Source organism: Novosphingobium sp. 550D, from assembly GCF_057401885.1.
Genome location: NZ_CM171613.1, coordinates 284,584 through 341,526 on the forward strand (window position 1 = coordinate 284,584; position 56,943 = coordinate 341,526).

General features: G+C 62.0%; 51 protein-coding genes and 1 tRNA gene (2 of these 52 cut by a window edge). 29 read left to right on the top strand and 23 right to left on the bottom strand.

The window, feature by feature from the left end; translation table 11 throughout:
• The 9 genes from AC2S2E_RS01380 to AC2S2E_RS01420 all read left to right on the top strand — a co-directional run.
• Positions 1-714: the 3' portion of a polysaccharide biosynthesis/export family protein gene (locus AC2S2E_RS01380; protein ID WP_486523467.1), read on the top strand. The gene continues 396 nt to the left of window position 1, outside the view; only the last 714 of its 1,110 coding nucleotides appear in the window; the start codon falls outside the window, past its left edge; its stop codon occupies positions 712-714.
• Between the two features lie 14 nt (positions 715-728).
• Positions 729-2,030: a glycosyltransferase family 4 protein gene (locus tag AC2S2E_RS01385; protein WP_476104369.1), complete on the top strand. Its 1,302-nt coding sequence runs from the start codon at positions 729-731 to the stop codon at positions 2,028-2,030.
• 68 nt (positions 2,031-2,098) lie between these two features.
• Positions 2,099-3,445 carry a glycosyltransferase gene (locus tag AC2S2E_RS01390; protein WP_486523468.1) on the top strand — a complete coding sequence of 449 codons (1,347 nt, stop codon included), beginning with the start codon at positions 2,099-2,101 and terminating at the stop codon, positions 3,443-3,445.
• Positions 3,442-5,610 carry a glycosyltransferase family 4 protein gene (locus AC2S2E_RS01395; protein ID WP_486523469.1) on the top strand — a complete coding sequence of 723 codons (2,169 nt, stop codon included), beginning with the start codon at positions 3,442-3,444 and terminating at the stop codon, positions 5,608-5,610. Before AC2S2E_RS01390 ends, AC2S2E_RS01395 begins: the two co-directional genes overlap by 4 nt.
• Positions 5,611-5,971: 361 nt before the next feature.
• The gene (rfbC, locus tag AC2S2E_RS01400; protein WP_486523470.1) at positions 5,972-6,550 is read left to right on the top strand and encodes a dTDP-4-dehydrorhamnose 3,5-epimerase; all 579 of its coding nucleotides are present in this window, start codon (positions 5,972-5,974) and stop codon (positions 6,548-6,550) included.
• Positions 6,541-7,602: a dTDP-glucose 4,6-dehydratase gene (gene rfbB / locus AC2S2E_RS01405; RefSeq protein ID WP_486523471.1), complete on the top strand. Its 1,062-nt coding sequence runs from the start codon at positions 6,541-6,543 to the stop codon at positions 7,600-7,602. Before rfbC ends, rfbB begins: the two co-directional genes overlap by 10 nt.
• Positions 7,599-8,492: a dTDP-4-dehydrorhamnose reductase gene (gene rfbD / locus AC2S2E_RS01410; RefSeq protein ID WP_486523473.1), complete on the top strand. Its 894-nt coding sequence runs from the start codon at positions 7,599-7,601 to the stop codon at positions 8,490-8,492. Before rfbB ends, rfbD begins: the two co-directional genes overlap by 4 nt.
• Complete coding sequence (gene rfbA, locus AC2S2E_RS01415) at positions 8,489-9,361, top strand: glucose-1-phosphate thymidylyltransferase RfbA (protein ID WP_486523474.1); 873 nt, start codon at positions 8,489-8,491, stop codon at positions 9,359-9,361. Before rfbD ends, rfbA begins: the two co-directional genes overlap by 4 nt.
• 129 nt (positions 9,362-9,490) lie before the next feature.
• Complete coding sequence (locus AC2S2E_RS01420; RefSeq protein ID WP_486523475.1) at positions 9,491-10,153, top strand: LLM class flavin-dependent oxidoreductase; 663 nt, start codon at positions 9,491-9,493, stop codon at positions 10,151-10,153.
• A 37-nt stretch (positions 10,154-10,190) separates the two neighbouring features.
• Here the strand turns inward: AC2S2E_RS01420 and AC2S2E_RS01425 are convergent, their stop codons facing one another.
• On the bottom strand, positions 10,191-11,273 hold the full coding sequence (locus AC2S2E_RS01425; RefSeq protein ID WP_486523476.1) for an IS5 family transposase: 1,083 nt from the start codon (positions 11,271-11,273) through the stop codon (positions 10,191-10,193).
• 115 nt (positions 11,274-11,388) lie between these two features.
• Between AC2S2E_RS01425 and AC2S2E_RS01430 the strand changes: the two genes are divergently transcribed.
• Positions 11,389-12,120 (top strand): LLM class flavin-dependent oxidoreductase, encoded by a 732-nt coding sequence (locus tag AC2S2E_RS01430; protein WP_486523477.1) that lies wholly within the window; start codon positions 11,389-11,391, stop codon positions 12,118-12,120.
• Between the two features lie 39 nt (positions 12,121-12,159).
• Here the strand turns inward: AC2S2E_RS01430 and AC2S2E_RS01435 are convergent, their stop codons facing one another.
• The 8 genes from AC2S2E_RS01435 to AC2S2E_RS01470 form a co-directional block, all read right to left on the bottom strand.
• Entirely contained in the window at positions 12,160-13,128 is a 969-nt protein-coding gene (locus AC2S2E_RS01435) for an ABC transporter substrate-binding protein (RefSeq protein WP_486523478.1), read from the bottom strand.
• Positions 13,103-15,673, bottom strand: coding sequence for a TonB-dependent receptor plug domain-containing protein (locus AC2S2E_RS01440; RefSeq protein WP_486523479.1), 2,571 nt, complete (start codon positions 15,671-15,673; stop codon positions 13,103-13,105). The genes AC2S2E_RS01435 and AC2S2E_RS01440 overlap by 26 nt, the downstream gene beginning before the upstream one ends.
• A 136-nt stretch (positions 15,674-15,809) precedes the next feature.
• Positions 15,810-17,144: an LLM class flavin-dependent oxidoreductase gene (locus AC2S2E_RS01445; RefSeq protein ID WP_476104387.1), complete on the bottom strand. Its 1,335-nt coding sequence runs from the start codon at positions 17,142-17,144 to the stop codon at positions 15,810-15,812.
• An 11-nt stretch (positions 17,145-17,155) separates the two neighbouring features.
• Positions 17,156-17,965 (bottom strand): class II aldolase/adducin family protein, encoded by an 810-nt coding sequence (locus AC2S2E_RS01450; RefSeq protein ID WP_486523480.1) that lies wholly within the window; start codon positions 17,963-17,965, stop codon positions 17,156-17,158.
• A 31-nt stretch (positions 17,966-17,996) separates the two neighbouring features.
• Positions 17,997-19,229, bottom strand: a complete 1,233-nt coding sequence (locus AC2S2E_RS01455) for a rhodanese-like domain-containing protein (protein WP_486523481.1) — start codon at positions 19,227-19,229, stop codon at positions 17,997-17,999.
• Positions 19,226-19,807 carry a cysteine dioxygenase family protein gene (locus tag AC2S2E_RS01460; RefSeq protein ID WP_486523483.1) on the bottom strand — a complete coding sequence of 194 codons (582 nt, stop codon included), beginning with the start codon at positions 19,805-19,807 and terminating at the stop codon, positions 19,226-19,228. The genes AC2S2E_RS01455 and AC2S2E_RS01460 overlap by 4 nt, the downstream gene beginning before the upstream one ends.
• Positions 19,804-20,634 (bottom strand): ABC transporter ATP-binding protein, encoded by an 831-nt coding sequence (locus AC2S2E_RS01465; protein WP_476104393.1) that lies wholly within the window; start codon positions 20,632-20,634, stop codon positions 19,804-19,806. The genes AC2S2E_RS01460 and AC2S2E_RS01465 overlap by 4 nt, the downstream gene beginning before the upstream one ends.
• Before the next feature lie 14 nt (positions 20,635-20,648).
• Positions 20,649-21,446, bottom strand: a complete 798-nt coding sequence (locus tag AC2S2E_RS01470) for an ABC transporter permease (protein WP_486523484.1) — start codon at positions 21,444-21,446, stop codon at positions 20,649-20,651.
• A gap of 227 nt (positions 21,447-21,673) precedes the next feature.
• Between AC2S2E_RS01470 and AC2S2E_RS01475 the strand changes: the two genes are divergently transcribed.
• A complete protein-coding gene (locus AC2S2E_RS01475) occupies positions 21,674-22,522 on the top strand; it encodes a LysR substrate-binding domain-containing protein (RefSeq protein ID WP_476104396.1) in 849 nt (282 codons plus the stop codon).
• 93 nt (positions 22,523-22,615) lie between these two features.
• Positions 22,616-23,281: a peroxiredoxin-like family protein gene (locus tag AC2S2E_RS01480; RefSeq protein WP_486523485.1), complete on the top strand. Its 666-nt coding sequence runs from the start codon at positions 22,616-22,618 to the stop codon at positions 23,279-23,281.
• A 32-nt stretch (positions 23,282-23,313) separates the two neighbouring features.
• Here AC2S2E_RS01480 and AC2S2E_RS01485 read toward each other — a convergent pair whose 3' ends face one another.
• From AC2S2E_RS01485 to AC2S2E_RS01495, 3 genes are read right to left on the bottom strand one after another with little or no spacing between them, the layout of a single operon-like run.
• Complete coding sequence (locus AC2S2E_RS01485) at positions 23,314-24,267, bottom strand: NAD(P)-dependent oxidoreductase (protein ID WP_486523486.1); 954 nt, start codon at positions 24,265-24,267, stop codon at positions 23,314-23,316.
• Positions 24,264-25,439: an acyl-CoA dehydrogenase family protein gene (locus AC2S2E_RS01490; RefSeq protein WP_486523487.1), complete on the bottom strand. Its 1,176-nt coding sequence runs from the start codon at positions 25,437-25,439 to the stop codon at positions 24,264-24,266. Before AC2S2E_RS01490 ends, AC2S2E_RS01485 begins: the two co-directional genes overlap by 4 nt.
• 3 nt (positions 25,440-25,442) lie before the next feature.
• On the bottom strand, positions 25,443-26,447 hold the full coding sequence (locus AC2S2E_RS01495) for an ABC transporter substrate-binding protein (RefSeq protein WP_476104402.1): 1,005 nt from the start codon (positions 26,445-26,447) through the stop codon (positions 25,443-25,445).
• Between the two features lie 79 nt (positions 26,448-26,526).
• Here AC2S2E_RS01495 and AC2S2E_RS01500 point away from each other — a divergent pair, with 79 nt between their 5' ends.
• Positions 26,527-26,835 carry a hypothetical protein gene (locus AC2S2E_RS01500; protein ID WP_486523488.1) on the top strand — a complete coding sequence of 103 codons (309 nt, stop codon included), beginning with the start codon at positions 26,527-26,529 and terminating at the stop codon, positions 26,833-26,835.
• Here the strand turns inward: AC2S2E_RS01500 and AC2S2E_RS01505 are convergent.
• The 8 genes from AC2S2E_RS01505 to pepN form a co-directional block, all read right to left on the bottom strand.
• A tRNA-Gly gene (locus AC2S2E_RS01505) sits at positions 26,804-26,877 on the bottom strand. The genes AC2S2E_RS01500 and AC2S2E_RS01505 overlap by 32 nt on opposite strands.
• An 82-nt stretch (positions 26,878-26,959) precedes the next feature.
• Positions 26,960-27,496, bottom strand: a complete 537-nt coding sequence (locus AC2S2E_RS01510; protein WP_476104403.1) for an adenine phosphoribosyltransferase — start codon at positions 27,494-27,496, stop codon at positions 26,960-26,962.
• A 124-nt stretch (positions 27,497-27,620) separates the two neighbouring features.
• A complete protein-coding gene (locus AC2S2E_RS01515) occupies positions 27,621-28,436 on the bottom strand; it encodes a cytochrome c1 (protein ID WP_476104405.1) in 816 nt (271 codons plus the stop codon).
• Between the two features lie 23 nt (positions 28,437-28,459).
• The gene (locus AC2S2E_RS01520; RefSeq protein WP_476104406.1) at positions 28,460-29,740 is read right to left on the bottom strand and encodes a cytochrome b; all 1,281 of its coding nucleotides are present in this window, start codon (positions 29,738-29,740) and stop codon (positions 28,460-28,462) included.
• Positions 29,741-29,750: 10 nt separating this feature from the next.
• Positions 29,751-30,314, bottom strand: coding sequence for a ubiquinol-cytochrome c reductase iron-sulfur subunit (gene petA, locus AC2S2E_RS01525; RefSeq protein ID WP_476104408.1), 564 nt, complete (start codon positions 30,312-30,314; stop codon positions 29,751-29,753).
• Entirely contained in the window at positions 30,292-30,489 is a 198-nt protein-coding gene (locus tag AC2S2E_RS01530) for a hypothetical protein (RefSeq protein WP_476104409.1), read from the bottom strand. The genes petA and AC2S2E_RS01530 overlap by 23 nt, the downstream gene beginning before the upstream one ends.
• A 43-nt stretch (positions 30,490-30,532) precedes the next feature.
• Complete coding sequence (pgeF, locus tag AC2S2E_RS01535; protein ID WP_486523489.1) at positions 30,533-31,294, bottom strand: peptidoglycan editing factor PgeF; 762 nt, start codon at positions 31,292-31,294, stop codon at positions 30,533-30,535.
• Positions 31,287-33,899: an aminopeptidase N gene (pepN, locus tag AC2S2E_RS01540; protein ID WP_486523490.1), complete on the bottom strand. Its 2,613-nt coding sequence runs from the start codon at positions 33,897-33,899 to the stop codon at positions 31,287-31,289. Before pepN ends, pgeF begins: the two co-directional genes overlap by 8 nt.
• An 86-nt stretch (positions 33,900-33,985) precedes the next feature.
• Here pepN and AC2S2E_RS01545 point away from each other — a divergent pair, with 86 nt between their 5' ends.
• The 3 genes from AC2S2E_RS01545 to AC2S2E_RS01555 all read left to right on the top strand — a co-directional run bounded on the left by AC2S2E_RS01545 (position 33,986) and on the right by AC2S2E_RS01555 (position 36,656).
• A complete protein-coding gene (locus AC2S2E_RS01545) occupies positions 33,986-34,780 on the top strand; it encodes a Rossmann-fold NAD(P)-binding domain-containing protein (RefSeq protein WP_486523491.1) in 795 nt (264 codons plus the stop codon).
• A 309-nt stretch (positions 34,781-35,089) separates the two neighbouring features.
• Complete coding sequence (locus AC2S2E_RS01550; RefSeq protein ID WP_486524551.1) at positions 35,090-36,169, top strand: IS630 family transposase; 1,080 nt, start codon at positions 35,090-35,092, stop codon at positions 36,167-36,169.
• Between the two features lie 157 nt (positions 36,170-36,326).
• Positions 36,327-36,656: a hypothetical protein gene (locus AC2S2E_RS01555; protein WP_486523492.1), complete on the top strand. Its 330-nt coding sequence runs from the start codon at positions 36,327-36,329 to the stop codon at positions 36,654-36,656.
• 191 nt (positions 36,657-36,847) lie between these two features.
• Here the strand turns inward: AC2S2E_RS01555 and AC2S2E_RS01560 are convergent, their stop codons facing one another.
• Positions 36,848-37,846 (bottom strand): GDP-mannose 4,6-dehydratase, encoded by a 999-nt coding sequence (locus tag AC2S2E_RS01560; protein WP_486523493.1) that lies wholly within the window; start codon positions 37,844-37,846, stop codon positions 36,848-36,850.
• A gap of 117 nt (positions 37,847-37,963) precedes the next feature.
• Here AC2S2E_RS01560 and AC2S2E_RS01565 point away from each other — a divergent pair, with 117 nt between their 5' ends.
• Both AC2S2E_RS01565 and AC2S2E_RS01570 read left to right on the top strand, forming a co-directional pair.
• Positions 37,964-38,965 (top strand): threonine aldolase family protein, encoded by a 1,002-nt coding sequence (locus tag AC2S2E_RS01565; RefSeq protein ID WP_486523494.1) that lies wholly within the window; start codon positions 37,964-37,966, stop codon positions 38,963-38,965.
• Positions 38,962-39,852, top strand: coding sequence for a DMT family transporter (locus AC2S2E_RS01570; protein WP_486523495.1), 891 nt, complete (start codon positions 38,962-38,964; stop codon positions 39,850-39,852). Before AC2S2E_RS01565 ends, AC2S2E_RS01570 begins: the two co-directional genes overlap by 4 nt.
• A gap of 557 nt (positions 39,853-40,409) precedes the next feature.
• Here AC2S2E_RS01570 and AC2S2E_RS01575 read toward each other — a convergent pair.
• Complete coding sequence (locus AC2S2E_RS01575; protein ID WP_476104421.1) at positions 40,410-40,571, bottom strand: hypothetical protein; 162 nt, start codon at positions 40,569-40,571, stop codon at positions 40,410-40,412.
• 567 nt (positions 40,572-41,138) lie between these two features.
• On the bottom strand, positions 41,139-41,738 hold the full coding sequence (locus tag AC2S2E_RS01580; protein ID WP_476104423.1) for a c-type cytochrome: 600 nt from the start codon (positions 41,736-41,738) through the stop codon (positions 41,139-41,141).
• A gap of 208 nt (positions 41,739-41,946) precedes the next feature.
• Here AC2S2E_RS01580 and AC2S2E_RS01585 point away from each other — a divergent pair, with 208 nt between their 5' ends.
• The 11 genes from AC2S2E_RS01585 to AC2S2E_RS01635 all read left to right on the top strand — a co-directional run.
• Positions 41,947-42,843 (top strand): prephenate dehydratase, encoded by an 897-nt coding sequence (locus tag AC2S2E_RS01585; RefSeq protein WP_486523497.1) that lies wholly within the window; start codon positions 41,947-41,949, stop codon positions 42,841-42,843.
• A 173-nt stretch (positions 42,844-43,016) separates the two neighbouring features.
• The gene (locus AC2S2E_RS01590) at positions 43,017-43,661 is read left to right on the top strand and encodes a DUF4129 domain-containing protein (RefSeq protein ID WP_486523498.1); all 645 of its coding nucleotides are present in this window, start codon (positions 43,017-43,019) and stop codon (positions 43,659-43,661) included.
• 4 nt (positions 43,662-43,665) lie between these two features.
• A complete protein-coding gene (locus AC2S2E_RS01595; RefSeq protein WP_486523499.1) occupies positions 43,666-44,895 on the top strand; it encodes a DUF4350 domain-containing protein in 1,230 nt (409 codons plus the stop codon).
• 32 nt (positions 44,896-44,927) lie between these two features.
• The gene (locus tag AC2S2E_RS01600; RefSeq protein WP_486523500.1) at positions 44,928-45,854 is read left to right on the top strand and encodes an AAA family ATPase; all 927 of its coding nucleotides are present in this window, start codon (positions 44,928-44,930) and stop codon (positions 45,852-45,854) included.
• Position 45,855: 1 nt separating this feature from the next.
• Positions 45,856-47,202, top strand: a complete 1,347-nt coding sequence (locus tag AC2S2E_RS01605; protein ID WP_486523501.1) for a DUF58 domain-containing protein — start codon at positions 45,856-45,858, stop codon at positions 47,200-47,202.
• Positions 47,199-48,248 carry a stage II sporulation protein M gene (locus AC2S2E_RS01610; RefSeq protein WP_486523502.1) on the top strand — a complete coding sequence of 350 codons (1,050 nt, stop codon included), beginning with the start codon at positions 47,199-47,201 and terminating at the stop codon, positions 48,246-48,248. Before AC2S2E_RS01605 ends, AC2S2E_RS01610 begins: the two co-directional genes overlap by 4 nt.
• The gene (locus AC2S2E_RS01615; protein WP_486523503.1) at positions 48,245-49,132 is read left to right on the top strand and encodes an RDD family protein; all 888 of its coding nucleotides are present in this window, start codon (positions 48,245-48,247) and stop codon (positions 49,130-49,132) included. Before AC2S2E_RS01610 ends, AC2S2E_RS01615 begins: the two co-directional genes overlap by 4 nt.
• Positions 49,129-49,584: a GNAT family N-acetyltransferase gene (locus AC2S2E_RS01620; RefSeq protein WP_486523504.1), complete on the top strand. Its 456-nt coding sequence runs from the start codon at positions 49,129-49,131 to the stop codon at positions 49,582-49,584. The genes AC2S2E_RS01615 and AC2S2E_RS01620 overlap by 4 nt, the downstream gene beginning before the upstream one ends.
• 65 nt (positions 49,585-49,649) lie before the next feature.
• Entirely contained in the window at positions 49,650-50,774 is a 1,125-nt protein-coding gene (gene ispG, locus AC2S2E_RS01625) for a flavodoxin-dependent (E)-4-hydroxy-3-methylbut-2-enyl-diphosphate synthase (protein WP_486523506.1), read from the top strand.
• Between the two features lie 791 nt (positions 50,775-51,565).
• Complete coding sequence (locus tag AC2S2E_RS01630; protein ID WP_486523508.1) at positions 51,566-54,004, top strand: TonB-dependent receptor plug domain-containing protein; 2,439 nt, start codon at positions 51,566-51,568, stop codon at positions 54,002-54,004.
• Between the two features lie 96 nt (positions 54,005-54,100).
• A protein-coding gene (locus AC2S2E_RS01635; RefSeq protein ID WP_486523509.1) for an amidohydrolase family protein crosses the window boundary here: on the top strand, positions 54,101-56,943 show its 5' portion. It continues 130 nt past the right edge of the window; 2,843 of the gene's 2,973 nt are visible here — the first part of the coding sequence; it begins with the start codon at positions 54,101-54,103; its stop codon lies beyond the right edge, outside the window.

Below are 56,943 nucleotides of genomic sequence, written 5' to 3' on the forward strand. Positions count from 1 at the left end.
ACGATCCATGTATCGGGCGACTATCCCGAGCGCGTGGCCGCGATAATTCGCGGTCGGCTTAAAAGCATGTCAGAACACCCGGAAGTCACGGTCAGCATCACCGAGACTTTGCGCAATGCGGTTTATTTGGAAGGCGCGGTACAAAAATCCGGCCGATACCGCCTGACCGCAGCGCACGAAAGGTTGCTTGATGCGATAGCCCTGGCGGGCGGGGGCAGCGTCGATCCCAATGAACTGGAGGTACGCGTACAGCGCGGCGATACAGTCGTATCCGCGCCGATGCATCTGATTAACGCCGGTTCGCCCGCCAATATCAATTTGATGCCCGGCGACCGGATCGAACTGGTGCGCACCCGGCGCAGCTTCACCGTTTTTGGCGCCAGCGACAAGATCAATCAGGTCTATTTCGAAACCAAGGACGTTACATTGGCCGAAGCCATTGCACGAGCTTCCGGCCCTTCTGATTATCGCGCCAACCCTCGCGGTGTATTTCTGTGTCGATATGAACTCAACCCTGACGGCAATCCAGTTCCGGTTGTTTACCAGCTTAACATGATGAAAATGGATTCCTATTTCCTCTCTCAACGGGTGGTGATGCGCGACAAGGATGTGATCCTTTTTGCCAATTCGTCCGGAAATATGACACAGAAATTCGTTAACCTGATTAGCAACCTGTTCAGCCCGGCCATGGCCGTCCGCTATGCAGCGCAATAAGTGGATTAGATAAAGTGCGTATCGGACTTGACGGCTTTAATCTTGCGATCCCCGATGGCACGGGTGTTGCCACTTATGGCGCCTCTTTGGCCAAAGTGCTGATGAAAAGCGGACATTGCGTGGAAGGGATCTTTGGCATCGATCCTGGCAAGGCCAGCGATACCTATGAGTCCCTATTTTTTGAACGCTTTGGCCAAGGGGACAAACGCGCCCTTTCGCGCAAGCGGATCGCGCGGGCCTTTATCGGTTCCCCGTGGTCCGGCCCCAATTTAACCCAGGTGCCGTTGACGGATCACGTTGATCGGCGCAGTTTCGGTACGCGCTGGCCCGATTTTTCGGCATTGTGGACCAGTCCGTTGCTATTCGAACTGGCGGCCGCCCGTTTTCTGACTTTCGGTCGGATCACGCAGATCAGCGTGCCCAATCCCCCCCCGGTCATGCATTGGACATACCCTGTTCCGGTCCGAATGGTCGGCAGCCGAAATATCTATACGCTGCACGATCTGGTGCCGCTGAAGCTGCCGCACACGACGCGCGACAACAAGGTTTACTATCGCAAACTGATCAAGGCGATTCTGAAGCAGGCCGATCATATTGCGACTGTATCCGAAGCCAGTCGCAATGACATTTTGTCAATGTTCGAAATCAGCCCTGAATCGGTTACCAATACTTATCAGTCGAGCCCTATTCCTGATACTGTCGCTAATTCCAGCGAGGCAGAGGATCACGCCATGATCCAAAGCCTATTTGGTTTACCACCTCGCGATTTCTATTTGTTTTTTGGCGCGGCCGACCCCAAAAAGAACCTTGGCCGGATTGTTGATGCCTATCTTGCATCGCAAACCCAAAAACCACTTGTCATCGTTTCATCGCGCGACTGGGGCATGTCCGAGGCGAGCGGCGCGTTGGGGCCCGATGGCACCGTTTATGGCCGTAGGCCCAATCAGCAAATCATGCAGTTGAAATATCTGCCCCGTGATTTGCTGTTCCGTCTGATCCGTTCTGCAAGGGCCGTGCTTTTCACCTCGCTTTACGAAGGGTTTGGCTTGCCAGCGTTGGAAGCAATTCAGTTGGGTACGCCTGTTGTGGGATCAACCACCAGCTCCGTTCCCGAAGTTGTGGGCGAAGGCGGGCTCCTGGTTGATCCATATAGCACTCGGGATATCGCATCAGCCATTCGGGCTATCGATGAAGATGACGAAATGGTTGCCAGGCTGGCTGCAGCAGGCCTAGCGCAGTCTCGCAAATTTTCCGATGACGCCTTCATTGCCAGGTTGCACGGTATTTATGACAAGTTGGGTTGCTCTGCTCTTTAAGTCAGATCCATGAAAAGCGATGAGAGATATCATTTTGTATCATTTGCGAATTTTTGGCTGACCAAGGCATGACACGCATTATCGCATATGACCTGTGTCGACTGTTCATTGGCCCGAATTTTTTGACGCCACGCGGAATTGACCGCGTGGATCTGGCTTTGGCCAGCCACATTTTCAGCGATCCGCAGACCCCGCACATGGGCGTTTTACCAACTCCCATGGGTGTGCGCGCATATCCCGCATCAGTGACGCGTCAACTCTTGGAGCATTTGCAAAATGTCTGGAATGAAAATCCAGATACAGATGGCGACCCAAAGCTGCAATGGCTTATCAAAGACATGACCGCATCATCTCCGCACGAAGAGCAATCTGCCCATTCAGGGGCAGCAGGCTTAACGCGTCTGCACGGGGCGTGGCGTCATATCAAAATGCTTCGTCAGATCGGGATCAAGATTGGCGAAAATGCGGCCCGATCCATTCCAAAAGACGCGATCTACATGAATATCGGTCAGATCGGCTTGGCTGTGCCATCCTTTTTTGAATGGTTAAATCAACGACCGGATATCACATGCGCGATGATGGTTCATGACACGATCCCACTCGACCACCCGGAACTTGTCAAGCCTTCGTCTGTCGAAAACCATGCACGCATGTTGCAGACGGCGGCACGACACGCTGATTGCTTCCTTTTTGGCACCGCCTTTGCCAAAGCTTGCGTCGACGAGGTGGTCAAACAAAAGCATCGTCGGATCGTTCCGGGAATGGTCCGACCACTGCCAATACCTTCAGCTTTTACGCAGGTTCGAGAGGCCTTGCCCGAATTGGCCGAAAAGCACTATTTCGTGGCGATATCATCGATCGAACCTCGCAAGAACTTTGGCCTGCTTTTGCGGGTCTGGTCGCGCTTGCTGGAGAAAATGGGCGAAAACACGCCTCATCTGGTGATTGTGGGGGCACCAAGTTTAAATGCGACCCACATTCTGGCTCCGTTGGTCGAGGTGCAGGGCCTGCGGCGGCGGGTCCATGCTGTTTCCGGCCTGTCCAGTCCATCGCTTGCACGTCTTGTCGCAGGCTGTGCGGCTTTGCTCAGCCCATCCCTGGCGGAAGGCTTCGGCCTACCACTTTTGGAAGGCATCGCCATGGGCGTCCCGACGATCGCGTCGGATATTACCGCGCATCGCGAAATCGCCCATGCTACTACGACGCTGCTGCCGCCAGATAATGTCGAAGCATGGGAAGCGGCAATACTGTCTGTCGCGCGGCGCTATACGATCGACATCCCGCCCGTGCCACAGCACATGACCGAAGCCGCATTCTGCCATGATATTCTGAAGTTTGTCGAAGCAGTTCCGCCCAAAGGCAAAGGTCTGTCCAAACTTGACGGCGCACCTATCAAATTGGAGATTTCAGCATGATCACGAGGGGCAGCTTTCCTAAAAGGATCAACTTGCTTGGGAAAAGGGCTCTAACGAGAGAGGCGGATCAACAACGCAACCAGCGCAACTGGAATCGTGCAGCAGAGCTTTATCAGGAATTTCTGGATTCCGTTGGCTACAATTTTCTCACGTTTGGCTATGTCGTCCAACTGGGCAACTGCCTGAAAGAGGCCGGGCGCCTTGAAGAAGCGCTTGCCGCCTATGATCAGGCCATAAGAATCAACAGCGACAATTCCGATCTGCACCTGCAACGAGGGCACTTATTCAAGCTTTTGGGCGATATGCCCGAAGCCGCCTGGTGCTATCAACAGGCCTATAATCTTGACCCCAAAAATGAGCACGCGCGGCACGAGATCGAGGCGAGCGGTGCGCTTGCTGTGGCTGGCATTGAACTGCCGGCGGGCGGTGCCGGGCTTCACACCATCTGGTTCGATGTCACGGATTTCATTGATTACGCCCGCCACAATGTCAGCTTGAGCGGCATCCAGCGCGTTTGCGGCAATCTCATGCTCAGCGTGCAAGAGGCGCGGATCAAGGGCTATCGCATCGTTCCGGTTTTGCCGGAATATGATACGGGCCGGATTTTTTCAGTAAGCTACAACACATTTATCGAACTGGTCGAATTGTTTCATGCCACGCATGTCAATCGCGACGAAATTCTTCGCAACGTCGGCAATGTTGAACGGTCAAAATCGCTAGCCAGCCCATCTGCGGGGGATATTTTTGTCATTGCCGGCGCGTTCTGGATCATAAATCGCTATGATCGAGTGGCCGAACTTCGCCGGAACGGCATGAAATTTGGCCTATTTATTCATGACCTTATCCAGATCCGCAACAAAGACTATGTGATGCCGGATGCGGTCGACCGCTTCAACATTCAGCTTTCCGATGCTTTGGAACTTTGCGATTTCGTCCTGACCAATTCGGCCTATGTGCGCGATGACGTCAAGCTCTATCTTGAACAGACGAAACATCTTAACATTCCGGTCAAGGAAGTGCTTCTTCCAACCGAACTGAATATCGTTGAGCTTCAAAATTCCGCAGCAGAATTGAGCGACCCCAAGCTGAATTTCGTTATCGAAAACGACTATGTATTGGTCGTTTCCACCATAGAAATTCGTAAAAATCACAAGCTCTTGATCCAGGTTTGGGAAGAGCTTCGCAAAGAAATGGGTGACAAGGTCCCCTATTTGGTTTTTGTCGGCAAATGGGGTTGGCAGATCGACACCCTGCACGCCTACATCGATAATCAAGGCTATGAGGACGATTGGCTGTTCATCTTCAACGGCATTTCCGACGTGAAGATGGAAACGCTCTACAAACGGGCGATGTTCACGGTCTATCCCAGCTTTGCTGAAGGTTTTGGCCTGCCGATTGGCGAAAGCCTGGCCTATGGCAAACCTTGCCTTGCCTCGAACACGACGGCCATGCCCGAGGTTGGTCGCGAATTTGTACGGTATTTTGACCCATTCGACTGGCAAACCGCGCTCGACGCCATCAGGCGTCCCATTGTTGACCGCGCCGACCTGCAAGCATGGCAAGACAGTATCGCCAATTCGTTCAAGCCCAAAAGCTGGCGCGACTTTTGCGACGAATTTTACCAATCGGCGATTGAATGTGCCGTGGCCTCTTCGGATGATCCCGACCATGCTCTCCCGCTTCTCCCCGCTCGCCAGGTCATCACCGGCGGCGATCACGATATCCTCGTCTCGGCAGCCGAAGATCGCCCCATCATCACATTCCGCGCGGCCCGTGCACGCAACTGGCACGGTTGTGAACACTGGGGAGTGTGGACTTCTGACCGTCGCGCCGAAATTGCGTTCCGAACCGATCTGCCGGAAGGTTCGCAGGCCGAGATCTTCCTGCGCCTGCACCGCCCCAGCACGAGTGATCCAGACCCATGCGCGATTGTCGATGGCGGCGCAGGATTGACCACGGTGACGCTGACACAGCATCCGACCTACTATCGTTTTCTGGGCGCCGTCGGCCCCAACGGGACCATTCACATCAGCCTTCTGGCACGGGGCAAGTTCACCCCGCATGACCCGCGCAAGATCTATATCGGCTGGAGCGGCCTTGCCTACTGCGCCAGCGGCAACACTGCAGATCTGCAAGAAACGATCCTTCGTCTCATTCCTCGTTGACCCTGTCTCCCGGTTGACACCTTGGTTCCATATTTTTCGGAAGGGGCATAACTCGCCCCTTCCGCCAAGGGTCCGAGCCGCACGGTTGGGATGCACCAGGCGATAGCGTGCTCCCCACAGCGGCATAACTTGTTCCCCAAAGCCTCCGGCAAAACCCGTGCCGTCCACAGCGCAGGCTTGATGAAGTCGCGTCATTACCGTTTCGCCACAATGTATCAATTTTCGATCAAATCAGCCGCCAACACCTCTGGATCAGCGCCAGATCGATCAAGATAACATCGATTTTGCATTCAGTTCGCCAAGACAGGCCATTGGGAAACTGGCATCGCCATCGTCGGCACTTGCAGAGCGACGACGGACGATGGAATTCAGAAAATTCGACATTGCCGGCCCGGTTGAAATCATCCCCAAAAAGCTGGGCGATGAACGTGGTTACTTTACCGAGGTTTTCCGCGAAGACTTGTTTTCGCAGGCCGCTGGCACGGTAAGTTTTGTTCAGGAAAACCAGTCGCTGTCGGCCCGCGTGGGCACGATCCGGGGCCTGCATTTCCAATCCAACCCCATGGCGCAGGGCAAATTGGTGCGATGCGCGGCCGGCGCCATTCTGGATGTGGCGGTCGATATCCGCCATGGTTCGCCCACATTCGGCCAATGGATCGCGGTCGAACTGACGCCCGAAAAATGCAACCAATTGTGGGTGCCGACCGGCTTTGCCCATGGGTTCTGCACGCTCAAACCCGACACCATCGTCGCCTATAAGGTGACGCAATATTACAGCCCCGACCATGACAAGGGCGTGATGTGGAACGACCCCGCCATTGGCGTTGCATGGCCCGACCTGGCCGATCCGGCCACTCTTTCGGGCAAGGACAAGGTGCAGCCGCTGCTGGCCGACCTGCCCCCCTATTTCAGCGATAAGGGACTGGTCGGATGCGCGTAATCGTCACGGGCGGGGCGGGCTTCATTGGGTCGGCGCTGGTGCGTCATCTGGTGCTGGAACGCGGGTTTGATGTGCTGACCATCGATGCGCTGACCTATGCGGGCAATCTGGGCTCGCTGCGCGCGGTGGAGGGGCGCGGCAACCACCGCTTCCTGCACGCCGATATTCGCGATGGCGGCGCCATGGCCCGCGCCATCGCCGATTTCCGGCCCGACCGCATCATGCACCTGGCCGCGGAAAGCCATGTGGACCGTTCGATCACGGGCGCGGCGGATTTCATCATGACCAATGTGGTGGGCACCTTCACCCTGCTGGAGGCGGCCCGCACCTATTGGAACGGGCTGACAGACGCGGCCAAGGCGGCGTTTCGCTTCCTCCACGTTTCCACCGACGAGGTTTATGGCAGCCTCGACCATGATCCGGGCGCGCTGTTTCAGGAAACCACGCCCTATGATCCCTCCTCGCCCTATTCGGCGTCCAAGGCGGCCAGCGATCATCTGGCCAAGGCATGGCACCGCACCTATGGCTTGCCGGTGGTGGTGTCCAATTGCTCGAACAATTACGGACCTTATCATTTCCCGGAAAAGCTGATCCCGCTCACCATTCTCAACGCGCTGGCGGGGCGGGAATTGCCGGTTTACGGCGCGGGCGAAAATATCCGCGACTGGCTCTATGTCGAAGATCACGCGCGGGCGCTCGACCTCATCATCGAACGGGGCAGGCCGGGGGAAACCTATAATGTCGGCGGGCGCAATGAACGCCGCAACATCGACGTTGTGCGCCGCATTTGTCAGGTTCTTGACCGACTGGTGCCGGGTGACGCCCCGCGTGAAGGGCTGATCCGTTTCGTCACCGACCGGCCCGGCCATGATGCGCGCTATGCCATTGACGCGACAAAGCTGGAAAATGAATTGGGATGGCGCGCGCAGGAAAATTTCGACAGCGGCATTGAAAAGACCGTCCAATGGTATCTGGACAATGCATGGTGGTGGCAACCGCTGCGCAAGGATTATGACGGCGAAAGGCTGGGCCTGCTGGAGAAAACCGCGTGAGGATCGCGGTGACAGGCAAGACCGGGCAGGTCGTGACATCCCTGATCGAGCGCGCGGGCAAAGGCGTGACGATCATCCCGCTGGGCCGGCCGGAGATGGATCTGGCCAATCAGGCGACAATTGCGCCGGCCATCGCGGCGGCGCGGGCCGATGTGGTGGTCTCTGCTGCCGCCTATACCGCCGTGGACAAGGCCGAGAGTGAAGAAGAGATTGCCTTTGCCGTCAATGGCACCGCCCCCGGCCTTGTGGCGGCGGCGGCCAATGGGCTGGGCTTGCCGGTGATCCATATCTCGACCGACTATGTTTTTGATGGCTCAAAAACCGCGCCCTATACGGAAAATGATCCTGTGGCCCCGCTGGGCGTCTATGGCGCTTCCAAACTGGCCGGAGAGCAGGCCGTGCTGGCCGCCGCGCCCGATGCGGTCATCCTGCGCACGGCATGGGTTTACAGCCCATTTGGCAATAATTTCGTGAAAACCATGCTGCGCCTTGCCGAAACACGCGACGAACTGGGCGTGGTGGGCGACCAGATCGGCAATCCGACCAGCGCGCTCGACATTGCCGATACGGTGTTGGCCATTGCATCACGCCTTCATACCGCCCCGGAAACGGCGCCGCGCGGCATTTTCCATATGACCGGCGAGGGTGAAGCCAGCTGGGCGGATCTGGCCAAAGCCGTCTTTACCGCCAGCGCCGATGCAGGCGGGCCGACGGCCCATGTCCGCGCCATCACCACGGCCGATTATCCCACGCCCGCGGCAAGGCCGGCCAATTCCCGACTGGACGGTTCGCGCCTTGCGCAGGCCTATGGTTTGCATCTTCCCAACTGGCGCCAATCGGTTGCCGCCATCGTTGCCCGCCTTGTCAAACAAAAGGACGAAATTGCATGAAGGGTATCATTCTGGCCGGGGGCAGTGGTACCCGTCTGTATCCCATGACCTTGGCACTGTCGAAACAACTGATGCCGGTTTATGACAAGCCGATGATCTATTATCCGCTGACCACCCTGATGCTGGCCGGGATTCGGGACATTTTGATCATCACCACGCCGCATGACGCGCCGGCCTTTCAACACCTGTTGGGCGACGGCAGCCAGTGGGGCATCAGCCTGACCTATGCCGTCCAGCCCGAACCAAAGGGGTTGGCGCAGGCCTTTACAATTGGCGCGGATTTTGTGGCGGGCGGGCCGTCGTGTCTGGTTTTGGGCGACAACATATTTTTCGGCCACGGCTTGCCGGAAAAAATGCATGAGGCCCGTCAAACGCTCGATGGCGCGGCGGTCTTTGCCTATCACGTGGCCGACCCGGAACGCTATGGCGTGGTTGAATTCGATGAACACCGCCGCGCCATTTCCATCGAGGAAAAGCCCCTTGTGCCCAAATCGAACTGGGCGGTGACGGGGCTGTATTTCTATGATGCCGATGTCGTCGATATTGCGGCCAATCTTCAACCTTCCGCGCGCGGTGAACTGGAGATCACCGATATCAACCGGGCCTATCTGGAACGGGGAAAGCTCAACGTGATGGAAATCGGGCGCGGTTATGCCTGGCTTGACACCGGCACTCCCGACAGCCTTCTCGAAGCGGCCGAATTCGTGGCGACACTGGAACGGCGCCAAGGCATGAAGATCGCCTGTCCGGAAGAAATCGCATGGCACATGGGCTTTATCGACGACACCGGCCTTGAACGCGCCGCAACCCGGCTGGGCAAAGGCAATTACGCCACGTATCTGCACCAATTGCTCAAGGCTAAACGGTAACAGGTGACGGCGGAGTCCCGTGGAATGCCTGGGCCTCCGCCCTTTCTCATAAGCCTATCAGCAGCATTCGTTTTTTCGCGTTCTTGGGCGCGCCTATCTTTGGATCACCAACAAGCCTGGAGATCCATCATGCCCCAAACCCGCCAACTTCACTTCGGCGCCATTCTTGAAGGCGTGGGCACCGATCAGAATGGCTGGCGCGATCCGGCGCTGCCTTCGGACGCCAGCATCAACATCGACTGGTATATCGAGAATGCGAAGAAGGCCGAAGCCTCGCTCTTCGACCTCGTGTTCATTGTCGACAGCCCCTATATCACCCCCGACACCGCGCCCCATTTCCTCAACCGGCTTGAACCGCTCACCCTGCTTTCGGCGCTGGCCACGCATACCAGCCGGATCGGTCTGGTGGGCACGCTGACGACGTCCTATTGGGAGCCGTATAATGTGGCGCGCCAGTTCGGCAGTCTCGACCATATCAGCCGTGGCCGCGCGGGGTGGAATGTCGTCACCACCGGGCTTGAGGGCGCGGCGCGTAATTACAGCCGTGATGAACATTTCGACCATGCCGAACGCTATGACCGCGCGCTGGAATTCGTCCGCGTGGTGCAGGGATTGTGGGATTCCTATGAGGATGACGCCTTTCCGCGCGACAAGGCGGGCGGCGTGTTCCTCGACAAGGTCAAGCAGCACAAGCTGGACACCTCGAAGAACCATGAGATTTGGCCTGCTTGCGGGATTGAGGATCACGCGGGGGCGTTGATGCCTGATTTTCGGCCATTCTTGCCTGCGTGATGTTTGCTCGTGCCCTTTTCTTTGGGGGTATTGCCCTTCAAGCGGGCACAATACGCCCCTCAAGCCAGGCGAGGCGCTGGAAATTATAGACGAGGTTGGCCATGCCGATCTTGATGGTGGCGCGGGCGATACCGATGGTGCGCACGACCAGCCCCATGCGATGTTTTTGGCCAGCGAACACATGCTCGACGTGAGCGCGGATTTTGGATCGCCGGGTGTTGGCCTTGGCGGTCCGCTCGGGAAGTGAGCGTCGCGGTTTTCGCCGCTGATGGATATGGCTTTTGAACATGCGGGCGGCGAGGAACGCTTCGTTCTTCTTTGACCGGTAGGCGGTATCCGCCCAGACGCCCGAGCCGGTGTTGCCCTTGCTGATCAGGTCTGGCAGCCGCGCCCCATCATGGGCGTTGGCGGCGCTGGCACCCCAAGTGCGGATCAGGCCGTGGGCCTTGTCGATGCCGATATGATTCTTGTAGCCGAACATCGGGATGGCGAGATCAACAGGCTTCGCGGCCTTCGGGTCGGCACCCTCGCGGACTTTGGCTTTGCTGTACTTGATCGACCAGCGCGCATCGCGATCCTTTTGCCGCGCCTTGGCCGGCTTCCAGTCCTCGGGCACTCGGCCTTCCTTGATTGCTGCCTTCTCCGCCTCGGTATTACGCTGCTTGGGCGCCGGAACCACGGTGGCATCGACGATCTGCCCACCCATGGCGAGATAGCCCCGGTCCTTCAGCGCACCGTCAAAGCGTGCAAAGAGTTTGTCGATCGCCTTGGCCTGCACCAGGCGTTCGCGGAAAAGCCAAACGGTGGTCGCATCCGGCACGGTGCCCTCAAGGCCGAGCCCCAGAAACCGCTGGAATGAAAGGCGGTCCTTGATCTGGAACTCGGTGGCTTCGTCGGACAGCGAGTACAGCGCCTGAAGAACCAAAATCTTGAACATCAGCACCGGATCGAAGGGCGGGCGCCCGCCCTTGCCGCGAACACTGCGCCGGAGCGCTGCAATCAGCGGCCCACGGAAAACCTCGAAATCTACAACGCCCGACAAACGCTCCAGCGGATCTCCCGCCGCGCTCAGCGCATCGTACCGGTCCGAAAGATCAAAGAAACCAGGCTGTCCTACCATCGCCGCCTCCGCCCATCGCGAAAGCCATTGAATCAGTTCAGGCCGCTACGCACCAGAGGTTTTTCGAGGCGTCCAGCTGGGTCACAAGGGCAAATTTTTCCGCGTCGATGGCCCCTTGGCGCTGGAACGCAGCGCACAGGGCCAGCCGGTGATCTTTCAGGCGGGCGACAGCGATGCAGGCCGCAACCTGGGCGCCCAGATTGCCGAGGGCACCTTTGCCGCCGCGCAGGACATCGAAAGCGCTCAGCACTATTACGCCGACCTCAAATCCCGCGCCGCCGCGCTGGGGCGCAATCCCGATCATATCGTTGTGCTGCCCGGCCTGTTTCCCACCATCGCCGACACCGACGAGGAAGCCCAGCGCCTGCATGCCGCGCAGGAGGAAGCGCTCAGCATCGACAAGCTGCTGGTGGGCCTGGGCCGCGCCTTCAACTATCACGATTTCCGTCAGTATGATCTTGACGCCCCCTTCCCCGACCTGTCGGGCGTGACGCTCAACAGTTACAAGGGCCATGCCGAAAGGATCATCCGCATCGCACGCGAAAAGGGTTATACGCTGCGACAGGCCGCATGGGAGCTGGGGCGCTGGCGATCGCCCTTTATCGGTTCGCCCGAAACCATTGCCGACGAGATCGAGCGCTGGTTTGTCGGCCGCGCCGCCGATGGGTTCAACCTGCGCGTCACCAATCCGCGCGATTTCCAGATCTTCCGCGAGCGCGTGATTCCGATCCTGCAACAGCGCGGCCTGTTCCGCACCCGCTATGAGGCCGACACTCTGCGCGGCCATCTGGGCATTCCCGTGCCGGAAAATCGCAACGCCGCCCCCATGGCCACGGCGGCGGAGTAAGAAGATGCGGCGGCAGGCGACATCCCCCGCCGCCGCCGGCTATTCCATCAATCCGGGCGCCACCAATGCGCCCACATCCACCCGGCGCGGCAAAACGCCATAATCGCTGTAAAACCGATCCGCCGCGCGCTGCACACTGGCCACAAAAGCCGCATCGGGCGCGCGCAGCCCCGGTGTCTGCCGGCGCACCAACCGGCCCACCAGCGCCGCATCCACACCGGTCTGGCGAGCATAAAGCGCGGCATAATCATCCATATGCTGCGCACACCAGCCATCGGCCCGCGCCATCCGACGCAGCACATCACGCAGGGCTTCGCGCTTGGCCGGATTGTCCAGCGCCGCCTCGCTTACCGCGATCACCGAATAGCCCGGCCCGATACCCCGCCCATCGCGAAGGATGCGCGCGCCCGCTGCCTCGGCGCGCAATTGATAGACGCCGAAAGTGGCCCATGCGGCAATCTGGCCATTGGCAAAGGCGCTGGCCGCCTCCACCGGGGGCATGAAGCTGATCTTCACCTGATCGGGCCTCAGCCCCGCCTCGCGCAAGGCTTCCAGCAAGAGATAATGCGAGATCGAGCCGCGCGCGGTGGAGACCACCACCTGCCGCCCCCCCAGATCGGCCACGCGCGCGATGGACGAGCCGCCCGGCACGATCACCGCCATGGCTTCGGGCGCAAATTGGCCGATCGCGGCGATTTTCAACCGGCACCCGGCGGCGGCGGCCAGCACAATCGGCAGATCGCCCGCAGGCGCCGTATCCACCGCCCCCGCGTTCAGCGCCTCCAGCAAGGGGGCCGCGCCCTGAAAGCTGGCCCATGTGATGGGATAGGTCACGCCATCCAGCGCCTTGGCCGCCTCCAGCCGCCCCTGCACCAGATGCACCTGATCGCCCAGCACCAGCCCCTTGGCCCCGCGATGGCAGGCCGCCAGCCCCGGCAAAACGCCGAGGCTGGCCACCATGCCACCCAGAAAGCCGCGCCGATCAGAAAGCAAGCGCGAGCCGTCCATAATAATAACCTCCATTGGTGTTATAGGGCGCCGGGCCGTAATAGCCTTGGCCGGTCTGCGGGCTGCCGGGGCCGTTCAATTCGGTGCGCACATTGAAAAGATTGGTCGCGCCCACCTGCAGCGTGGCAAAGCGGGTCACCTTGGCCGAAACGCTGGCGTCGGTGATCCAACGCGGGCCGAAATGGCGATCATCGCCGCTGGCCTGACGATACCAATAGGCGCCATAGAGCGTGGTCCCCGCATTGACCGCGAAAATGCCCTTTTGCCATGCGCCATTGAAGGTCAGCTTTACATTGGGGTTGAGCGAGGTCAGTTCGCCCCGCCGGTCGCCCCCGAAAAAGACCGAGCCGGACGACAGCGCCACATTGGCAAGCGCAGCCGGCAGCGGCGCCACCCAATCCAGCTTGGTCTTATTATAGTCAAAGGCCGCCGTCAGGTTCAGCTTGCCCAAGCGGGCCAGATCGAGCCGATAGTCGGCCACCAGATCCACGCCATAGGTGGTGGTGTTGGCGGCGTTGAAGAAATATTCGGCCTGAATGCCGCTGCCCGAAACGCCATTGGCATTCAGGATCGCATCAATCCCGCCGCCATAAAGCCGCCCGGAGCGTTCGATGCGGTTGTGGATACGGATCCAATAACCATCAAGCGTCAGGCTGAGATTGCGCTGCGGGGCAAAGACCAGCCCCAGCCCGGCGTTGAGCGTGCGCTCAGCCTTGAGCGGCTGCGCCCCCAGCGCCCGGCCCAGCGCCGAATTGGCATTGACCAGCTTGGCCACGCTGGGCTGCGACACGGAAACGCCATTGACCGAGACGACCGAGGTGCGCCCATCGGTCTGGGTATAGCCGGTCTGGGTCAGCGATGGCGCGCGAAAGCCTGTGCCCACCGTGCCGCGAAGGGCCAGCGTGGGGGTGAAATCATAGCGCGAGTTGAGCTTGACCGAGAGCGGATTGCCCGAAGAATCGCTGTATTGTTCGGCCCGCACCGCCGCATCCACCAGCCATTTCTCGGTCGGCTTGATCGTGACATCGACATATTGCGCCGAAACATGGCGGCTGGTCCTTTGCGCATCGCTGTCCGAAAGCACGATGGCGCCCTGCACCACCGGCGAGGCCAGCGCGCCCACATTCCAGTCATAGGTCTGGTCGCCTGCCTTGTAGAAATAGCTGGCGTCCTGCCATGCCAATTTGTCGCCCGCCCAGGTCTGAAAGGCATCCTCGCGATATTCCGCGCCCAGAGCCAGCGTGATCGGCGCCGACAGGCCGACATCGAAATCGCGCGTCACATCCAGATTGTTGACCCATTGGCGCGTTTCAAACGTGGCCAGATTGGGCCAGAAGGTTGGGCTGGTCGGCCCCAGCGCCGGGCGCAGATTGACGCCGGACCATTCATGGTTGCGGTTTTTGCCATAATCGCTGGACAAATCGACATGCCACGCGCCCAGATTGCCGCGCAGGCCCAGTGTGGCTTCAAAATCATGTTCGTTGAAATTGATGACCGGGTAATAGCCATCGGGATAAATGGCCGAAAAATTGGCCGTCCCATTTGCGCGCCGATAATTGTTGCCCACCGCCGATGTGCGGTGCGAATAGGTGGCAAAGCCATAGGCCTCCACCCCGCCCAGCGGCAAGGCAGCGGTCAGCGCAATGTCATGAGCGGCAATCTTGGGGTCGCCATTGTGTGCGCCATCGCGGCTCCATGCGGCATTTTGCGCCGCGCCCGCCGCGATATTGCTGTTCACCTGTGCCAGCGAAAGCCCGCTGGCCGCCGCCACGCCCGCCGCCGTTTTGCCCGCGGGTATGCCATAGGCGTTGGTGTCCGTGGCCAGCAGCGTCCACCAGTTCATGCCGCGAAAGCGCAGATCCGCCGCGATATGCACATAGCCGCCATCGCCCAGTTCATGGCCATAGGCGGCCTGTGCCTTCCAGCTGGAACGGTCGCCCCGGCCATTATAGCTTTCGCCATAGGTGAAATCGGCCTTGAAGCCCAAGCTGTGGTCCAGATTGAGGTTGAACACGCCCGCGATAGCGTCCGACCCATATTGCGCGGCGGCGGAATCTTTCAGCAATTCCACCTTGCCCACCGCAATGCCGGGGATCAGATCAAGGTCGGGCGAATTGGCGCCGCTGGTATCCTTGGGCGCGGCATTGGCCATCAGGCTGGAATTGTGACGCCTTTTGCCATTGACCAGCACCAGCGTATAGGCCGAGGCCAGCCCGCGATTGTTGATATTGCGCACCACCGAAAAGAAGCCCGCGTCATTGGCGCCGAAATTGAGCGAGGGCAGCAGCTTGGTCAGCCCTTCGGTCAGGCCCACGCTGCCGGTCTGGGCGAATTTGGCGCCGTCCACCACCTCGATGGGCGCGGGGCTGTCGGTGACGGTGCGCGGAATGCCGCGCAGGCCGGTGACGACAATATCCTTGGCATCGGCGGGCGCATCAGAGGGCACGGGGGCGGCATTTTCCGCACAGGCCAGTTGCGGCACCGCGGCGATGGCAAGACCGGCCCCACCCAACAGGATGGCGCGCAGCCCATCGGCGATCTTCATACTCTATCCTTTTTGTTGAGATTTTGCCGGACGTCTAACGTTCCCGCCGTGATGCGGCCAATGAAGCATGGCCGCGCCATCTTGAGTTTTGTGAATAGACGGCGCGCGGGCATCTGTGGCCCGCGCGCCGCAATGTTTATGCCGCGTTTCGCGCGTTGCGGGCCGCGGTGTAACGGTTGACCGGCTTGTCCAGCCCCAGCGTCTCGCGGAAGGTGGCGCCATAGCCGGTCTTGTAAATGCCGCGCGCCTGCAACAGCGGCACGACCTGTTCGACGAACACTTCCAATTGACCGGGCAGCGATTCAAACAGGTTGAACCCGTCCGAAGCCCGGCTTTCCAGCCAGAGCTGGAACTTGTCGGCGATCTGTTCGGGCGTGCCGCTGAAATGGTTGCGCGGGGTGGCCACTTTCAAGGCGATTTCACGCAGGGTCAGCCCCTGATTGGCCCAGCCCAGCACCCGCAGCGAGGCCGACTGGTTCGATTTCAGCCCCTCATCGGCCACTTGCGTTGGAAAAGGACCATCGGGGTCATAGACGCTGAAATTATGATCGTTGAACGAGCGGCCCAGCGCCCGCAACGCATTTTCCAGCGTGACGAGGCTGGAGAGTTCCTCCTGCAGGCGTGCCACTTCCTCCTCGCTGCTGCCGATAATGGGCCGCGCGCCGGGCACGATGAACAGCTTTTCCGGGTCGCGCCCAAAACCGCGCGCCCGCGATTTCACATCGGCGTAAAAGAGCTTGGCCTCCTCAATATCTTCCTGATGGGTGAAGATCGCTTCGGCGCTTTTGGCCGCGAAATTACGGCCATCTTCGCTCGATCCGGCCTGAAAGATCACCGGCTGCCCCTGCGGACTGCGCGAGATGTTGAGTGGGCCTTTGACCGAGAGGAACTCGCCCTTGTGGTTGAGTTCATGCAAGCGGTCGGGGTCAAGAAACTGGCCGCTGGCCTTGTCGCGCACCAGCGCGTCATCTTCCCAGCTGTCCCACAGGCCCTGCACGACATCGAGATATTCCGCCGCCAGACGATAGCGCGTGTCATGGCCCAGGTGTTCGGCCTTGCCATAATTGGCCGCGCTGCCCTCCAGCCAAGAGGTGACGACATTCCACCCCGCGCGGCCCCCGCTGATATGGTCGAGCGAGGCAAACTGGCGGGCCAGATTATAGGGTTCGTTGTAAGTCACCGTCGAGGTGCCCACCAGACCGATGTGATCCGTCACCGCCGCCAGCGCGGAAAGCATGGTGAGCGGCTCGATGCGGTTGAGATAATGCGGGCTGGAGCGGGCATTGATCGAAACGCTGTCGGCGATGAACAGATAATCGAACAGGCCCTTTTCCGCCGCCTGCGCCTGTCGCTTGTAAAAGGGCAGGCTGGTGGAGGCATCGACCTGCGCGTCGGGATGGCGCCAGTCGTCCCAGCCGGGGCCGACGCCATGCAGAATGAAACCCAGACGAAGTTGGCGTTTGTTGGTCATTTGTGCGTTCCTTAAATGTCAAAACCGGGCAGGGTCCGCTGCACCTTGCGCAACACGGCCTCCCAAACGAGTTCGCCATGGCTCTTGGCCCCTTGCGCGGCGCGCGCGGCAGAAGGAGGCGCGGCGATCTGGCGCTTGGCCTCCTCGATCGCGAAATCGGGCGCCAGCAGCGCATGGTCGCGCCCGCCCGCCAGAGCGGCCACCTGCGCGCTGCAGGCTTCTTCCAGCTGATAGATCGCCGCCCATGCCTCGCCCGCCGTGCGGCCCAGCGCCAGCGTGCCATGGTTGCGCAGCAGCAGAAATTGCTTGTCCGCGCCAAGGTCGGCCTGCAACCGCTCGCGCTCGTCCCGATTGAGCGCCACGCCTTCGTAATCGTGATAGCCAAGCCGCGGGATGATATAGAGCGCGCGCTGCGAGAGCGGCAGCAGCCCTTCGGCATGGGCCGAGGCCCCCATCCCGTCGCGGGTGTGGAAATGGGCGATCCACTGCGCATCCTCGCGCACAGCATGGATGGCCGAATGGATCACATAGCCGGCATAGTTGATGCCATAATCGCTCTGGCCGATGATATTGCCGTCCAGATCGACCTTCACAAGGCTGGAGGCGGTGATTTCGTCAAAGGTGAGGCCGAAAGGGTTGATCAGGAAATGATGATCCGGCCCCGGCACACGCGCGGTGATATGGGTGTAGAGGAAATCATCATAATCATAGATGGCCGCGATACGGTAGAAAGCCGCCAGATCGACGCGGGTCTGCCATTCGGCATCGGATATGCCGCCGGGGCGTGTATCGGCCACGCGACGTTCTAGAACAGTTGCCATAGGGGGTGCTCCTTGGGGAACGGGGGATCGGTCAGATGACGAAGAAGCCGTGGGTGCCGTCGCGCTCCAATTGGGCGACAAGGCCATATTCCCAATCGAGATAGGCCTGCATGGCCGCCTGGGCATTGTCGGTGCCTTCATAGGGGCGCTTGTAGCGGCCCTCGGCCCCGCGCGGGGGCGGGGCGGCATCGGGGCCGATTTCCAGATCACCGGACAGCCCGCCATCGAGGACATAGACCTCCCAGCCAAGCTGGACGAGCCAGGAGGCGGTCATATCGGCGCGGGGGCCAAGATCATCGCAGAGCACAAGGCGAGCGCCGCGCACGGGCACGAAATGGTCGGTTTCCTGCACCAGTTGCCCGCCCTGCGCATTGCGGAAACCGGGCAGATGGCCTGCGGCATAATCCTCGGGCAGGCGGACATCATATTGGTAAAGCGTGCGGGCGGTATCGGCGCGCAAAAGGGCCAGTTCCGCCGCATCGATCCGCTTGACACCCGCGCGATAGGCCACCTCGCGGGCCTTTTGGCGGGCCTCGTCGATGAACGCGCCCTCGGGCAAGTCGGCGCGGCGCTGTTGTCCGGTTTCCAGTTCCTGCCCCGCCAAAGTCCAGCCGATCGTGCCATTGCGCAGCGCATAGATCCGGTTGGGCAGGCCAGCGTTGACCAGCGATTGCGCGCCGATGATGCTGCGCGTGCGGCCCGCACAATTGACGATGATCGTGGTGTCGGGATCGGGCGCCGCCGCCCGGGCGCGCAGCACCAGTTCGGCGCCGGGGCTGGAGAGGCTGCCCGGAATGTTCATCGTGGCATATTCATCGAACCGGCGCGCGTCGAGGATGGCAATGTCGGCCTTTTCCTCGATCAGTGCATGGACATCCTGCGCGGGCAGCGATGGCGTATGGCGGCGGTGTTCGACCAGCTCGCCAAAGGCTTTGGAATAGCTGTTCACATCCTCAAACAGCTCATAACCCGCCGCGCGCCAGCCCGAAAGGCCACCTGCCAGCGCATCGACCTGTGTAAAGCCCAGTGCCCGCAAATGGGCCAGCCCGGCTTCGGTCAGATCCTCGCCATTATCATAGACGACAATCGGTACATCCTTGCGCGGCAGCCGCCATTCGGCCTCGGCCGCGATGCGCCGCAGCGGGATTTGCGCGGCAAACAGCGGATGGCCCAGCGCGAATTCGGCTTCCTCTCGCAGGTCAATCAGCGCGATTTCCTCGCGCGCGATCAACGCCTTGCGAACATCATGGGGCGTAACAGTCATTTGGAGAGATCCCACAGATTAGGCAGGCTGGCATTGGCATAACCCGAGATGAAGGGCCGCGCCGCGCCATCCGGCGTGAAGGTTGAGCGACGCACCGCGCCGATATTGCCGCCATAGACATGGATCGAAATCGAGGGCTGATCCGTCAGCGCATTCGACACCTGATGGATGTCGCCGCGCGCCGGGCTCAGGGCCTCCACCTCGCCGGGCAAGAGCGGAAGCGGAGGCCCTTCCGGGGCCAGTGAGCCATCGCTCTGGCGGCGGAAATTGCGGGCGTTTTCCTGCCCTCGAAGCATACCGACCAAGCCCCAGACCGTGTGATCATGGATCGGCGTGCCCTGCCCCGGCCCCCAGACGAAGGAGACGACGCAAAAGCGTTCGCGGCTGTCGCAATGGAGCAGATATTGCTGATAGCGTTCGGGCGAAGGCGCGGCATAGGCTTGCGGAAGCCAGTCGTCATGGGCGACCAGCTGCGCCAACAGCGCTCCGCCCTCGGCAAGGATCACCTCCTCATCCTGTGTCCGGTCCAGCAGGGCCGCCAGCGAGGTGATAAAATCGCGCAGGCGGGTGATGCTCATGCCTCGCCCCCTTGCGGAAAAGGCACAAGGTTGGCGCCCACATCGACGGCGGAAAGCTCCTCGCCTTCGGGCACTTCGCAGCCCAGATGGCCCAGCAGGCGCTGGCGCAGATGGCGGCCCACCTCGCCGCGCTGGCCGCGCTCGGCGGTGATGCGCTCCTCGGCCACGATCCGGCCGGCATCCAGCACGATGATACGGTCGGCCAAGGCCACCGCCTCGTCCACATCATGCGTCACCATCAGCACGGCGGGGCGGTGTTGACGCCACAGTTCCAGCACCAGCCCATGCATCTTGATACGGGTCAGCGCATCGAGCGCGGCAAAGGGTTCGTCCAGCAGCAGCAGTTCCGGCTCGCGCACCAAAGCGCGGGCCAAAGCCACGCGCTGCGCCTCGCCGCCAGAAAGCGTGAGCGGCCATGCGTCAAGCCGGTGGCCCAGCCCCACCTCGCGCAGCGCGGCCTGCGCTCGCTCGCGCACATTGGCGCCCTTCAGGCCCAGCGCCACATTGCGCCATACCTTCTTCCACGGCAGCAGGCGGGCATCCTGAAACACCACGGCGCGGCTTTGCGGCACCACGACATCCTGATCCCCCGGATCATCAAGCCCCGCCAGCGTGCGCAGCAAGGTCGTCTTGCCCCCGCCAGACCGGCCCAGCAGCGCGACAAATTCGCCCGGCGCAATATCCAGATCGAGCCGGTCGATCACGGTATTCCGGCCAAATTGGCGGGTGAACTGGCGCAGGCGCACAAGGCCGCGAGGGGCGCGTCGCGCCGCCGGAGCAGAAGCCGTCTCGGCACGGAAATCCAGATAGGTCAATTGCGCTTCCATGGGGGATTATCCTTTCAGGCTTCGACCAGCGAGGGGCGCCATGCCAGCGCGCGGCGCTCGATCAGGCGCACCAGCCCATCCGCGCCAAGGCCCAGCGCGGCATAGACCAGCAGGCAGACCACGATGATGTCGGTGCGCATGAAGTCGCGCGCATTGTTGACCAGATAGCCCAGCCCCGCCGAGGCGTTGATCTGTTCGGCCACCACCAGCACAAGGATCGAAACCGACAGCGAATAGCGCAGCCCGGTCAACAGCGCAGGCAGCGCGCCCGGCAGTACGACATGCCAGATCACCTCGGCCTTCGAGAGGCCGAAACTGCGCGCACCCTCGATCAGCCGCACGTCCACCCCGCGAATGCCGGCATAGAGGTTCAAATAGACCGGAAAAATCGTGGCAAAGGCGATCAGCGCCACCTTGGGCGTTTCGCCAATGCCAAACCACACGATGAACAAAGGCGTAAGGGCCAGCGTGGGGATCGTGCGCTTGATCTGCATGATCGGGTCGACCGCCGCCTCGCCTTTTTTGGACAGGCCCGCCACCAACGCCAGCACAATGCCAAGCGACACGCCAATGGACAGGCCCACCGCCACGCGCAGGAAAGAGACAAACAGATTGTCCGGCAATTCGCCCGAAACGATCATGCCAAACAGCGTGGCCACCACTTCTGATGGTGCGGCCAGCGTGCGCTCCGGGATCAGGCCAACACGCGATCCGGCCTCCCACAAGGCCAGAAAGGCGAGCGGGGAAACCCAATGCGAAAGGGCCAGGCGTTTATGGATAGTGGCAAAAGTGGGAGAGGTGAAAATGGACATGGGCAGACTCGATGTGATGACGGCCCCAGCACAGCCCCACAAACTCTACTCATTCAATTGAGTTTTCCTCATAACCCATCAGCCTTGCTCATAAACCGCGCATGATCCGCGAAAATCGGCGCTTTTCGACGTGGCGATAGAATTGCTTGCCCCCCTCTTATCTCCACTACTTTGATTGAGTTTATGCCCTGTGCCAAAAAACGCCGCTCTATACGCAAGGATTCCCGATGCCCGTCAATCTGCCCACCAATCTGCTGCGCAGCTTCGTTGCCATTGTTGACACTGGCTCGATGCTCAACGCTTCGGAAAAGGTGTTTGTCACGCAAAGCGCGCTGTCTTTACAGATCAAACGGCTGGAGGAATTGCTGCAACAAAGCCTGTTCCACCGCGATGGCCGCCGCCTGATCCTGACCCAGGCGGGCGAACTGATGCTGGACTATGCGCGCAAAGTGCTGATCCTGCATGATGAAGCGGTGAGGATGGTGACAGCGGGCCATTTTGCAGGCCCCGCGCGCATCGGCATGGTACAGGATTTTGCTGAAACGCTGCTCTCCGGCCTGCTGGCACAATTTGCCGAACTGCATCCAGAGGCCCAGATCTATTCGCGCATCGCGGGCACCGCCGAACTGCTCTCCATGCTGGAGCGGCGCCAGCTCGACATTGTGCTGGGCTTTGCCGCGGGCAATGATCCCCATGCCATCGCCCATGCCGATATGGCGTGGTATGGCAAGCATGACCTGCTTTCCCTGCCCACCCTGCCGCTGGCCGTGCTGGAGCCGCCCTGCCGCTTTCGCGAGGCGGCGATACGGGCGTTGGAGGACGCAGGCATCCCCTATCGGATAACGGTCGAAACGCCCAACCTCACCACCCTGCGCGCGGCGGTGGATGCAGGGCTGGGCATCACTTGCCGCACCCATCTGTTTCTGAAAGACACGCCGCTGGAGATCAACGGGCTTGCGGCCCTTCCGCGTGTGTCCTGCGTGTTGCAATCCGCGCCCGGTCTGGAGGGCGCCACCGCCCGTCTGGCCACGCTGTTGCGCGAGGTGGTGGCGGGGACGCAGGCCGAAGCCTTATAAATTATCCTCAAGCGGGGCGATGCGCTTCTCGCTGTCGAGCCGCCGGGATATGGACCTATGTCTGGGCCTTCAACCGCAAGAGGCCCATGCCCCATGACCATCAAAACCCTTGCCCAACGCTTTGCCCAGCTTCAGGCCGAACGCGAGCGTACATGGCCGCCCGAACAATTGACCAAAAATGCCCAGCAACGCGCCGCTCTGGTCGCCGCCTTTGATCCCGCCGCCGTGGCGCAATCGGGCCATCGGCTGCCCGATGTCAGGCTGATCGATCGGGATGGGGCTTCATTCGCGCTGTCCCTGTTGGTGGCGCATGGTCCGGCGGTGCTGATCTTTTTCCGCTTTGGCGGTTGCCCGGCGTGCAACATCGCTCTGCCCTACTATGACGAAACCCTGGCCGCGCCGCTCACGGCATCTGGCATTCCGCTGATCGCGGTCAGCGCGCAAAACCCGGTGGACCCCGGCATGGCGGATCGCCATGGCCTGAGCTTTCCGGTGGCGGCCGACCCCGATTATGCGCTTGCCCGCGCGCTGGGGATTACCTTTCTGCCGCTCGATCAACCGGCCGTAAACCCGGGCGAGAGCTGGATCGGGGCCACGCTGGGCACCTATTCCTATGAAATTGACCAACCCGCCATTTTGATCGTCAACCCGGATCTGACGGTGCGCCGCCTCTGGGTCAGCCCTGATTGGCTGGCGCGAACCGAGGCAGAGGATGTCCTGGCCGCCCTGCCGGAAATCTCCGCGCCCGCTGCGGCCTGATAAACCGGGGGCGGGCCGCCAGCCCGCCTCCTTCAATAGCCCCGCACCGGGTCCACCACATCCGAAGGCGTGGCCCCTTGCGCGAACAGGATGAGATCCTGCGTCAGCTTTTCCAGCAGGCGAGAGCGCGCCACCAGATAATTGGCCGAAATATGCGGTGTCAGCAGCACGCGCGGATGCGTGTAGAGCCTGTGCCCGTCGGGCAGGGGTTCGGGTTCGGTCACGTCCAGCGTAGCAAAATCCAGCCGCCCGCCATCAAGCGCGGCAAGCAGCGCTTCCTGATCGACCACACTGCCGCGCGCGACATTGATGAGATGCGCGCCGGGCTTGGTTCTGGCCAAGAGTTGGGCATTGAACATGCGGTGGGTCTGCGCCGTGGCGGGAACTGCAATCACGATATGGTCGGCCCGCGCCACCACCTCTTCGACATTGGCCAACAAGGTAACACCCTCGGGCGTCACCGCCCCGGCCGATCCTCGCCGCACCGCCACCACATGGGCGCCCAGCGCCACAGCCCGCCGCGCCACTTCCTGACCGATCGCGCCAAGGCCAATGATGCCCACCGTGCTGCCGATCACACGCCCCAAGGGCTGATGCCGCCACTCCGCCGCGCTGCGCACCCGCGCCGCCTCCAGATCCTTGGCCCGGCGATAAATGGCGGCGATCACATAATCGGCAATTTCGTCGGATGCCGTCCCACGCCCGCATGTCACCAACGGCGCATCGAGCAGCCATGGAGGATAGAAATCAATCCCTGCCGAGGCAGAAAACACCCAGCGCAGGCGCCCCGGCCAAAGCGCATCGGGTTTGGGCAAATGGCGCGCCGCGCGCCAATCCGCACTGGGGCGAACAATCAGCACGTCGGCCCGATCGGCCACCGTCCAAGGCGCGCCGTCGGGCGCGGGAATGATCCGCGCGCCCAGTGGCAGCGCCGCTATGGCCGCGTTGAATTCACTCTCAAGCTGGCTGGCGATGATCAGGCTCACAGGCCCAACCCCGCGCGCCCTGCGCCCACCAGCACCGTATCGGCCTGGGGCGAATGGATCCGGCTGCACAGCACATCGCGAAAATGGCGCTCAAGCGGGTTCCTGCGGCTGATTCCGGGGTTGCCGGTCAACTCCAGCGCGATTTCCACCGCGCGGATGGCATTGGCATTGGCGATATACTTGACCAGATTGGCATCGCTGGGCGTACCCCATTGCCCACGATCCGCGGCGGCGGCGGCCTCAAAAATCAGCTTGTGGTTGGTGTAGAGCAGCGCTTCGATCTCGCCAAATTTCTCCTGTACGCGCGGCAGGCTGGCCAATGGCGCGCCCAGATTGGCGGGCACGCGATCATGCAGATAGGCCGCCAGCCAATCGCGCGCGGCGCGGGCCACACCATCATAGATCGTGGCAATGGCCAGCGCATTCCACAAAAGCGCGCTGGACGCGCCCGGCAGCGGCGCCCATTCCTCGGGCCTGCGCAGATCGACGGCCCGATCATCCTTCACCAACACCTTGTCAAACACCACCTTGTGGCTGACCGTGGCGCGCATGCCCAGATGATCCCATTCGGGCAGGATGGTGATGCCGGGGCTGGCCGGGTCGACCAACAGGATGCCAAGGCGCGGGCTCTCCTCGTCGGTGCGGGCAAAGACGGCGAACCAATCGAGGCCGGTGCTGCCGGTGGAATAGATCTTCTCGCCGCTCAGTTCCCATCCGCCATCCACTTTGCGCGCCGTGGTCTTGGGCAGACCGCCGCGTACCGGCGTGCCCAGCTCCGGTTCGACGCGGAACGTGCCGATCAGCCCGCGCCCGGCCACCGCCTCCTGCGCCAATTGCGAATAAAGCGCCTTGGGCCAGCGGTCACTTTTGTCGGGCGAAGCATGGAACGCATAGGTCATGAACAGGATCAGCGCGGTCGATGGCTCGCCCTTGGCCACCGCGCCCAACACGCGCAAGGCATCGACATAGCCCGCGCCCACGCCGCCGAATTCGCGCTCAACCGTCAGGCCGATCAGGCCCTCGGCGGCCAAAAGGTCGAAATTGGCGCGGGGGAATTGGCCGCTGCGGTCATAATCCTGGGCGCTTTGCGCCAACGCCGCGGTAATCCGCGCCAGATTGGCATCCGAAAGGTCGGGCGTGGCAACAGGCGTGGCGGCATAAAGCGTGGCCATGGTTCAGGCTCCCTTGGCGATAGTAGCGTTGAAACGATCGTCCCACAGCGGCTTCACATCCACAGCGCGGGGGATCAGCTTGGCCTGCGCAAAGACATCGGCCACCGATTGCTGGCTGGCGATGGCTTGGTCCGTCACGGGTCGGATTTCGAAATGGGCGCTGCGATGGGCAAATTGATCCTGCACATAGGCCAAAGGCACGCCAATATCCCTGGCCACAACCTCTGCCCATTGGGCATCATGCGCGCGGGCCCAGTCATAGGCCTTTTGCACATCCTGAAGATGGGCACCAATCTGCGCGGCGCGCTGGGGGTCGGCCAAGGCTTCTTTGGCGGCGGCAAGGATGTAATTGCCCGAAAGGAAGCCCAAAGCTGTTTTCAAAACACGCGCGCCCTGTGTGGCCACAGCGCGCTGGATCGGAAAACCATAGATCGCCCATGCGTCAAGCGAGCCGCGTCCAAACGCCTCCGCGCCATCGGAAACGGTCATCGCCACAGGGTCGATATCATCCCATGACAGGCCCGCCGATTTCAGCATTTGAATAAGGTAATATTGCGTGGTGGTCGCCCGGACATAGCCCACGCGCTTGCCCTTGAGATCGCCCAGCGACCGGATCGCCGAGCCTTTGGGCACCAGCACGACCTGATTGTTCACATCGCCGTGATAGACGGCAATCTGCTTGAAACTCTGCACCGTAGAGGCAGCGGCAAAGACGGGGGGAATCTCGCTCATGCCGCCCACGTCCAGCGCGCCGGAATTCATCGCCTCGACCACCAGATGGCCCGATTGAAAGCGGGTGAAGACAATGGGGCCGCTGGGCGTGATTCCGGCATGTTTGAAGAGCAGTTCAAGGTCATTTTCGCCCTTGCCGGTAATAGCCACGCGCAGCGGCCCGGCGGCCTTGGCATGGCATCCGGCCAAGGCCGCGCCGGCCAAAGCCAGCCCTCCGCCAAGAACCTGTCGGCGGGCCATGCCGGTGCGGCGGGTGGTGGTGGATCGAAGGGCCATGGGTTTTCCTGTGCGTTAACTCTACCAATTGAATAGAGCTTTGCCGATAAGGCCGACAAACAAGAAATCCTTTCCGACTATGAGTTTCTCCAAACAGTCCCTTGCGCCCTGCTCAAGGGCGGCACAGCCGCGCAAGGCCGGATATTGCCCTTTCATGGCGAAGCATCTTTGCGAGACGGCAAATCAACATCGCCCACGGTTCACTATGGCCGCGAACTGGGCCATGCTGGCATTGCGTTTGGCGCCATTCTTTGAAGGATGTGAGGGCTTTATCCACGAATCAAATGGCGGAAAGTGCGAAATATCGGTGGACCAAACGCCCCGACTTTTGCTTAAACCATTGATTTTCAGAGGATTGGAGCGGGTAGCGGGAATCGAACCCGCCTGACTAGCTTGGAAGGCTAGGACATTACCACTATGCTATACCCGCTCGGGCACGCCTTGGCGTTGTGGTGGCGACGCGCTTGCCATGGGCGCGCGGCCTCGTCAAGCGCCGCGCGCAGGGCAATGCATCAATGTCCGGGGAAATCCATGATCGAAAGGACGTTAACACCCGCCGCCTTCAATTTTTCCGCCCCGCCCAGATCGGGCAGGTCGATCACGAAAAGCGCGTTTTCCACCACCGCGCCCGCCTGACGCAACAAAGTCAACGCCGCACAGGCCGTCCCGCCCGTGGCGATCAGATCGTCGACGATCACCACCTTTTGCCCATCGGCAATCGCGCCGGGATCAACCTCCAACGTGTCCGTGCCATATTCCAGCGCATAATCGATGGCCAGCACCGGCACGGGCAGCTTGCCCGGTTTGCGCACCGGGACAAAGGGCACGCCAAGGCGGGCCGCCACCGCCGCGCCAAAGATGAAGCCGCGCGCCTCCAACCCGGCAATCGCCTGCGCGCCAGCCTGCGCCGCGCGATCGGCGATCAGAGCGACGCTGGCGGCAAAGCCTTCGCCGTGACCGATCAGCGTAGTGATGTCGCGGAACAGGATGCCCGGTTTGGGGAAATCGGGGATGGTGCGCACCAGCGCTTTCATGCCTTCGGGAGTCATGGGGGCGCCTATAGGCGGGATTGGCGACATTAAAAAGTCCTTTGAAGGTAAGCGCCCCAAAGCAAACGCCCCCCGCATCCGATGATGCGAGGGGCGCTTTGGTGCAAGGATGGACCAGAAAGGCTTAGTGGCCCTTCTTGCCCGCCCAGACGGTGCGATAAGCCATATAGGCCAGCACGGTGGCAAAGATCAGGAAACCGATCACCGGCCATCCGGTCTGGTTACGCTTTTCCAGCTTGGGTTCGGCGGTCCAGACGAGGAAAGCCGAAACGTCGGTGGCCATCTGGTCCACGGTGGCCTTGGTGCCGTCCTTATAGGCAACCTGACCCTCGGCAACCAGCGGCTGCGGCATGGCGATGTTCAGGTTGGCGAAGTAAGGGTTCCAGAAGAGCCCGTCCGGCGTCTTGGCGTCGGGGAACTTCTTGAGCACTTCGGCCGGCTGTTCGCCATATCCGGTCAGCAGCGAATAGATATAGGCCGCCCCGCCATGACGCGCCTTGGCGATCAGCGACAGGTCGGGCGGGCTGCCCGCGCCGCCATAGACGACCGGCGGGAAGTGGTCCTTGGGCATGCCCGGATGCATTTTCACTTCGCCGGTGTTCTTGTTATATTCGGGGATCTGCGCCTTGGCGGCAATCGCCTTCACCTCGGCTTCGTTATAGCCGATTTCGGCCAGATCGCGGTACGAGACATGCTTCAAGGCATGGCAGGTCGCGCAAACTTCCGAATAGACCTGAAAACCGCGCTGAAGCTGTTGCCGGTCGAACTTGCCAAACGGCCCGTCGGACGACAGCGCCAGATGCTTGGGGTGTTCATGGAACGTCGCTTCGACCGTCTTGGCGGGCGGTTCGCTGATATAGGCCACGGTGCCCTTGCCCGCCGACCACAACAGCGCCAGCGAGAAGAAGGCCCCAACGAGTATGGAGAAGATACGGATCATGATGGTTCTCTATCCTCGCTCTCTTATTCGGCCGGGTTGAGGGCGGCGGCTTCATCCTTGCCCAGCACGGCTTCGGTGATCGAGAAAGGCAGCGGCAGCGGCTTTTCCGTCATCGAAACGAGCGGGAGAATGATGAAGAAGTGGGCGAAGTAATAGAGCGCCGCGATCTGGCTGATGATGACATAGGGTTCTTCGGCGGGCGAACCGCCGCAATAACCCAGCACCGCCACGTCAACCACCAGCACCCAGAAGAACTTCTTGAACGTCGGGCGGAAATGGCCCGAACGTACCGGCGACTTGTCCAGCCAGGGCAGCAGGAACCACACCAGGATCGCGCTGAACATGGCGAGCACGCCCATCAGCTTGGCCGGGATGAACAGGAAGTCCTGGGTAAAGGCGCGCAGGATCGCATAGAAGGGCCAGAAGTACCATTCAGGCACGATGTGCGCGGGCGTCTGCATCGGGTTGGCGGGGATATAATTGTCCGGATGGCCCAGCGAATTGGGCGCAAAGAACACCACCGCGCAGTAGAAGATCAGGAACACGCCCAGACCGAAACCGTCCTTGGCCGTGTAATAGGGGTGGAAGGGAACCGTGTCCGATTCCTGCTTCACTTCAACGCCGGTCGGGTTGGTCGAACCGGGAATATGCAGCGCCCAGATATGCAGGATCACCACGCCCAGAATGACGAACGGCAGCAGGAAGTGCAGCGAGAAGAAGCGGTTGAGCGCCGCCTGATCGGGCGCAAACCCGCCCAGCAGCCAGGTGTGGATCGGATCGCCCACCAGCGGAATCGCGCTGAACAGACCCGTGATCACCTGCGCGCCCCAATAGGACATCTGACCCCAGGGCAGCACATAGCCCATGAAAGCCGTCGCCATCATCAACAGGAAGATAACCACGCCCAGCAGCCAGATCATCTCGCGCGGGGCTTTATACGACCCATAGAAGAAGCCGCGGAAAATATGGAAATAGACCACGACAAAAAACGCCGACGCGCCATTGGCGTGGGCATAACGCAGCATCCAGCCCCAGTTCACATCACGCATGATATGTTCGGTCGAATCAAACGCCACGCCCGTATTGGCCGCATAATGCATGGCCAGAACCACGCCCGTCACAATCTGGATCACCAGACAGAAACCGGCCAGAACGCCAAAATTATACATGTAATTCAGGTTGCGCGGCACCGGATAACCGGCCCCGATCGCATTATAGACGAAGCGCGGCAAAGGCAGCTTTTCGTCCAGCCACACCATCGCCGGGTGGCTCGGCTTATATTCATTGGCCCATGGAAAGCTCATGGCGTTTTCCTCACCCGATCTTCACGACAGTGTCGGAGCTGAACTCATAAGGCGGCACCTCGAGATTCTTCGGGGCCGGACCCTTGCGGATGCGCGCGGCAGTGTCATAGACCGAGCCATGGCAGGGGCAGAAATAGCCCCCGAACTCGCCCTTTACCTCACCCTCGCCCGCGCCCAGCGGCACACAGCCCAGATGGGTGCAGACGCCCATGGTGATGAGCCATTCTTCCTTGCCCTTCTTGGTGCGGTCCTCAAGGCTTTGCGGATCGCGAAGCGATGCCACGTCCACCTTTTTCGCCTCGGCGATTTCGACCGGCGTCAACCGGCGCACGAACACCGGCTGTTTGCGGAACACGGCCTTGATGGCCTGTCCCGGCTGGATCGCGCTGATGTCGATCTCGGTCGAGCTTTCGGCCAGAACGTCGGCCGAGGGGTTCATCTGGCTGACCAGAGGCACCAGAACGCTGGCTGCGCCAACGCCTGCTGCACCGGTCGCCGCCACATAGATGAAGTCCCGCCGACGCACCCCCTGCGCCGTATCATTGGGACTGTCAGCAACAGAAGTTTCTGTCATGTTTGACCCTTGCCTTGCACCAATGGTCCATGCGGGCCGCAGGACCGAAAAAACGAATGAACATCATCGCGATCACGGCAAAACCGTGACTTACGGTATCGTCAGGAATCTTCTCCCCCGCGATCCGTCTGAATTGCCCCATACGGTCACCGGCTTTTTTGGTTTTGATAAACATCAAAACCAGCCCTGCCAATGGCCTTTTTCTTTGGCCTTTTATCTCAAGCCAGCCCGATCAGCGCGATTTGGCGGCCATAATCGGCCTCGCGTGCATGGGTGGCGCGTCGAAAGGAATAGAATCGGCCCGGCGCGCCGTAGGTGTCCAGACCCAGCGGCGCGATGGGGCCAATCGCGTATTTGGCCAGCCGATCAGCCACATAGGCTTCCAGATCGAACTGATAATGCCCTGCGCGCCCGGCGGCAAAGAAGCGCTCATGGGCCGCATTCTGGTCAAGGAAACGGGTGCGGAACCCCTCGTCCACCTCATAGGATATTTGCGCAATACAGGGGCCAATTGCCGCGGCAATTTTTTCGCGCCGCGCGCCAAGGCCCACCATCGCATCAACCGTAGCCTCGCAAATACCCGTAAATGCGCCCTTCCATCCGGCATGGGCGGCGCCCACAACGCCCGCTTCTGCGTCGGCAAACAGCACCGGCGCGCAATCCGCCGTCAACACGCCCAGCACGATTCCCGCCCGGTTGCTGACCAGCGCGTCGGCATGGGGGCGGGCATCATCGGCCCATTCCTGCGCCTCGACACAAAGGGCGGAATGGATCTGATAACATGTGGCCAGCCGCGCTCCGGGCAGGACGGCATGGGCCGCGCGGCGACGATTTTCGGCCACGGCCGCCGGATCATCCGCGCTGCCAAGGCCGACATTCAGCCCCGCCACCGCGCCCACCGACACGCCCCCGCGCCGCCCCAGAAACCCGTGCGGCACAGCGCCCAGCACATCGGCGCGGATAACCTCGACCTCAGCCAAGGCTCTTGCTCACCTGTTCGAACACATCCTTGGACAATCCGGGCGTGGCCAGAATACGGTCAAGCTGTTCCCGCATCATTGCGCCCCGGCCCGGCTCCACCCGGCGCCAACGGCCCAGTGAAGGCACGAAACGCGCCGCCGTCTGGGCATTGATCGGGTCCAGCGTCAGGATCAGATCACCGATCAACCGATAACCTTCGCCCCCCGCATCATGGAACCCCGCCGGATTGACCGCCAGCGCCATATAAAGCGCCCGCGCGCGGTTGGGGTTGCTGATCGTGAAATCGGGGTGCTGGGCCAAAGCCTTCACATGGGCCAGCACGTCGCGGTGCAGCGATCCGGCCTGAAGCGAGAACCACTTGTCGATGACCAGCGCATTGCCCTCGTGCCGCTTGTGGAAATCCGCCAGCTTTTCCTCGCGCAGCGGGCTGTCCAACCCGCACAGCACCATCAAGGCGCCCTGACGGTCGGTCATATTGTCGGCGGCGTCATATTGCGCGGCGGCACGCTCTGCCGCCCCTGCCCCCTGGGCTGCTGCCAGATAGACCAGCGCCTGCGTCTTGACCTTGCGCGCGCCCTTGGCCGCCGCGTCGAGGCCGAATGGCACCTTGCTGGCCCGGTCATGCAGCGCGGCAAAGGCCTCGCCCAGTTCCGTGCCCAGCCATGCCTTCAACCCTTCCCGCTCGCCATGCAACAGGCCGGGGTCCACCACCGGCAATTGTTCGGCCAGATAGGCATAGGGAGGCAGGATCAGCAATTCGCTCCGCATCAGATCGTCAATCGCCGGATCATTCAGGATCGCCAGCATCGCCCCGCCAATCGCCTTGCGTTCGGCGGCGCGGCGCGCATCGTCCAATTCGCCCGATGCGGCGGCCACCAGATGGCGCACCATCAGGCTCTGCATCGCCTCATAGCGGGCAAAGGGATCGTCATCATGCGCGGCAAGGAACACCAGATCATCAAGGCTGGTGTCCGCCTCAATCGTGACGGGCGCAGAAAAGCCGCGATTGATCGACAGCACGGGACGCGTGGGCCAGCCGGAAAAGCGATGCTCCTCCTTTGCGGCGGTCATCACAATCAGTTCCTCGCCGCGATGCGCGCCCGTGGCGGGATCGAACAGGGCAAGGCGCAGCGGGATCGGCACCGGCAGCTTTTCAGGCTGTCCCGGCGTGGGCGGCACCTGCTGGGTCAGGGACAGCACAGCCGTATCGCCCTCATGGGTCAGACGGACGGTGACGCGCGGCGTCCCGGCCTGCGCATACCACAGGCGGAATTGCGTCAGATCGAGGCCTGCGCCTTCCTCGATCGCGCGGATGAAATCCTCACACGTCGCCGCCTCGCCATCGTGGCGGGTGAAATAGAGGTCGGTGCCTGCACGGAACCGTTCGGGTCCTGCCATAACCCGCATCATGCGGATCACCTCGGCGCCCTTGTTATAGACGGTGGCGGTGTAAAAATTGCTGATTTCCTGATAGGAATCGGGACGGATCGGATGCGCCAGCGGGCCGCTGTCCTCCGGATACTGGGCGCTGCGCAGGATGCGCACGTCCTCGATCCGCTTGACCGGCTCGGACCCCATATCCGCGCTGAACATCTGATCGCGCAGGACGGTGAAACCTTCCTTGAGCGAAAGCTGGAACCAGTCGCGACAGGTGATGCGATTGCCCGACCAGTTGTGGAAATATTCATGGCCAATGACGCCCTCAACCGCATCATAATCGCCATCGGTCGCCGTTTCCTGATCGGCCAGAACATAGCGGGTGTTGAAGACATTCAGCCCCTTGTTCTCCATCGCGCCCATGTTGAAATCGGATACGGCGACAATGTTGAACAGATCAAGGTCATAGGCGCGGCCAAAGGCCTCCTCGTCCCATTTCATCGAATTAATCAGGCTGCGCATCGCGTGACCGGTGCGGGTTTCGTCCCCGGCGCGCGTATAGATGTTGAGCGTGACGCGCCGCCCCTCCATCGTGGTAAAATGATCGGTCGTCGCCACCAGATCGCCCGCCACCAAGGCAAACAGATAGGACGGCTTGGGCCACGGATCGTGCCATTCGGCCCAATGCGTGCCATCGCCATTGTCGCCCGACGCCACCGGATTGCCATTGCACAACAGGATCGGGAAAGCCTCGCGGCTCCCCTCCATCCGCACGCGATATTCGCTCAACACATCGGGGCGGTCGGGGTGAAAGGCGATGCGGCGGAACCCTTCGGCCTCGCATTGGGTGCATAGCATGCCGCCCGATGCGTAAAGGCCCATCAACTGGCTGTTGGCCGCCGGATGGATCGCGGTTTCCACCACAATCTCATGGGCATCATCGGCCAATTCGATCAACAGATCGCCGCCCTCCATGGTCCAGTCATTGCGGACCACATCGTCCACCTGAACCAGCAAAGGCGTCAGCCCGTCCCCTTTCAGACGGATCACCTGATCGCCGCCTGGCGCCGGATTGCGCCGCACGCTCAATTGCGCGCGCACCCGCGTTTCCTCGAGTCCCAAGCGGAAATCCATCTCAACCTGCGGCACCAGCCATTCGGGCGGACGATAATCTTCGCGGCGGATCACAATCGGGGCGGCGGCAACAGGGGCGGCTGTTGTGTTCATGGCATCCATCATCCCTCCTTAATAGGCCAAGCCTTTCCGAAAGCCAGTATTTCCGAATGCGGGACTTTACGCTTATGCTCTGTTTTATGAAACGGATGCTGATCTTCGGCCTAGGCTATACCGCCGGCGCCATCGCCCAAAATTTGACCGCGCAAGGGTGGCATGTCGACGCGACGGGCCGCGCGGGCAATCTGGACTTTGCGGACGAGGATGCGGTGCGCGCCGCCATCGCCCACGCCGACGCCATCCTGTCCAGCGTGCCGCCAGCCGATGAGATGGACCCCGTCCTGACGCGCTACGGCGATGCATTGGGCGGGGCGGCTTGGCTGGGGTATTTGTCCTCCACCGGGGTCTATGGCAATTGCGGCGGGGCGTGGGTGGATGAAACCGCGCCCGTGGCGGGCATAGGCGGAACAGGGCGGCGCACCGCGCGCGCTCTGGCCGATGCGGCATGGCTGGATCTGGGCGCGCGGGCGCTGCGCCTGCCGGGGATCTATGGGCCGGGCAGATCGGCCTTTGACCGCCTGCGTTCGGGCCGCGCCCACCGCGTCGACATGCCCAACCAGATTTTCAGCCGCATCCATGTCGCTGATATCGCCAGCGCCGCGCTTGCCGCGCTGGCCGCCCCGCCCGGCGCGTATAATATCGCCGACGACATCCCCGCCCCCCAAAACGCCGTCATCGAGGAAGCCTGCCGGATCAGCGGCCTCCCCCTGCCCCCGATGCTGGACCAAAGCGATGTGCCCCCCGCATCCCGCGCCTTCTATGCCGAAAACCGCAGGGTGGCCAATGGCAAGGCCCGCCGCGTGCTGGGGTGGAGACCGATGTTTTCAGATTACCGCGCTGGGTTGCGGGCGATTTGGGATCATGGGCAGAGGTGATTTCCTTGGCCTCCGGCGGGAGTTTTAGAGTGCCTCCGGCGGGAGTTTCAGGGTGCCTCCGGCGGGCAAAGGGTGGGGGCCCTTTGCAATCCCGATATTGTCGGGGTGGCGCCATGGGGGCGGCGTTGTGGTTGGGGGAAGGCATGGCTGTTAAGTCGCTTCGCGGGACGAAAAGAGACGTTCCGGATACGGTGCTGTTGCGGACGTTTATGGGTTCATGGAATAGCCGACGAACACTAGTGGATTGATCGTAACGAATGAGTCCCTTTGAAGGATTCCCATGCGACGTCCTGCATGCCAGAATACGGCATGCGAACGGGTATCCAGATTGAGGTCACGGCAGGGGACAGGAAGCGGCTTGAGGCGATTGTCGCGGCGCGGGGCTCACCGCAGAAGCACGTGTGGCGGGCGCGGATCATTCTGCTGACCGAGCAGGGCGAAGGCACTCAGGCGATCATGACGGCAACCGGCAAGTCCAAGACCTGCGTATGGCGCTGGCAGGAGCGGTTCATGGCTGAGGGCGTGGATGGTTTGCTGCGCGACAAGACCCGGCCTCCCGGCATCGCGCCTCTGGATACCGCGCTGGTTGACAAAGTCGTAGCGCTGACGCTGGAGCCGCCCGCTCAAGAGGCGACGCATTGGACGGTGCGCGCGATGGCCAAGGCTGTCGGCATTGCCGCCTCAACGGTGGTGAAGATCTGGCACGATCACGGCCTGGCGCCGCACCGGTGGCGCAGCTTCAAGCTGTCCAACGACAAGGCTTTTGCCGAAAAGCTGCGCGATGTGGTCGGACTCTATGTCTCGCCGCCCGCCCACGCCATCGTGCTGTCGGTCGACGAAAAAAGCCAGATCCAGGCGCTTGACCGCACGCAGCCGGGGCTGCCGCTCAAACGCGGACGCGGTGCGACCATGACCCATGATTACAAGCGCAATGGGACAACCACGCTATTCGCCGCACTCAATGTGCTGGACGGATCGGTGATCGGCCGCAACATGCAGCGACACCGGCATCAGGAGTTCATCCGCTTCCTCAATACCATCGAGGCCCAGATGCCCGCCGACAAGGCCGTCCACGTCATTCTCGACAATTACGCAACTCATAAGCAGCCCAAGGTTCGCGCCTGGCTGGCCAGGCATCCGCGCTGGACGTTCCACTTCGTGCCAACGTCATGCTCCTGGCTCAATGCTGTCGAGGGGTTCTTTGCCAAGCTGACCAGACGGCGCCTGAAAAACGGCGTCTTTCATTCCGTCGTCGATCTCCAGGCGGCCATCAACCGCTTCATCAAAGAGCATAATCAGGAGCCGCGCCCCTTCGTGTGGAAAGCCGATCCTGACGAGATCATCGCCGCTGTGCGCCGGGGGCACCAAACGTTGGAATCAATCCACTAGGAGAAGCGGCATCATGATCGGCCATAGAGTACGATTCGGGGTAACTTTCATTGTGCTGCTTGCTTGTTTGAATGGATGCTCAGGAGGGAAACACCCCTTTCGTCAAATTCAGTTTTGCCTTGCTGGGCCGCAAGAAATTCCAGAATTCACGAGTTTCATGAATAACATTGCCCAAACCTATAAGATGGAATTTGGGGATCGCAGCGGACAAACGCAGTCCGAGCTAGAGATGCTGCATTCTGGCAACGGAAATGTGCCTGTGAATGATCGGATCGTGAATATAGCAGCAAATCACGGCAGCGATTTTAGCTTCGGGGCAGGCAACATGGGCATGCCCACAAATCAAATCGTGATCGGCTTCAATGGCAATGATTTAAAGCAAGCGGTGCCGTTCGCAGACGCCACGGTGCGCGAACTATCGACCAGATGGCGCATACACGAAGTGCCAGATGGAGAAGGTGCCTTTCCACTGTCGCGATGTGACTGAAGCGATCCGAGATGTCCGCTCCCCCTGACTTTTCGGACATTCCCCTGCCGCGTAGCGGCTTTTAATAGCCGCCACCTTGCTCCCTAGCACCACGCCGCCGTCATCGCGCCGCCAACAATATCGGGATTGCAAAGGGCTTTCGCCCTTTGCCCGCCGGAGGCATCCCTAAAATCTAATAAAATCCCAAAAAATCAAACCCCATGATACGACTTATACCACTCGATAAACTTGGGCACGCCCACATCGATGCTGGTGGTCGGCGCGTACCCGTGGTCGCGGGCGATGGCGTCGATGTCGGCAAAGGACTGGCGCACGTCGCCCGGCTGCATGGGCTGGAAGTCGATGATGGCTTTTTTGCCGAGTTGTTCTTCGAGGATTTCGACCACGCGCATCAGGTGTTCGGATTTGTGATTGCCGATGTTGTAGAGGCGGTGAGGCTTGGTGGAGCCGCCCGCCTTGACCTCGCCATCGTCGGGGGCGGGGTTGTCGAGCGATGCGATGACGCCCGCGATGATGTCGTCGATATAGGTAAAGTCGCGGTACATATCGCCGTTGTTGAAGACGGGGATGGGCTGGCCCGCGGCGATGGCCTTGGTAAAGATCCACATCATCATGTCGGGGCGGCCCCACGGACCGTAAACGGTAAAGAAGCGCAGGCCGGTCAGCGGCAGGCGGTAGAGGTGGGCGTAGGTTTCGCTCATCAGCTCATCGGCTTTTTTGGTGGCGGCGTAGAGGCTGATGGGTTGATCGACGCGGTCTTCGACGGCGAAGGGCAGTTTGGTGTTGCCGCCATAGACCGAGGAGGAGGAGGCATAGACCATATTCTCCACGCCGCGATGCCGCCCGATTTCCAGCATGTTCAAATGCCCGGCAAGGTTCGAATGCAGATAGGCGTGGGGGTTGGTGATCGAGTAGCGCACGCCCGCCTGCGCGCCCAGATGGACGATGCGGTCGAATTCAAGGCCTTTGAGCGATTCGACCAGCGGTTCATATTGCGAAAAATCCTGCCGTACGAAGGTAAAGCGGTTTCCGCCCATCTCGCGCAGGCGGGCAAGGCGAGCCTCTTTCAGGGTTACGTCATAATAGTCATTGACCATGTCGATGCCGATCACGGAATCGCCGCGCGCCAGCAGTTTGACCGCAAGGCTGTAGCCGATAAAACCCGCCGCGCCCGTCACCAGAACCTTCATTGCCCAAAAACCCTTTGTTGCCGTTTGGCCTCCTCATATCGTGGCAAAGCTAACAAAGGGTTGGGGCGGGCAAGTCCAGCGTATTGACGGGCCATGGCGCCTGCGCAAAGACGCGCCATGCCTTTTATGTCCGACAATGCCGCCCCTGTTCATCCCGCCGTTTGGACTGCGATGCAGGCCGCCGATGCGCCCCAGCCGCCTTATGACGGCGACGATTTAAGCGCGGCGATGGATGATGCCTTTTCCGCGCTGTTTGGTCGGCCATGCAGCGCGATCTGGGTGGCCAGCGGGACGGCGGCGAACTGCCTTGCCCTGGCCGCGATGGTGCCGCCGCATGGCGCCGCGCTGTGTCATGAGGCGGCGCATATCGAGGTGGATGAATGCGGGGCGCCGGGGTTCTTTACCCATGGGGCCAAACTGGTGCTGGCGGGCGGGGATCATGCCAAACTCTCGCCCGATGCGATCCGGGGGCGGCTGGCCAGCGTGGGCGAAGGGGTTCATCACACGCCCGTCACCGCGATTTCGATAACGCAGGCCAGCGAGGCGGGATGCGTCTATACGCCCGCAGAAGTGGCCGCGATTGGAGATCTGGCGCGGAAAAAGGGGCTGCATTTTCATATGGATGGCGCGCGCTTTGCCAATGCGGTGGCGCATCTGGGCTGTTCGCCCGCGGCGGCCAGTGTGGAGGGCGGGGTCGATGCGCTCTCGTTCGGCTTTGTCAAAAACGGCGGGATGAGCGCGGAGGCATTGGTCTTTTTCGCCCCCGACATGATCGAGGCGACACGTTTCCGCCGCAAACGCGCCGGGCATCTGCAATCCAAGGGCCGCTATCTGGCCGCGCAAATTCTGGCCATGTTGAAGGGCGACCTGTGGTTGAACAATGCCCGCCATGCCAATGCGGCGGCGGGTGAAATCGCGGCCGCCGTCGCCGATCGCCTGATCCATCCGGTGGAGGCCAATGAGGTTTTCATTGCCCTGAACGGCGCGGAACGCGCGGCCCTGCGCGCCGCCGGTTTTGCCTTTTACGATTGGGACGACACCGCCGCCCGCTTTGTCACCGCATGGAACAGCCCGCAGGACGAAGTGCTGGCTCTGGCCAAAGCCCTGCGCGGGTTATGAGCGGCGCGATCAAGGGCGGCGCTTTGGCCAGTTTCGCCATCGTCAGCCTGATCTGGGGCAGCACATGGCTGGTCATTAAGGACCAGATCGCCTTCAGCCCGCCGGGGTGGACGGTGACGTGGCGCTTTATCATCGCCGCCATCGGCATGGCGGGGCTGGCGGCCTATCGCGGCGAATCTCTGGCCCTGTCGCGGAGGGCGGTGGGGCTGGCGGCGCTGGTCGGGTTTTTCCAGTTCTGCGCCAATTTCCAATTGGTCTATCGCGCCGAGGATCACGTGCCATCGGGCCTTGTCGCGGTGCTCTATGCGCTGATGATCGTGCCCAATGCCCTGCTGGGGCGCATCGCCCTCAAATCCCCGATCAGCGGACGCTTTCTGGCCGGGTCGGGGGTGGCGATCGTCGGCATCGCCATGCTGATCACCCAGGAATATCGCGAGCATGGATCGGGCGGCAACACGCTGCTGGGCGTGGGGCTGTCGCTGGGGGGCATCCTTTGCGCCTCGGTCGCCAATATCCTGCAAAACACCGCGCTGGGCCGGGCGCAGCCGGTCGTGCCGCTGGTGGCATGGGCGATGGCGGCGGGCGCGCTGGCCGATGGCGTGACGGCCTATGCCCTGCACGGAGCGCCCGTCCTGCCCCATGATCCGCGCTTCTGGGGCGGAGTGGCCTATCTCGCGCTGGTCGGATCGGTCGCGGCCTTTCCCATCTACTTCGCACTTATCCGCCGCATCGGCGCAGGGCGCGCCGCCTATACCAATGTCATCGTCCCCGTTATCGCCATGACCCTCTCCACCCTGTTCGAGAATTACCGCTGGAGCCTGCTGGCCGCGGCGGGGTCTTTGGTCGCCATGGCGGGGCTGGCCATTGCGATGAGTGGGAGGAGGTAGGGTTTGGTGGGAGGTTTTTTTGGGGGTGAGAGTGCCTCCGGCGGGCAAAGGGCGGGGGCCCTTTGCAATCCCGTTAATGTTATCGTCGTGCCAAAGGTTCAGCGCGGCGCTTGGGTGCAAAGTGGCGGGTTTTAAGGGCCGCTGCGCGGCGGGTGAATGTCTTGAAAGTTAGGGGGAGCGGACATCTTCATCGAGATGGAAATGGGCAAACTGGGATGCCAATAACAAGAAACGCCAAAACGCTCCCAATAACAAAGAATATTCCCGCGATGAATTACCTCAGCATGGCACATGTTTGACACCAGACTCGAACGTCCGCAATAGCACCGTCTCCGGAACGTCTCTTTTCTTCCCGCGAAGCGGCTTAACAGCCCTTACCTCCCCCCACCCACAACGCCGATCCCGAAACGAGCCGCCGCCAGTAACGGGATTGCAAAGGGCCCCCGCCCTTTGCCCGCCGGAGGCATCTGCCCTCTTAAAACCCCATCCAAACACCAGAAAGGCCGCGCAAGGCATGACGCCCCACGCGGCCCTGATGGGAAAACGCCTGCGGTAAATCAGGCCAGCGCGAGTTCCTGCGTATCGGCCAAAATGCCGCGATAATGGCGGGCGCGTTCAAGGTGGCGGTCGCGCTTGTCGGGGCGCTTGGCGCAGGCGGCCAGCAGGTAGCAGCGGTCGATACGGCGGATCAGAAAATCGGCGCTCCATGTACGAGCCATTTTACCATCTCCTGTTCTTATATCTCTACTGTTGCGATAGACATAGTCTGCCGCGAATCGGCGCCATGTTTCAACCCCCATGCGCCGGATTGAGGTCAGCTTGCGTTGACCTGAACCAATTCGCAACAATAAAAATCTGTCCTACAGAAAACCAATTCGGTTATTTAACCCCGTATCCGCAACGGTCCTTATGCGCATGGGCCAATGCGGTAATTCGGGCCGGCGCCGTTGGGCCGGGTTCTTGGCGAAAGTGTTAATCAAGCCGTGGACCACGCCACATTGCGCCAACCGGAGGGACGGGCCAAGCTCCGTCATGACAGGCCATGCGAGCCCGCCTGTCATGGCCGCCCGATCCGCCGTCAGGGCCGAATCGGGCTGTGAAGCAAGGCGGCTACCCGATCATTCGCACGCGCACGCGGCCCTTTCGCGCCCGGACACAGGGCGCCCACGGTGTCGGCCCGATCTCTGCACGCCCACCGCCGGTCCTTGGGCCAGCGGGCACTTGTCATGCCCGCACCCCGAACAAACAACGCGGGCATTTGCCGTGCCCGCTGAAATGCCCGGATCTTACTTAGCGCTTTCGGCTGCCGAAGCGGCGTCGGATGCCGGTGCATCACCGGCTGGCGCTGCTGCGGCAGGCGCAGCGGGCAGGGGCAGGTTCGAACCTTGTTGGTTCAAATAGACCATGACCGCGGCGCGATCCTCCGCCGATTCCAGACCGGCAAAGGTCATCTTGGTGCCATCGGCAAAGGCGCGCGGATTCTTCAGCCATTCGTTCATATTGCTGAAGTCCCACTTACCCCCCTTGCCCGCAAGGCCAGCCGAGAAAGCGAAACCGCCGCGCCCCTTGCCAATTTCATCGCCAAAGATGGCGTGAATATTCGGCCCGATGCCATTGGCCCCGCCCGGCGTGATCGTGTGGCACGATGCGCATTTGGCGAAAACCTGCGCGCCCTTGGCCGGATCGGCCTTGGCCAGCAGTTCCTCGATCGGAACCTCGGCCGGGCCTTCCTTGGCCCCGGACACGCCTTCGATAGGAAAGCCCATGTTTTCGGGGCGGTTTTCCTTGTCGGCACGGAAATAATGGCCCGAAAGGCTTGATAGTCCCAGCGCAACCACGGCGGAACCCAGTACCCAACCGGCGATGGTATTGAAACGACCGCTCATCAACAATGCCCCGTCCCATATGCTTCCAAAGGAAAAATCCCCGGAAGGCGTTTTGCCCTCTGGTGTAGAGAGCGTGAAACCCAAGCGCAAGGCGGATTTATCGCCACCCGCCAGTATTCATGCCCCACTGTCGATACAATTGCATCCGACAGGGTTAAACAAAGCCCACTGGCGCAACAGGTAAAATCAGCCTAAGCGCGACACCGCTATGCACAGCTATCCTACGCCCGCTCTGATCCAGGTCAAAGAACTGACCGCCCAAGCCGCTGAAAATCCTGCACGCGCCATTGCGTTTCAGGGTGCGCCGGGGTGCAATTCGCACCGCGCGGCTCTGGAATATGCGCCGACTTGCGCGGCTTTGCCTTGTTTCAGTTTTGAGGACGCGCTGGACGCGGTGAAGGAAGGGCGTGCCGATCGCGCCATCATCCCCATCGAAAACAGCCAGCATGGCCGCGTGGCCGACATCCATTTCCTGCTGCCCGAAAGCGGCCTGTCGATTGTGGGCGAACATTTCCTGCGTATCGAACATGCACTGATGGCGCTGCCCGGCGCCAAGGGGCCTTTCGCGGCCGCCTATTCCCACCCGCAGGCGCTGGGCCAGTCGCGCCATTATCTGCGTGAACGCAGCATCGTGCCGCTGGCCTATGCCGACACCGCCGGGGCCGCCGCCTTCATCAAGGAACAGGGCGACCCGGCCGCCGCCGCCATCGCACCCGCGCTGGCCGCCTCGCTCTATGACCTCGACATTATCGAAAACAATGTCGAGGACGCCGCCGACAACACCACGCGCTTTGTCGTGCTGGCCCGCGCCCCGCTGGACCCGGCCACGATCGATGGCACGGCAATGACCACGATGATCTTTGAGGTCCGCAACGTCTCGGCGGCATTGTACAAGGCGCTGGGCGGGTTTGCCACCAACGGGGTCAACATGACCAAGCTGGAGTCCTATCAAAAGGGCGCCAGTTTCTCGGCCACGATGTTTTTTGTCGATATCGTGGGCAAGCCCGGCGAAGAGCCGGTGGACCGCGCGCTGGAAGAAGTCGCCTTCCACTGCAAGGATCTGCGCCTGTTGGGCAGTTACGCGCAAAGCCGCCCGCGCGGCTGAACCCAACGCCGCCCGCGCGGCTGAACCCAACGCTGCCCGCGCGGCTGAACCCAACGCCGCCCGCGCGGCTGAACCCAGCGCCGCCCCTGCGGGTAAAGCACGGACAGCCTTGCGCCAAATTCCGGCGCGTGTAACAACCTGCCCCGCATGGATAATCGGGGCAGGAACCACGTGTGAGCGCATCAGCGGCCAGCCGGTCGGCAGAGGCCCGGCAAGCGTGGAACGCGATCCGGCAATCGCGCGATCTGCAATTCACCCCCCTGCCCGACTGGACGCCACCGCCCACGCCTGACTGGATGAAGGCGCTGGCCCGGTTCCTGCGCGATCTGTTTGAGCCGGTGGGGCGGGCGCTGGGCCTGTCATGGCCGGTGGTGGAAAAGATCCTGCTGGTGATGGCGGCGCTGGGGGTGGCTTTGCTGCTCTGGCAAATCGGGCTGGCGTTGCGGGCGCGGATTGCCGCCATGCGCCGCGCGCCCGCCGCCGCGCCAGAATGGAACCCGGACGCCGCCACTGCCCGCGCCCTGCTGGAGGAGGCCGACGCTCTTGCCGAAACGGGGCGGTATGATGAGGCAACCCACCTGCTCCTGCTGCGCAGCCTTGAACATATTGCCCAGCAACGCCCCCATGCCATGACCCCGGCCAGCACGGTGCGGGAAATCGGCGCGCTGCCGTTTTTGTCGACCCCCGCCCGCACGACCTTTGGCCAATTGGCCGGATTGGTGGAACAGGCCCGCTATGCCCTGCGCCCGCTGGGGGCCAATGAATGGCGCCATGCGCGGGCCGCCTATGCCGATTTCGCCGCAAGGCCGGTGGCGTGACGGCATGAGCAAATCGCAAAACCCCTTCTCCCCCCTTGCCGCGCTGGGCCTAGTGCTGGCGGGCGGCGTGTTGCTGGTGGCGATGCTGTGGATGATCGGCGCGGGGGTTGCGGCGGGCGACATCAATGACGGCGGCGCGCATGGTGGCGGGCGCGGCCTTAACGGTTATGGCGCGCTTTATCGCCTGCTGGAAAAGACCGGCCACCCGACCGATTTCGCCCGTGATGAAAATGGCTTTCGGCAAAAGGGCCTGCTGATCCTGACCCCGCCGCAATATGCCGATGGGGGCGATATTGAACGGATCGTGGCGATGCACCGTGCCTATGGGCCGGTTCTGGTCATCACCCCCAAATGGCTGGCCAGCGGCGCCAGCACCGATCAACCCGGCGTTGAGCAGGGCTGGGTGCGGATCAAGGATGTGGATGCGCCCCAATGGGAAGGCTTTCTTGACGACGTGGGCGTAACCATCGCCCCGGCCACCCCGCCGATCACGGATCGTCAGGGGGCGAGCGCCATCCTGCCCTATCCGGCCAAGGTGATGAGCGGGGGGGTCATGAGCGGGAGCGGGAAAAAGCTGATCCCGCTTGTCTCGGATGCGCAGGCGCGCATTCTGGCGGCGCGCTATGACGATCCCACGGGCAGTGCGCTGACGCTGATTTTTGAACCCGATCTGGCCAACAATGCCGGGATGGCGCGGTGGGACAATGCCGAAATCACCCTGCGCCTGATCGACCGGATGGCGGGGGTGGGCGATCCGCGTGTGACCTTTGACCTCACGCTCAACGGGTTGGGGCGGCAACCCAACTTGCTGACGCTGGCCTTTACCCCGCCCTATCTGGCCGCAACACTGGCGCTGATTCTGGCGGGGGTGGCGGTGTTGTGGCGGGCCTATGCGCGCTTTGGCCCGCCTCTGGCCCCGGTGCGCGACATTGCCTTTGGCAAGCGGGCGCTGGCGGAAAACTCAGGCGGGTTGATCCGGCGGGCGCGGCGGTTTCACTTGCTGCCCGGACCTTATGCCGATGCGGCGCGGGGGCGGATCGCGGCGGCGCTGGGGCTTGCCCCGCATGGCGATCCGGTGGTGATCGATGCCGCCATCGAACGCGCCCTTGCCGCCCGCACACCGGAACACAGTTTCACGCAAGCCTGCGCCAGATTACGCGCGGCGCGGCGCCCTGCCGACATCTTGCGCGCCGCGCGTCAATTGCATGCCATTGAAAGGATTTTGACCAAATGACGACATTGGCATTATCGGCGGGATTATCGGCCATGGCAGACATGGCCCAGGCGATCCGAGACCAGATCGCCCAAACGGTCGTGGGTCAGGAACAGGCGGTCGATCACCTTGTGGTCGCGCTGTTTGCCGGGGGGCATGTGTTGATGGAAGGCCCGCCGGGCACGGCCAAGACGCTGCTGGCGCAAAGTTTTGCGGCGACGCTGGGCCTGCAATTCGGGCGGATCCAGTTCACGCCCGATCTGATGCCGGGCGACATTCTTGGCTCGAACCTGTTCAATTTCCAGACCAGCCAGTTCACCCTGACACGCGGGCCGATTTTTTGCGACCTGCTGCTGGCCGATGAAATCAACCGCACCCCGCCCAAGACGCAAGCCGCCCTGCTGGAGGCGATGCAGGAGCGGCGGGTGACGCTGGACGGGGTGGCCCATAGCCTGCCCGAACATTTCATGGTGGTGGCGACGCAAAACCCCATCGAATCGCAAGGCGTCTATCCTTTGCCGGAGGCCCAGCTTGACCGCTTTCTGTTCAAACTGACGATCCCCTATCCCGACGCGCGCGAAGAAGCGCAGATCATCGCCCGCCATGGCGCGCAAAAGACCGCCATTCCCGCCGCCGCCGTCCTGTCGCCCGAACATCTGGCGCAGGCGAGCGCGGCGGTCGCCGGGATCACGCTGGCCCAGCCGCTGGTCGATTACATCGTCCGCCTGATCCGCGCCACGCGCGACAGCGCCGACCTGTCCTGTGGCGCATCGCCGCGCGCGGGCGTGCTGCTGGCCCATGCGGCGCGTGCGCGGGCGGCGCTGGGGGGCCGCGATTATGTGGTGCCCGATGATGTAAAGGCGCTGGCCCCGGCGGTGTTGCGCCATCGCCTGCTGCTCTCCCCCACCGCCGAGATTGAGGGCAAGCAGACCGAAGCGCTGGTGGCCGATATCATCGAACGGACCGAGGCGCCCCGATAGGATGCTGCGCCGGATCGCCCCCGGATTGCAACGCGCAGGCACCCTGCTGCGCCCCGGCCTTGTGCCCAGCCCGCGCTGCGTTCTGGCGCTGGTGTTGCTGGGGCCGGTGGCCTTGGCACTGGCCGCGCTGGTGCCAGCCGCATGGGTGGCGGCGCCCTTGCTGGGGCTTGGGCTGTTGGGGCTGGTGTTGGTCGATGGTGCTTTGGCCGCGCGGTTGGAGGATGTGGCCGTCCACGCCCCCGATCAGGTCGAGATTGGCGAGACTTCGGCCATAACCATCGCCGCCCACCTGTCCAAACCCGCCGCGATGGAGGCCGCCCTTGCGCTGGACCCACGCCTTGCGCCGGGGGGAAAGATCAACGCATCGCTGACCGATGGCCAAGGCCAAGCGCGGTTTGCCCCCAGCCGCCGATGCCATGGCGCAATCGAAACGCTCTGGCTGCGCTGGAACGGCCCGATGGGGCTGGCGCAAAGGGTGGAGCGGCGTGAGATCGACCGCGCGATCCGCGTGCTGCCCTCGGTGGCGGCATTGCGCGGGGCGACGATGCAGGCCTATTTGCGCGACGCCTCATTGGGCCTGATTGCGCGGCGGCTGCGCGGTGAAGGGCAGATGTTCGAGACGTTGACCGATTATCAGCCCGGCATGGACCGGCGGCGCATCGACTGGAAAGTATCGGCCCGCCACGCCCATCTCTATGCCAAGGAATATGAGGTCGAACGCAACAATCCCATCGTTCTGGCGATGGATTGCGGGGCGGCCATGTGCGAGCCGGTGGCGGGCCTGCCCCGGCTGGACCGGGCGGTGAGCGCAGCGCTGCAAATGGCATGGGTGGCGCTGAAAGGAGGCGACCGCGTTTCGCTCTTTGGCTTTGCCGAAAGGGTGATCGCATCGACGCCCTTTGTCACCGACACACGCGATTTTCACCGCCTGCGCCATGCCGCCGCCGATCTGGACTATCATGCGCGTGAGGGCAATTTCACGCTTGCCCTCTCCACTTTGGCCCAGCAATTGGCGCGGCGCAGCCTGATTGTGGTGTTTTCCGAATTTTCCGACCCTACCAGCGCGGAACTGATGCTGGAATCCATTGGGCGCCTTATCGCGCGGCACAGGGTGCTTTTCGTCTGTCTGCGCGATGAGGAACTTGAAACACTGGCCGGGGCGGAGCCGGCCGATATGGACGCTCTGGGCGGATCGGTCGCGGCCAGCGCCCTGCTGCGCCAGCGCGAATGGGTGATGAAGCGGTTGCGCGCGATGGGCGTCGATGTGGTCGAGGCCGCCCATGACGCCATAGGGCCGCGCCTGCTCGACGCCTATATGGCGATCCGCAGCCGGGGAGGGATCGGATGAAAGACTGGATCACCCGCCTTTGGCGCAAACAGACGCAGGAGGCCACCCAAGCCCCCGCCGCCCTGCGCTCCGACCGTTTCCGTCAGGCCCGTGAGGGCGACTGGCGGCGGCTGGAAAGCATTGTCACGGCGGTCGAGAAAGGGCGATTGCGGCGGCTGTCGGATGATGATCTGCTCGACCTGCCGGTGCTTTATCGCCAATTGGCCAGCAGCCTATCGGTCGCCCGCGAAACCAGCCTTGATGCCGCCGCTCTCGCCTATCTGGAGGCGCTGGCCCAGCGGGCGTGGTTCATCATCTATGGCCCGCGGGACAATTTCGGCGGGTGGTTCAAGGGCTTCATCCTGGGCGGGTGGAGCCGGGCGGTGCGCTCGATCCGCGTCGATATTTTGATCGCGCTGGCGCTGATGGTGGCGGGCGTAGCGGTGGGCTGGATGCTGGTGGCGCATGATGCGCAATTTTATGGCATGTTGGCCGGGGCGGACCCGGTGCGCCACCCCGGCGCCAGCGCGAAGCAATTGCGCGCCACCCTGTTCGGCAATCAGGATCAGGACGCGCTGGCCGCCTTTGCCGCCTATCTGTTCGGGCATAATGCGCAGATCGCGATCCTGTGTTTCGCGCTGGGTTTCGCCATCGGATTGCCCAGCGTGCTGCTGCTGATCCAAAACAGCGGGATGTTGGGGGCGATGCTCTGGCTGTTCCATTCGCAAGGGTTGTTGTTCGATTTTTCCGCATGGATCATGGTCCATGGCACGACCGAATTGTTCGCCATCCTTCTGGCCGGGGCCAGCGGCATTCACGTCGGGCGGGCCATCGCCTTTCCCGGCGAATTATCCGTCATGGCCAGCACGGCGGCGGCAGGGCGACGTACCGCCCCCGTCATGCTGGGCGTCGTGCTGATGCTGTTGGTGGCCGGCATGCTCGAAGGGTTTGCGCGGCAATTGATCGATGCCTCGCTGCCCCGCCTGCTGGTGGGGGGCTTCATGCTGGTGTTCTGGCTGGTCTATTTCTTTGTGTACGGGTCCGGAAATTGGGGGGCGCGCAAATGAAACTGCGCCCCGATCAGCGCGAGATCATCACGCCCGAAGGTCTGGCGCTGCGCTTTACCCTTGCGGGGCGGTCGGCGCGGCTGGGGGCTTTGCTGGTTGATCTGATCTGCATGGGCGTCATTCTGCTGCTGGCAATCTTTGCTCTGGTCTATGCCCAGCAAGGGCTGTCTGGGCTGAACATCAAGCTCCATGGCAAGGATGCCAGCCATGCCGCGCAATTCCTCTTCATCCTGTGGACGGGGCTGTTATTCCTGCTGCGCAATGGCTGGTTTCTGATTTTCGAGCTTGGCCCGCGCGGGGCGACGCCGGGGAAAAGGGCGCTGGGTTTGCGGATTGCGGCGCGCGATGGAGCGCGCTTGACGACCGAAATGGTGCTGGCGCGCAATCTGTTGCGCGATATCGAAATCTTCCTGCCTGCGGTCGCGGTCATTTCCGCCATGGGGGGCGAGGCAAGCAGCATGGTCAACTGGGCGGCGGCGGGGTGGTTTCTGCTCTTTGCGCTGATGCCCTTTTTCAACCGCGACTGTTTGCGCGCGGGCGACATGATCGCCGGGACATGGGTGGTCGAGGCCCCCCGCGCCCGTTTGGAACAGGCGATGAGCGCGCACGAATCGCCCATCGAATATGCTTTCGGCCCCGCCGAATTGGGCGTTTACGGCGAATATGAATTGCAGACCCTCGAAGGCGTCCTGCGTGAAAATCAGGCCCCGGCGATGGAGGCGGTCGCCCGCGCCATCTGCGCCAAGATCGGATGGAGCGCGCCGCAGGGGGATGAAATTCGCCGCTTTCTGGATGCCTATTACACGGCGCTGCGCGCAAGGCTGGAACAGGGCCTGCGCTTTGGCCAGCGCAAGGCCGACAAACATGATGGACAAAAACCATGACGATTGTTGAAGACGACCTGAGCGGGCCGGAGATTGCGCGCCTGCTCGAATATCATCTGGCGCAAATGCACCGCTGGTCGCCCGCCTGCAAGGTTCACGCCATGCCGATCGAGCGGTTGCGGGCGCCCGATGTGACATTCTATTCGGCATGGGTGGACGGGCAATTGGCCGGATGCGGGGCGATCAAACATCTGGACGATGGGCACGGCGAATTGAAATCCATGCGCGTCGCCCCCGAATTTCTGGGGCGCGGCATCGGGCGGACGATGCTGCACCATTTGATGGATGTGGGCCGCGCGCGGGGATACCGCCAATTGCTGCTGGAAACCGGCAAGCCGGAGGCCTTTATCCCGGCGCGGCGGCTTTATGAAAGCGAGGGCTTTGTCGAATGTCCCGCCTTTGCCGATTACACCACCGATGATTACAGCCTTTGCATGGCGCGCGACCTGTAATCATCTCTTCGCATTTGCGGCGCATGGCCAATGCGCTATAGGGCCAGAGCAAAGGAGTTGCCCCCATGTCCTCAGTCCGTCCCTGGCGTGATATCGCCCGTCGTCAAAGCCGTCAGATCATGGTCGGCAAGGTTCCCATCGGGGGCGATGCGCCCATCGCGGTCCAGACCATGACCAACACGCTGACCAGCGATGCGGTGGCCACCATCGACCAGATCCGCCGTTGCGAAGAAGCAGGCGCCGATATTGTCCGCGTGTCCTGCCCCGACGTCGAATCGACGGCTGCCTTCAAACTGATCGCGCGGGCCTCGCGCGTGCCCTTGGTGGCCGACATCCATTTCCATTATAAGCGTGCGCTGGAAGCGGCCGATGCGGGCGCGGCCTGTCTGCGCATCAACCCCGGCAATATCGGCGGGTCCGACCGCGTGGCCGAAGTGGTGCGCGCGGCGAAAGCCAATGGCTGCTCGATCCGCATTGGCGTGAACGCGGGCTCTCTGGAAAAGGACCTGCTGGAAAAATACGGCGAGCCCTGCCCCGAGGCGCTGATCGAATCCGCGCTGGATCACATCAAGCTGCTTCAGGACCACGATTTCCACGAATATAAGGTGGCGGTGAAGGCTTCGGACGTGTTCCTTGCCGTCTCTGCCTATATGGGGCTGGCCGATGCGGTGGATTGCCCGCTGCATTTGGGCATCACCGAGGCGGGCGGCCTGATCGGCGGCACGGTCAAGTCGGCCATCGGCATGGGCAACCTGCTGTGGGCCGGTATCGGCGACACGATCCGCGTCTCGCTCTCGGCCCCGCCGGAAGAAGAAGTGCGCGTCGGTTTTGAAATCCTCAAGTCGCTGGGCCTGCGCACCCGCGGCGTGCGCGTCGTGTCCTGCCCGTCCTGCGCGCGTCAGGGCTTTGACGTCATCAAGACCGTCGAGGCGCTGGAAAGCCGCCTGTCGCATATCAAGACGCCGCTCTCGCTCTCGGTCCTCGGCTGCGTCGTCAATGGTCCGGGCGAGGCGCGCGAAACCGACATCGGCCTGACGGGCGGCGGCAATGGCAAACACATGGTGTACCTGTCGGGCGTCACCGACCACACCGTCCAAAGCGAAGACATGCTCGAACATATCGTCAAGCTGGTCGAGGCCAAGGCTGCCGAGCTTGAAGCCGCCAAGGTGGAAACCGAGGCGGCGGAGTAATCCGCTTTATCGCTTCGCGATTTTGATTTTTGCAGGGGGTGTTACACCCCTGCACCCCCATTATGTTTTGGGTGACGATATGGCCTTTAAGGCCGTGCAAAGACACCTCTGGGATTATAGCCTGCGGCGCGGAAAGATTACGCTGAAAAGCGCCGCAGGCTTTCAATGCTGAACCTTGCACACTTCAGCCTTGCGATAGATCGCGCGCAACACAGACAGTAACGGGAGCGCGAGGGTCTAGACCCTCGCATTTACCCCTCCCTTTCGCCCCCGCCTGATTTCCCGATTGCGTCAAAAATCCACGCCCCGCGCCCCGAAATGCGCCACATCCCCGCACATCCCGTGCCCGTGACGCAGCATTCCCAACCCAGCCGCCGCGTCGCGCGCAAACCCACCCAGAAGCCATTCCCCGGCAATACGTCAATCTGCGCCGCTGGTCGGTTTGACACCCTGCGCCCTGTATGAAACTTTTTGGACAAGTGTGAAGGATTGCGCAGCGTCCGGTGAAATCCCGCGCGTGTTCAACCTGTTCACTTGGGGTGGAGGATGCCTCCTGAGGGGCGATGGAGCCGGCAAATGGCCCATCGAAGGAAATAGGGGGAATTTATGGGTTCGGCTTCAAGCTTGCATGATCCGTCGGTCGCGATTTGCGGCGTTTCTATGAATTCTTCCAATCAATCCGGGCCAATTCGGCATTTGGGGCACGCATCCGCGCGCGCTTAATTCGCCCGCCTGACCATCCGTGAAAATTCAAACGTCGCCGGGAACAGGCGGCAACAGGGGACATCCGCATGACCATCAGCCACGGGCGCAAATTTGCCCTCTCCACTTCCTGCGCGCTGGCCGCGCTGGCCGCAACGCCGGCGCTGGCCGCCGATGAACCAGTCGATAGCGGCACGATCATCGTCACCGGCACCCGCCAGGTCGCCCGCAGCGCGACCCAGAGCCTTGCCCCGATCGACGTGCTTTCGGTCAAGGATCTTCAGGCCAGCGGCAAGCAATCGGTGCGCGACCTGCTGGGCACGCTGGTCCCCTCGATCAACGTTTCGAACAGCGGCGCGGGCGCCAGCTTTGCGGTCAAGACGCTTTCGCTGCGCGGTCTGGCGGGCGACCATGTGCTGATCCTGGTCAATGGCAAGCGCCGCCACAACACCGCCACCATGTTCATCAACGGCACGACCCAAAACGGCCAGTCGCCCGCCGACCTTGACCTCATCCCGTCGAACTCGATCTCGCGCGTCGAAGTGCTGCGCGATGGCGCGTCGGCGCAATATGGTTCGGACGCGATTGCGGGCGTGGTCAACGTGATCCTCAAGGATGACCTGTCGGGTACGGCCACGATGCTGGGCGGCACGACGATGGATGGCGGCGGCGAAACCGCCCGTATGTCGGTGGACAAGGGCTTTGCCATTGGCGAGGCGCGCCTGCATTTGTCGGCTGAAGGCTGGCTTCAGGCCCGCACGGTGCGTTCGGGGCCCAATCCGGGGCAATTCTATGCCCGCACCGGCCAGCTTTACAGTTCGACCACCGGCGCATTTGACCCGCGTGAGGCAACCGTCAACCGCAACGTCAACAAGGCGGGCCAACCGGCCAGCGAAGGCTTCAACCTTGGCTATGATTTCAGCGTCCCGGTCGGCGCGGTCAAACTCTACAGCTTTGGCACGTTCAGCCACCGCCATAATGATGCATGGCTGACCTATCGCTTCCCTGATGCGCCCAACAACATCCCCGAAATCTATCCCAACGGCTATTCGCCCCACCTGCATATCAGCGACCATGACTATCAGGTGACCGCGGGCATCAAGAGCCAGAAGGGTGCCGCGATCAATTTCGACTTCTCGTCCAGCTATGGCGTCAGCCTCGTCTCGATGGTTGAAACCACCGCGCTTAATGCCTCAATGGGCCCGGCCAGCCCGACCACCTTCTACATCGGGCGGACCAAGAGCACCGAGTGGACCAACAATCTCGACCTGCAAAAAGACGTCAATCTGGGGCTGTATCAGCCGCTCTCGGTGGCGGTGGGCGGCGAATATCGCCAGACCACCTATGGCATCGAAGCAGGCGAGGCAGCCTCCTATATCGATGGCGGCTATCGATCGACCACCGGGGCCAATGCGGGCGTGCTGCGCACCAGCGGTTCGCAGGGCGTGACCGGTTTCGCCCCCAGCATGGCGGGCAGTTGGAAGCGCAAGGCGTGGAGCGCCTATATCAACCTTGAGCAGAAGATCCTGCCCGGCGTCGAAGTCGCGCTGGCCGGTCGCCATGAAGATTATTCCGACTTTGGCAAGACCGACACCGGCAAGGTTTCGGCGCGTATCGAACCGACCAAAGGCTTTGCCCTGCGCGGCACGGTCAGCACGGGTTTCCGCGCCCCCACGCTGCAACAGCAACACTATTCCTCGGCCAGCACGATCAATGTCAGCGGCACGCTGCTGCCGGTTTCCGCGCTGCCGGTGGATTCGCCCGCAGGCATCGCGCTGGGGGCAAAGGCGCTCAAGCCTGAACGGTCGACCAACTATTCGCTGGGCTTTGTGTTCAACGCGATCCCGCGCTTCAACCTGACTGTGGACGCCTATCAGATCAAGCTGAAGGACCGTATCCTGCTCTCCTCGACGCTGCAGGGCGCCGTGGTGCGCAGCGTGCTGGCGGCGGCCGGGATCACGTCTTCGGCGGGCGGCTTCTACTTCTCGAACTCGACCGACACGCGCACGCGCGGTATCGACATCGTGGGCACCTATCGCGCGGATCTGGGCGATCTGGGCAATGCCAACCTCAGCCTGTCGGCCAATTTTTCCGAAACGGTGTTCACCCGCGTCGATTCGGTTCCGGCGGTCCTCTCTTCGGCGGGGCTTGTCCTGATCGGGCGCGACCGTCAGGGCGACTTTACCGTGGGCACGCCGCGTGAAAAATTCATCGCCAATGTCGCCTGGGAAAAGGGTCCGGCGGCCCTAAACCTGCGCGCCACCCGTTTTGGCCGCGTGACGCAAATGAACGCCAGCGCCGCCGGGCCGGACGCCAGCATCGACCCCAAGGTCATCTTCGACTTCGACGCCAGCTACAAGCTGAGCAATGGCATCAAGCTGGGCGTGGGCGCGAACAATATGTTCAACATCTATCCCAACAAATTGCCCACCGCTTTGCAGGGCAACGGCTTCTCGCTCTACAACGCCTATTCACCCTATGGCGTGAGCGGGGGCTTCTATTACGCCCGTCTCAGCATGTCGTTCTGATAGCATCCGTCTGAAAACACCTGCGGGGTCGCCGATGATGGCGGCCCCGCCCCCATTTCCCCTTGCCGACCTTCCCCCCGCGTGGAGTATCCCTTGATGACCTTTGCCAAGCGCCCCCTCTTTCTGGCATCGCAGGCCGTGCTGGCCGCCGCCATCGCATTGGCCGGGGCGCCCCTGAACGCAGCGCCCGCCAATCTGCCGCCTCCGGGCGGCGAAACGCCGGTGGCGTTTGATGTCCACGCGGGCACGTCCTATGCGGTTTCGGTTTCGCCCGACGGCCAATGGCTGGCCTTTGACCTTCAGGGCAGCCTGTGGGTCATCCCGGCCAAGGGCGGCGAGGCCAAGCGCATCACCGATTATTTCAACGACGCCCATCTGCCCACATGGTCGCCCGATGGATCGCGCATCGCCTATTACGCCTATCGCGACGGTGACTATGACCTGTGGACGGCCAAGGCCGATGGCAGCGACGCCAAACAATTGACCCATGGCGAATTTGACGACCGCGAACCCAGCTGGTCGCCCGATGGCAAGAGCATCGCCTTTGCCAGCGAACGCGGGGGCGGATACGATATCTGGACTATCGATGTGGCGACCGGCGCACTGACCCAACTGACCAAAGGCCCGCGTGAGGATCGCGCCCCGGCATGGTCCGCCGACAGCGGCACGATCGTCTTTTCCGGCGCGGGCAGCCTCTATTCCGTCCCGGCCAAGGGCGGCGATGTCACCACCTTGCGCAGCGCCCCTGCCGGCACGCGCTATGATAGCCCCTCGCTCTCGGCCAAGGGCGCATTGGCCTATGTCACCGCCGATAGCACCGGCAGCCATCTGGAGGTGGACGGCAAGGTCGTCTCGGGCAAGGAAAACGTCTTTCCCTTCCGCGCCACATGGGCCGGGGGCGATGCCTATTACATTTCCGACGGATTGATCCGCCGCCGCACCGGGGCGAAACTGGCCACCATCCCCTTTTCCGCGCGTCTGGAGGCGATCAAGCCGGTCTATACCCGCGCCAAGCGCGATTTCACATCGACCGCCCCGCGCCGCGTTCTGGGCATTCAGCATCCTGCGCTGTCGCCCGATGGGGGCCAAATCGCCTTCGTCGCGCTGGGCGACCTCTATGTCGTCTCGGCCAAGGGCGGCAAACCGCAGCAATTGACCCATGACGAAGCGCTGGAGGCCGATGCCGCATGGTCGCCCGATGGGCGCAGCCTTGCCTATACGTCGGACAAGGGCGGCGGGTTGCCGCAGATCTGGGTGCGTGACCTTTCCACCGGCAAGGACCGTCAGGTTACCAACAGCCCGAACCAACCGCTTGGCGCGGCATGGTCGCCCGACGGCAAACGGATTGCTTTCCTCGACACTGATGGCCGCTGGGGCGTGGCAGGGCTGATGGTGGTGGATGTGGAGAGCGGCGTGATGACCCGCCTGCAACCCAGCCTGCCCCAGCCCGGCAAGCCGACGTGGAGCCCCGATGGCCGCTATGTGGCGGTGGCTTTGTCCAAACCCTATTCCACCAGTTTCCGCGAAGGCAATAACCAGATCTGGATGGTGCCCAGCGACGGCAAGGGTACGCCCTTCTGGCGCGATGCGGACAAGGCTTCGCTCGATTCGCGCGGCGGGGGCGGGCCGGTCTGGTCGCCCGATGGGCAGAAAATGGCGGGTATTCAGGACGGCGTGCTGAAAATCTGGCCGGTGTCGCCCGATGGCACAGCTCTGGGTTCCCCCCGCGCCTATACGTCCGAAATCTCGCATTATCCGACGTGGAGCGGGGACGCAAAATCGGTGCTGTTCCAAGCGGCGGACAAGTTGAAGATCGTCAGCGTCGAAACCGGCGCCATCCGCGACGTGCCGCTCGACTTCACCTATACGCTGGCGATTCCCAAAACCAGGATCGTCGTCCACGCAGGCGCCATGGTCGATGCCGTCACCGATGCGACCCAGACCAACAAGGACATCGTGATCGAAGGCAACCGCATCACCGCGATCCTGCCCCATGACACGAAGAATTATGCGGGCGCGGACAAGGTGATCGAGGCGCCGACCCTGACCGCTATTCCCGGCCTGATCGATCATCACGCCCATGCGCAAAAGGACTTTGGCGCCAATCTGCATCTGGCATGGCTGTCCTATGGCATCACCACGGTGCGCGATCCGGGCAACCAGCCCTATGACGGGATCGAGGACCGCGAGGCATCGGAAGCCGGTGTCCGCATCGGGCCGCGCATCTATACGACCGGGCCGCTGCTGGAATGGCGACGGGTGTTCTATCGCATGGGTGTGGCGGTGTCGGGTCCGGCGCATCTGGAACGCGAGATCATGCGGGCCAAGGCGCTGAAATATGACCTCATCAAATCCTATGTCCGCATGCCCGATTTCGGCCAGCGCCGTCTGGTCGAGGCCGCGCATGAGATGGGCGTGCCGGTGGCGACGCATGAAATCTTTCCGGCGGCCTATACCGGCGTCGACAACACCGAACACCTTGGCGCCACCAGCCGTCGCGGCTTTTCGCCCAAGCAGGGTCCACAGGGTAAGGTCTATGAGGATGTAATCCAGTTGTTCGGCCGTTCGGGCCGGACGCTGACGCCGACGAATTTCGGCGCAATCAACACATTCCTGGCCAAGCATCCGGAGTTCCGCAAAGATCCGCGCCTATTGCTCTATCCGGAATGGGCACGCAAAACGGTGAGCGAAGGTGAGGCCCTGCCGCCTGCGTTGCTCTCGATGCAGGCGGGGCAGTTGGAAGGTCTCAACGCCATGAAGGCGGCGGGCACTCTGATTGCGGCAGGCACCGACACGATGATCGCCCCCAATCTTCAGGCCGAAATTTCATCCTATGTCGATGGCGGCTTTACCCCGTTCGAGGCATTGAAAACCGCCACCGTCAATTCGGCCAAGGCGCTCAATCTGGATGCGGGCACGATCGAGGTGGGCAAGCTGGC

Excerpts from the sequence above, each read along its gene's own strand:
- AC2S2E_RS01615 (WP_486523503.1), top strand. The coding sequence starts at position 48,245 with ATGAAACTGCGCCCCGATCAGCGCGAGATCATCACGCCCGAAGGTCTG.
- AC2S2E_RS01455 (WP_486523481.1), bottom strand. The coding sequence starts at position 19,229 with ATGACTGTTACGCCCCATGATGTTCGCAAGGCGTTGATCGCGCGCGAG.
- AC2S2E_RS01630 (WP_486523508.1), top strand. The coding sequence starts at position 51,566 with ATGACCATCAGCCACGGGCGCAAATTTGCCCTCTCCACTTCCTGCGCG.
- AC2S2E_RS01500 (WP_486523488.1), top strand. The coding sequence starts at position 26,527 with ATGAGTTTCTCCAAACAGTCCCTTGCGCCCTGCTCAAGGGCGGCACAG.
- AC2S2E_RS01605 (WP_486523501.1), top strand. The coding sequence starts at position 45,856 with ATGCTGCGCCGGATCGCCCCCGGATTGCAACGCGCAGGCACCCTGCTG.
- AC2S2E_RS01585 (WP_486523497.1), top strand. The coding sequence starts at position 41,947 with ATGCACAGCTATCCTACGCCCGCTCTGATCCAGGTCAAAGAACTGACC.
- AC2S2E_RS01420 (WP_486523475.1), top strand. The coding sequence starts at position 9,491 with ATGCCCCAAACCCGCCAACTTCACTTCGGCGCCATTCTTGAAGGCGTG.
- AC2S2E_RS01460 (WP_486523483.1), bottom strand. The coding sequence starts at position 19,807 with ATGAGCATCACCCGCCTGCGCGATTTTATCACCTCGCTGGCGGCCCTG.
- AC2S2E_RS01515 (WP_476104405.1), bottom strand. The coding sequence starts at position 28,436 with ATGATCCGTATCTTCTCCATACTCGTTGGGGCCTTCTTCTCGCTGGCG.
- AC2S2E_RS01395 (WP_486523469.1), top strand. The coding sequence starts at position 3,442 with ATGATCACGAGGGGCAGCTTTCCTAAAAGGATCAACTTGCTTGGGAAA.
- rfbC (WP_486523470.1), top strand. The coding sequence starts at position 5,972 with ATGGAATTCAGAAAATTCGACATTGCCGGCCCGGTTGAAATCATCCCC.
- AC2S2E_RS01560 (WP_486523493.1), bottom strand. The coding sequence starts at position 37,846 with ATGAAGGTTCTGGTGACGGGCGCGGCGGGTTTTATCGGCTACAGCCTT.
- AC2S2E_RS01570 (WP_486523495.1), top strand. The coding sequence starts at position 38,962 with ATGAGCGGCGCGATCAAGGGCGGCGCTTTGGCCAGTTTCGCCATCGTC.
- AC2S2E_RS01600 (WP_486523500.1), top strand. The coding sequence starts at position 44,928 with ATGGCAGACATGGCCCAGGCGATCCGAGACCAGATCGCCCAAACGGTC.
- ispG (WP_486523506.1), top strand. The coding sequence starts at position 49,650 with ATGTCCTCAGTCCGTCCCTGGCGTGATATCGCCCGTCGTCAAAGCCGT.
- rfbB (WP_486523471.1), top strand. The coding sequence starts at position 6,541 with ATGCGCGTAATCGTCACGGGCGGGGCGGGCTTCATTGGGTCGGCGCTG.
- AC2S2E_RS01425 (WP_486523476.1), bottom strand. The coding sequence starts at position 11,273 with ATGGTAGGACAGCCTGGTTTCTTTGATCTTTCGGACCGGTACGATGCG.
- AC2S2E_RS01440 (WP_486523479.1), bottom strand. The coding sequence starts at position 15,673 with ATGAAGATCGCCGATGGGCTGCGCGCCATCCTGTTGGGTGGGGCCGGT.
- AC2S2E_RS01610 (WP_486523502.1), top strand. The coding sequence starts at position 47,199 with ATGAAAGACTGGATCACCCGCCTTTGGCGCAAACAGACGCAGGAGGCC.
- AC2S2E_RS01470 (WP_486523484.1), bottom strand. The coding sequence starts at position 21,446 with ATGTCCATTTTCACCTCTCCCACTTTTGCCACTATCCATAAACGCCTG.
- AC2S2E_RS01520 (WP_476104406.1), bottom strand. The coding sequence starts at position 29,740 with ATGAGCTTTCCATGGGCCAATGAATATAAGCCGAGCCACCCGGCGATG.
- AC2S2E_RS01490 (WP_486523487.1), bottom strand. The coding sequence starts at position 25,439 with ATGGCCACGCTTTATGCCGCCACGCCTGTTGCCACGCCCGACCTTTCG.
- AC2S2E_RS01620 (WP_486523504.1), top strand. The coding sequence starts at position 49,129 with ATGACGATTGTTGAAGACGACCTGAGCGGGCCGGAGATTGCGCGCCTG.
- AC2S2E_RS01530 (WP_476104409.1), bottom strand. The coding sequence starts at position 30,489 with ATGTTTATCAAAACCAAAAAAGCCGGTGACCGTATGGGGCAATTCAGA.
- AC2S2E_RS01550 (WP_486524551.1), top strand. The coding sequence starts at position 35,090 with ATGCGAACGGGTATCCAGATTGAGGTCACGGCAGGGGACAGGAAGCGG.
- AC2S2E_RS01575 (WP_476104421.1), bottom strand. The coding sequence starts at position 40,571 with ATGGCTCGTACATGGAGCGCCGATTTTCTGATCCGCCGTATCGACCGC.
- AC2S2E_RS01435 (WP_486523478.1), bottom strand. The coding sequence starts at position 13,128 with ATGGACGGCTCGCGCTTGCTTTCTGATCGGCGCGGCTTTCTGGGTGGC.
- AC2S2E_RS01555 (WP_486523492.1), top strand. The coding sequence starts at position 36,327 with ATGAATAACATTGCCCAAACCTATAAGATGGAATTTGGGGATCGCAGC.
- AC2S2E_RS01480 (WP_486523485.1), top strand. The coding sequence starts at position 22,616 with ATGACCATCAAAACCCTTGCCCAACGCTTTGCCCAGCTTCAGGCCGAA.
- AC2S2E_RS01445 (WP_476104387.1), bottom strand. The coding sequence starts at position 17,144 with ATGACCAACAAACGCCAACTTCGTCTGGGTTTCATTCTGCATGGCGTC.
- AC2S2E_RS01495 (WP_476104402.1), bottom strand. The coding sequence starts at position 26,447 with ATGGCCCTTCGATCCACCACCACCCGCCGCACCGGCATGGCCCGCCGA.
- AC2S2E_RS01580 (WP_476104423.1), bottom strand. The coding sequence starts at position 41,738 with ATGAGCGGTCGTTTCAATACCATCGCCGGTTGGGTACTGGGTTCCGCC.
- AC2S2E_RS01545 (WP_486523491.1), top strand. The coding sequence starts at position 33,986 with ATGAAACGGATGCTGATCTTCGGCCTAGGCTATACCGCCGGCGCCATC.
- AC2S2E_RS01595 (WP_486523499.1), top strand. The coding sequence starts at position 43,666 with ATGAGCAAATCGCAAAACCCCTTCTCCCCCCTTGCCGCGCTGGGCCTA.
- AC2S2E_RS01450 (WP_486523480.1), bottom strand. The coding sequence starts at position 17,965 with ATGGCAACTGTTCTAGAACGTCGCGTGGCCGATACACGCCCCGGCGGC.
- AC2S2E_RS01475 (WP_476104396.1), top strand. The coding sequence starts at position 21,674 with ATGCCCGTCAATCTGCCCACCAATCTGCTGCGCAGCTTCGTTGCCATT.
- pepN (WP_486523490.1), bottom strand. The coding sequence starts at position 33,899 with ATGAACACAACAGCCGCCCCTGTTGCCGCCGCCCCGATTGTGATCCGC.
- petA (WP_476104408.1), bottom strand. The coding sequence starts at position 30,314 with ATGACAGAAACTTCTGTTGCTGACAGTCCCAATGATACGGCGCAGGGG.
- AC2S2E_RS01510 (WP_476104403.1), bottom strand. The coding sequence starts at position 27,496 with ATGACTCCCGAAGGCATGAAAGCGCTGGTGCGCACCATCCCCGATTTC.
- AC2S2E_RS01390 (WP_486523468.1), top strand. The coding sequence starts at position 2,099 with ATGACACGCATTATCGCATATGACCTGTGTCGACTGTTCATTGGCCCG.
- rfbA (WP_486523474.1), top strand. The coding sequence starts at position 8,489 with ATGAAGGGTATCATTCTGGCCGGGGGCAGTGGTACCCGTCTGTATCCC.
- AC2S2E_RS01565 (WP_486523494.1), top strand. The coding sequence starts at position 37,964 with ATGCCTTTTATGTCCGACAATGCCGCCCCTGTTCATCCCGCCGTTTGG.
- AC2S2E_RS01465 (WP_476104393.1), bottom strand. The coding sequence starts at position 20,634 with ATGGAAGCGCAATTGACCTATCTGGATTTCCGTGCCGAGACGGCTTCT.